Below are 57,671 nucleotides of genomic sequence, written 5' to 3'. Positions count from 1 at the left end.
TTGGCCGAGTGCGCCGGTAACGATAATCCGCCTCAAGTTCATTCCCCCTATCGGATCAAGCCGAGCTCCCGGCCCACCTTCTCATAGGCAGTGAGCGCATGGTCCAACATCTCCGTGGAATGCTCGGCTGTAGGCATGTTTCGAACTCTGCCTGTACCCTTCGGCACGGTCGGGAAGACGATGGCTTTCGCATATACGCCTTCCTCGTACAACCTTGAGCTGAAGCGCTGGGTTTTTTCCTCATCGCCAATGATACAAGGGGTTATCGGCGTTGCCGTCCGGCCGATGGAGAAGCCGAGCGCCTTAAGTCCTTTCTGCAAGTATGCAGTGTTCTCCCAGAGCCGGTCCTGCAGTTCCTTACTGCCTTGCAAAATATCGATCGCCGTTATACAAGCAGCAACCGTCCCCGGAGGCACCGCAGTCGAAAAGAGGAAAGGGCGGCTGCGCGCCTTGAGCCAATCGATCACTTGCTGCGTTCCCGCCACGTACCCCCCCGCCGCACCGACCGCCTTCGACAACGTGCCGATTTGAAAGATGATACGGTCGGAAAGCCCGAAATGCTTGACGGTACCTGCCCCGCCGCCGAGCACTCCTGTGCCGTGCGCATCATCTACATAGGTGATCAGATCATATGCCTCCGAAATATCCACGATTTCAGGAAGCTTCGCCATGTCTCCATCCATCGAGAACACGCCGTCCGTGATCACCATGATCTTCTCGAAGGTGCCGGACTCCCTTGCTTCTTTGGCCTTCGCTCGCAAGTCGTCCATGTCGGAATGGCTATATCGAATCACCTTGGCTTTTGTTAACCGGCAACCGTCAATAATAGAAGCGTGATTCAACTCATCCGAAAGAATGGCATCCCCCGCATCCATAACAGCGGAGATCGCCGCCATGTTGCAGTTGAAGCCCGATTGAAAGGATACTGCGGCTTCGGTCCCTTTGAAAGCAGCCAGTTTTTCCTCCAACTCGACATGAAGGGCGAGCGTCCCATTAATCGTCCGTACGGATCCACTTCCGACCCCGAACCGAATCGTTGCCTGAACCGCAGCGTCCACCAGCCTTCTGTCCGTCGCCAATCCTAAATAATTATTGGAGGACAGGTTCACGAACTCCCGGCCTTTCATGCGGATGACAGGACCATTCGAACTCTCCAGCGGGTCGATCGTATTGTACAGCCCCCGGTCTTTCAGTTCGGTTAGATGCGTTTGAAGAAAAGCAGACAGTGTTTTGCTAACCATTCCGATTCCTCCTTTTCGCCGAGAACATGGTTATAGAGTCATTTCAGCCATGATCTCTCAGCTTATCCCGATCGCCGGCCGGGAAAACCTCTGCTTTCCAGCAGATGAGAGGAAATGAAGGTGTTAGGGTACTTATTCTCGCAGGCGACATTATACACCATTTTCCCCTTTTTACCATTCTAAACATCATAATCTGGTCGTTCTCAAGCGCCACGCAATTCAGGATGGGCACGCTACAGAATACATTCGCCAAACACTGAACCGATTAATTCAACGGCTATTCTAGCTGTTTTGTTATTAATGTCTAACACTGGGTTAACCTCCACGATTTCTGCAGATACCAGAGCATTACTTTCATGAAGCATTTCCATAGCTAGATGGCTTTCGCGGTAAGACAACCCTCCGGACACAGGGGTTCCTACGCCAGGAGCCTCGCTAGGATCCATGCCATCCAGATCCAAGCTTAGATGAACACCATCCGTATTATTCGTCACTATTTTAATGGCTTTCTCCATCACATCATTCATTCCAAATCGATCGATATCGTGCATGGTGAATACACGGATACCCTTTTCTTTCAAAAATATCCTTTCACCTGAATCAATAGATCTGGCACCAATAATAACTACATTCTCAGGGTTGATCTTCGCTTCCTCTCCCCCGATCGAGACTAAATCAGGATGACCGTAGCCTAATGCTACCGCCAATGACATACCATGAATATTTCCGGAAAAAGTGGTAACCTCTGTATTCGCATCCGCATGAGCATCAAACCATATGACTCCAAGTTTTTTAACTTTCTGTAAGACTCCTTTAATCGTACCGATCGCAATACTATGATCTCCGCCAATAACCAAAGGGAATTGCCCTTTGCTTATTTCATCTGCCACAAGATTACATAACTCAGAATTAACTCTCATAATTTCCTTTATGAATTTTAATTTCTCTCCTGGCAAGGATGCTTCTAACAAACGATTAACATACAAATCTCCTAAATCATTAACGTGATATCCTAGTGATTCCAGTTTAGTAAGAATATTCGCACTTCTTAGTGCATTAGGACCCAATTCAACTCCGCTACTATCCGCCCCATGGTTGATTGGGACGCCTATAATAGAAATGTTTTGATTTCTTAGCGATATAGTCATATATATTCTCCTAAGCTGACAGTATTTGCAGGTAACATAACCATCTTATCACAGCTATTTCACTCAAATGATTAATACTTTTGCGCGGAAATATATGGTTGAGCAGGACAATCGGGTTTTTCGGTATCCAATCGTCCAAGCTCTAATCGCAACAATACATAAATTAATAAATAAATAATAACACTTGAGAAAGATGGTGATCAGGTAATATGGAGTACTCGACATATGGAAGGCATATTATCGTTGATTTTTGGGGTGTGGATTTCACCATTTTAAATAACGTTGATTTTTTAAAACAAATAATGATCGATGCAGCCGAAAAAAGCCTTGCAACAGTTTTATCAGTAGATTATAAAGAATTTGATCCATACGGCTGTACAATTCTTGTCCTACTATCCGAAAGTCATCTATCCATTCACACCTATCCGGAAAAAGAGTTTGCCGCAATAGATTGCTATACATGCGGAAATGATAAAGACCCCGAATTAGCAATTAATTATTTAATAAATCTATTAAAACCAAAGCAGATTTATACGAAAACTTTGATTCGTGGAATAAAGGAAATAGCTGTCGTTAATTAATATATACTCCCCGCTGTAACAGCGGGGGCTGAGTATTCTCCTCAATCAGTATCGTTCATGGATGTCAGCCAGAGCTCTGTTACGATCTGTCTGGATTTTTCTCCGAATACATTTTCGCCGATACTTGCTGGAAAATTTGAACATACTCTTCAATCTTGCTGAAGTCAGATAGCGGGTTCGTATCGAAATGTTCATGTCTCCTGGCGAAATCTGTTTGGTTGAAGCTATACAGAAACACCAATCCTCCCCATATTTCTTCATGACATCAAAATGATAGGGCAACACATATAAACCCGCTGCCTTGAGCGTTGCTATTACACTCCAGCAAAATTCAGGCATCTCTGAAATCACGGAGCAAGCAATGACAATGACTCCCCCTGGTGTCAGCCGTTTTTTCAGAAGTGTGTAAAACTCTCGGCTGTAGAGACGGCTGAGCCCGGGAGAATTATAGCTGGGTTCTGGAACATCGATAACGATGACGTCCCACTTCTTCTGGTTCTTCTCCGCGAATGACCTTCCGTCCTGAACTATTGTTTGCACCTTAGGATTGTTCAAAGACCCTTTATTAAACTTAACCAACGGCTTCAATTTCTTACCTATATCCAACATTTTGGAATCTATGTCAACGACCGTGATTTCTTTTACCTCATCATACCGGAGAGCTTCTCGCGTGGTAATTCCTCCACCACCGCCAATCATCAGTATACGCCGCTGCTTTTTGACAACACCCATTGCTGCATGGACCAACGCTTCCGCCCACATGTTGTCATCATCTGTCGTGCCAAACATCACGTAACCATCGCCATAGACCAATACTTTTCCATTTTTTTGCTTGACCACCGCGATTCGCTGAAAGGGCGTCTTCATACGGCGCAAAATTCGGTACTTCCCATCTGGCTCATCTTCCTTAGATATATAATCCCGCAGGGACATCAGTCGCGCCTTTTTATAATTCATGAACATCCTCCTATGACAAATATACAAGCAAATCTACTTCATTTATCATATATTTTTTATAGTAAAGGGGGGAATGAAATGGATGGACAAGCAATCGTTAGATTAGAAGTGAAGGCTTCTAAACGCATGAAACGTCTTCCCGCTCCATTTTACTCAGCATTGATGTCGAAGGCGAATCAGTTTATCGAACAAGGATACGATGTGATAAATCTCGCACAAGAAACTCCCGATCTGCCCACACCCTTGCACATTGTTCGTTCCTTGCAGGACGTGGCAGAAAACACACTGAATCACAGTTATCCTCCATTATCCGAAAGCAGGAAACTAAAAGAAGCGATATGTCATTGGTATAAACGTGAACAGGGGGTTGATCTGGATCCCGACCATGAAGTAGCCATTCTTTCCGGAACGCAAACAGCTCTGGTACAACTTTCGACGACATTATTAAACCCGGGGGATATCGCCCTTGTTCCTGACCCCGGGTACCCGGATTATGGGACGGGTATTGCACTGGCTGGAGCAACGATGACACCGATCCCATTGTTAAGAGAAAACTTATATTTACCGGATTTAGGAAAGATAACTCAGAATCAATGCGAAAGAGCAAAAATAATGTTACTAAATTATCCATCAAATCCTACTGGTGCCTGTGCTCCTGCCTCCTTCTTTGATGATGCGATCCGGTTTGCCGAGAAGAACCAAATAGTGGTTGCAAACGATTTTGCATACGGAGCAATCGGATTCGACGAAAAAAAACCGATAAGCTTCTTATCCCGTCCTGGTGCGAAAGAGGTAGGAATCGAGTTATATTCATTCTCAAAAACCTATAATATGGCCGGTTGGGGAATCGGATTCGCGCTAGGAAATAAAAAAGTTATTCGCTTGATGAATTTGCTTCAGGATCATTTCTATTCCAGCCCATTTGGAGCGGTTCAAGCTGCGGCGGTAACGGCTTTGACGTCCTCTCAGGATTGCGTGCGGGATCTTGTTGACATTTACGAATCAAGGAGGAACTCCTTGTTCCGTGATATGTGTAAGATTGGATGGAATGCCACGCTCTCTGAAGGTACGTTCTTCGAATGGCTTAAGGTTCCGACTCGATATTCCTCCATTCGGTTCGCAGACTTGCTTCTAGACAAGGCTCAGGTGTTCGTGGCTCCAGGCATCGAATTCGGTCAATTCGGAGAGGGATATGTTCGGGTGGGACTTCTGACGAGTGAAGAACGGTTGCGGGAAGCCATGAGAAGAATCCAAAAACTATCCCTCTTCTAACCTGAAGTTCTTTACGTTGACTTACTAATCACGATGAAAATATTTGAATAACCTCAGATTTTTTAAACTGTTGGGTTTAACATTATTTTTTTCTAGAAGAACCTCCCTCGGCAATCTGAACAATGACGAAAGGTTTTTGGGCAGCGTTTTGTTGGGAACGACATCTTTGTATTTACCTGGTAGGAATTTTCTGAATGAAGCGATTTGGAATCCCCAATCTCCAAATGACGGGACATAAACGGCATAGCTCTTGGTAAACATTCCTATGCTTTTCAGAGTATGATATATACTCCAATACACACTTGGCTTATCTTCTGTCGAATTGGATTGAATGACGATCATGCCGCTTGGAGCAAGAGTTTTTACTATGCGTCGGAAAAATTCCTTTGAATACAGCTTGCTTAAACCTTTATCTGACGGATCGGGAAAATCGAGAATGATAACGTTGTAGGATTTAGAGCCTGGTTTTGAGGTTAAAGGAAAGAATGTTCTTGCATCCTTTTCATGAATCTTCACCCGCTTATCAAATAATGAACGATTATTCAGGGTAGATATTGGCTTTCTTTTGGCTATTTGAACGATTTTGGGATCCAGTTCCACAAGATCTACCGATTTGACATCGTGATATTTAAGTACTTCCCGGACTGCGAATCCATCACCCCCTCCTAATATTAAAACATTACGGCGATTTGTGGTCATGATCATGGCCGGATGTACAAGCGCCTCGTGATAGATCCGTTCATCTAATGAACTAAATTGCAATTGCTTGTCAAGATATAACCGTACATCTTTCGCCTCTAGAAGGATAATTTTTTGATACCGGCTTTTACCTTGATATATGATTTTTGGTTTTTCTTTCAATAGGTGTTTTAGGGTTTTTAAATCCCAGATATCACCTCTTATTTTACTTGTTCTTTGAATCGTTCTCTTTTGCGGCAATAAATTCACCTCCTCACCTCTTACATTCATTTCAATCAAGTTATGCCATGATTTCCGGGCATGCGTGGGCACAATATTACATTCTCGCTGTCTTTAATCGATACGCTGCCAATCGTACAAAAGGTCAGTTGCGGCTATCGCAACTGACCTTTGAATTAACAACTTGTCTATTTAACGGGGTCTTAGGCCGGTTCTGCGTTTTCCGTTCACCGGAGCCTTCTTCACAGCTTTGCCCTTCCGGGTCGACATCGTCTCTAGTATCGGTACGATTTGTCCGCGGATTTCGCCATTCGGATTCTGCACCGTATGAACGTTGACATAGGTGTTGCCTCGTTGGATCTCACGCACGAGGTCGGCGATTGAACACCCCTGAAGGGGTCCGATCAAATCCTCGCGGGTCAACACGCCTTCCACAAATATTTCTGATCGGCACGTACTGCCGGATTTCTTCGCAACGAACAGGAACGCAACTATCGGTCCGTTCTGACCGGGGAAACCCAAGTGAATATGGGCTTCGGTTACGTTTCGGATATTATTTGCTTTCAGAATAAAGTGTAATCTCCTGCTGTCCTCGCTTAATTGAAATAACGCTACGCCAGTCGCATTCGTATTAACCGGCGGCACTTCAAATCGTCCTCGCAATATCGCAATAAAATCAGCCACTCCGTATTCCTCCTCTCTGAATCAATTACTATAAAGTACTCAGAGAATCAGGGAATGGCTTGTACACTTCTTCACTTTCATTAGTTCATAACTTCGGAAATCTGCGGGAGACCACAGAATGTATGCGAAAAATCATACAAAATGAGCAGCACACTCATCGAATCAGTCGATTCTATGCGATATTTCATACACAAAACACGATTTGAGCCCGGATTCTATAAATGTATCCGAAAAATCATATACATTCTCTGCATGTGTTCGTACACGTTAAAACTGTCCACAATTAATCGACAACCGCATAATGCGACAATAGTGGAACGTTCTCGGTTTAGCCGCTCTCATTGTTGCATTTTGCGACATTGGTGGGCGCTTCTCGGTTTAGCCGCTCTCATTGTTGCATTTTGCGACAATGGTGGGTCGCTTCTCGTTTCGTCAGCGTTCAATGGTGCTTATGCAGTTCGCCGACCAGGCTTCGAAGAGCCAGTTGGCGCCCATCACCACTCGGCTACTGTTCCGTCCTCTTGGCGCCACACCGGGTTTCTCCATCGATGACCGATCGCAGCCATTTGGCGCACTTTTTCCTCATCGATCTTAATTCCGAGTCCAGAACCTGTTAAGTTGTTCACAAACCCATCCTTATAATCAAAAACGTGCGGGTTCTTCAAATAATCGAGCAGATCGCTGCCTTGATTATAATGAATACCCAAGCTCTGCTCCTGAATAAAGGCATTCGGCGTGCACGTATCCATCTGCAGGCATGCGGCCAGCGCAATAGGTCCAAGCGGGCAATGCGGGGCGACGGCCACATCATAAGCTTCGGCCATCGCCGCTATTTTGCGGGTTTCCAGTATACCTCCCGCATGGGAAAGATCCGGTTGTATGATATCTACGATCCCCTGCGCAAGCAGCTCCTTAAATCCCCAACGGGTGTACATCCTCTCGCCGGTAGCAATCGGACATGAGGTATACCGGGCAATCTCCTTCAACGCTTCATTGTTCTCGGGAAGAACGGGCTCTTCAATGAACATTGGGCGATATTGCTCCAGTTCCTTCACTATAATCTTGGCCATCGACTTGTGCACCCGGCCATGAAAGTCGATGCCGATTCCGACGTCTTTGCCTACGGCTTCGCGCACTGCCGCAATACGGGAGATGGCGGCATCTACTTTGCTAAACGAGTCGATATAATGAAGCTCTTCCGTGGCATTCATTTTTACAGCGGTAAATCCCGCCTCGACCTGCTGCCGGGCTGCCAAACCGACATCGCTCGGACGATCTCCCCCGATCCACGAATACACTCGCGTCTTGTCCCTGCAAGCGCCGCCCAACAAATCATAGATCGGCGCGTTATAGAACTTGCCTTTAATATCCCATAACGCCTGCTCGATGCCGGAGATAGCACTTGATAAAATCGGTCCCCCCCGGTAGAATCCTCCTCGGTACAGCACCTGAAACAGATCCTCGATACGCATAGGATCCTGACCGATGATATAATCGCTCATCTCCATGACGGCGGCATGAACCGTATCCGCTTTTCCTTCGACTACCGGCTCTCCCCACCCGGTTATCCCTTCATCCGTTTCCACTTTAAGAAACAACCAGCGGGGCGGCACCTTAAATAGCTCCAACTTCGTGATTTTCAATATATTGTCTCCTTCACTTAAGAAAATTGATCCCGATAATCCTGGGGTGTCATACCTAAGCTCTTCTTAAATGCATGGTTAAACGAGTGCGGCCGTTGATAGCCCAGTTGAGCCGCGATCTCGTAAATTTTGTCTGAGCTGTTCTTCAGCATGAACTCCGCCTTTTCCATCCGGACACGGTTCATATATTCGCTTAAGTTTTCACCGGTTACTAGTTTGTAAATTTTGGACACATAAACCGGATGTAAATATACGTGCTCGGAAATCGTTTGCAAGGAAACTTCCTTATTCATGTTCTGCTCGATAAAGCTGCGAATTTCGTTAATCAGCGAGGCCCTCGAATATTTTGTCTCCTGGTCCATGTCCTCACGAATTCGCTCGAGACCTCTGAATGCCCACTCCTTAAGATCTTTAATAGATCGAAACGGGGTACCGTCCGTCATCCTGTCATAGTCCTCTCCGATTAACCGGCTTAGCGGCCGGCCATTCTTATGTGCAATATAAGAATAAGAGGATGCGATGGAAAAATAGACCTCAAGCAGATGCTCACTTGAATCGGCGCATTTATGCTCCATCTCCTCCATGGCGGTACGCAGTTTCTCTTCGATGCTGTCCCACCGGGCAGCTTCCAAAAGGTGAATTAACGTGGGCGGTTCGTACAAGCTGTAAAGGGTTTGAACCTCTGTTTCCGGCTGATGCTGCTCGTCTAGACGCATGAACAGCTCTTGCACGCTTCCGATCCGTTTGCGAAACGACGATACTGTTCGATCATAGAATTCGCGGAGATTTTGCGGGAAACATCCTCGGCCGCTTACGAGAACGGATACCTTACCCTTAAGATACGTCTTTACAGCCGATTGAAGAAGGGAGGCCGTCCGCTCGAACCAGGCGGTGTCCAATTGAGCATCATCCGCTTCTTTGGCCATCATGACAAAGACCAAATAATCATGCGTATCCTTAGTGTGCCAGCTGTAATAACGCTCGCCGAACAACTCTTCTACGATATTGCTGACCGCGTATTCCATCAAGGACAGGCTGTTCGCATCATCGTTCGGAAAGTCCTCTAGTCGGATCATCATCAACTCGAATGATTTTCCTTCGCTGCCTGCGAAGCCCAACATCTTCATTTTGTCGCGAAGCGCCGCCTCCGGCAGCTGTCGGCCCTGCAGCAAATCACTCAGCAGATTTCCCCGCAGAAGGGGCAAATTTTCCTTGAGGGTATTGGCTAACCTCTGCCTGGAAACGATCTCCTCCCATTCCGCACGAAGCTTATCCATCACCCGCGTTATGGTTGACAACAATTCCTTCTCTTTGACCGGCTTAAGCAAATAGTCTTCTGTCTGGTGCAAAATAGCCTCTTTAGCATAATTAAATTCTGAATAACCGGATAATAGGATACACTTGGTCTTCTGCCAGCGCCTGCGAATTTCCGCAATGAGCTCTAGCCCGCTCATTCCCGGCATTTGAATATCGGTGAGCACGATATCGATCGAAAACTGCTCCAGAAGCGATAACGCTTCCGGTCCGGAATAGGCTTTATGCACCTGCTCGATCCCGACGGCTCTCCAATCGATAGTGCTGTAAAATCGATCCACGACATGAATCTCATCATCGACTATCAAGAGTTGAACCATTAGATCCCTCCCTCATCCAAGTCAGAATCACCCTCAATCCCCCGCTGGGTGCGTGCTCGAACGTCAACCCGGACTGATCGCCGAATCGATAGCTGAGCCGGTGGTGCACATTCCAAACCCCGCAGCCGATCTCCTCAGACATCGGCTTTTGCAGCTTCGCACGCAGCTGTTGCAGGTCCTCCTCGCCCATTCCTCCACCGTTGTCCTCAACGATTATCCGATTGGAATTATCATTCTGTTGGCCCGTGATCGTAATTCTCCCGCCGCCAACGCGCTGTTCGATTCCATGAATGACGGCATTCTCGACAATCGGTTGCAGAATCAAACGGGGAACCGGCTCCGTAAGCATGGTCCTCGGCACCGATATTTCGTATTCCAGTCTCTGCATACGCATATTCTGGATGCTTAGGTAATTCTCAACGAGATCAATCTCGTCCTTCAGTATGACGTACTGACTCTCGACTCTTGTCGTATAACGATAATACTCCGCCAAGTTTTCCCCCATCGCGATAACCGAATCCTTGTCCTCGATTTTGGCCGAATTAATCATGAAAAAGAGGGAGTTATACAAGAAGTGAGGGTTGATCTGGGATTGCAATTGTTTGAGGGCTGCCTCACGGGAGCTGATTTTCTCAGCATATACCACCTCAACCAGCTTCTGAATCTGTTCAGCCATTTCATTGAAGCGTTGAATTAATATCTGAAATTCGTTCTTCGAACGATAGTCGATCCTTGCCGATAAGTCTCCCCGTTTCATTCGCTGCACGTTACGGATAATATTTTTGATCGGAATTTGCACGTTCCGGTAAAGGAGAAACGAAGCCAGCACGCTCATCACAAGCAGGAGACCCATCGAGCTGTAGAATAAATTTCTCGACTCCGTAATCGGGGACAAAATGCGCTGCTCGGGAACATAATCTACAAGGTACCAGCCGAGCTGGCGTGATTTTACGAAGCTAACCAATATCTGCTGCCCGTCGATCACCATTCTCTGCTGGCCCGAATCTGCCAACGTTTCGCCTCGCAAATTTTCATTTATCATGGACACCGTCATTATCGCGGAAGTGCTGTTCAAGATCGGATCATAATCGCGATGATATAGAAAAGGGTCGCTTTGTTTATCTTTCTTGGAGACATCGAGCAAATCGCTGATGTTCTGCACTGGAAAGCGGATTTGGAACACGGCATTGGCCTGCGAGAAGGAGTGAACCTTCGCGGGCTCGCCAATTTCCCGTATAAATGTACCTATCGGCTCCCCCCTGGATGCGTCTTGCTCATAGACCCATGAAGCATGAATGCTGTCATCCCAAGACCCTTGCCGCCCGCCCCCATGCAAATAAATATTGGTGGATATCACCTTGCGGTCGCGGGGAATAAAGAGCGTCAAGTCATTGGACCAGCCGCTGGACACGCTCTGCAGGCCGAGCTTTTCCGTAATTCGGGACTCCGCCTTTAAGGTGTCCCCGGACTGGGGCTCCTTTCGCTCTACAAACTCCCGGATATGCGGATCAAGGCTTAGAATAACGGGAAACATCGACAGATTTTCAATCGCCGAGTCGATCTGATAGAGAAAAAAGGAAAGCCGGTTCAAGTTCGAGGACTGAATCTCCTCCTGAATGACCTTGTTAGCCGTTCGGTTCGAGAAGCTGTAAAGCAGCAAAATAGGAATTAGAAGAAGCATGACTATGATAAGGATTTTATTGAAAATATTCAGCCGATACCTCATATGATGTCACCTTTCTGTCTGTCCATCAGCCAACAGTTACATTTTACCCTTTGACCGCACCCGCTGCCAATCCGCTGACTACGTATCGTTGCGCGAGCAGAGCAATAATCAACACCGGAAGGGTGATGATGCAAGCGGCAGCCATTAGCGCGCCCCAGTTGATCTCCGAATACGACATAAAATTGAATACCGCGACAGGCAGCGGCTTCGTCTTGTCGCCCGCCAGGATGATTGAGAACATAAAATTATTCCAAGAGAAAATAAAGGAAAGAAGCGATGCAGTAATGACACCGGGACCGGAAATCGGCAATATGACTCGCATGAATACCTGATGATGATTACAGCCATCAATCAAGCCCGCCTCTTCGATTTCTTTGGGGAGAGCTTCGAAAAAGGAAATCATAATCCAAATGATAAACGGCAGTCCCACAAGCATATGGCTGAGAATCAATGCGGTGTAGGTATCTACCAGATTAATTTTCGAGAATAAGATAAACCAGGGAATCAGGAATGTGATCCCGGGGATAATTCGGGCTACGAGTATGATAAGACCCAGCTTATGCAGATGATGTCTAGCTATGGCATATGCTGCCGGCAGCCCGAGCAACAGAGCAAACAACGTCGACCCTAATCCAATAATGAGGCTGTTCAGAATATAAGATAGAAAATCGTGTTCCTTAAATACGCTTGTGTAATTGTCCATCGTTGGCTTAAACAGCAAAAGCTGATCCGTCGACATAATTTGGGACTGCGTCTTGAAGGAAGCCAGCAGCATCCAGAAGAAAGGAAAAGCGAAGGAAAGCAGTACCGCTATCGTTAGTCCGCCCATGATGAGAGCCGTCGTTTTTTTGCGTTTAGTCATATTGCTCCTCCATTCGTTTACGCATCCAGATGAGCAACAAGGTTAACCCCATGACTAATGCGAAGAACATCACCAGGAGTGAGGAAGCCATTCCAAGCTTAAAGTATTGAAAACCGAGAACATAACCATAAATGTTCAAAGTCTCGGTAGCGAGATCCGGTCCGCCTTGCGTGGTTGCGTAAATAATATCGAAGGTTTTGAGCACATCGATCAAGCGCAGCATTGCCGCGACCAGAATCGTCGACTTAAGAAGCGGCAGCGTAATGGATATGAACTTTCTCCATCTCCCCGCTCCGTCAACATCGGCTGCTTCATAGGGTTCGGTAGGAATCGTCGCCAAGCCCGCCATGACAATGAGTGCGATCATCGGCGTCCACTGCCATACGTCCACGATAATGAGCGAAGGAATCGCTTGACTAGGAGAAGCCAGCCATAGCAGAGGTTCGAGTCCGATTGTTTTCAGCATCATGTTAGCAGCGCCGATTGACGGTTCGTAGATCAGAAGCCATACCAATCCCATCGCGACCGGCGTTGCCACCATCGGCAGCAGGAAAATGGTTTTGACGAAGTTTTTCCCGCGGAACTCGCGCGAGAGCAACAAGGCGATCGCCACCCCCAATACCACCTCAACGACAAGCGCCACAAAGGTGAAATACAGGGTCGAGCGCACTGCCTTCCAGAACCTGTCATCTTGTAATAAAGTCATGTAGTTTTCCAACCCGACCCACTTCGGAGGAGTGATTGCAGACATGCTCCATTCAAAGAAACTGATCCGAACGGTATACAAAATCGGGAATAGCATCATAAGCAAGACGAACGCCACAGCGGGCAGTACATATATCCATTTCAAATTACGGTCAAACCAGTTGTATTGCATATGGACTCTCCTTTCTCCTGTATAAATCAAAAGGGTCATAAATGACCCTTTTGATTGGTTAGGCCATTCAGCCTTTATTTATTTAAATCCTTATCAATAACGCCTTGCAAAGCTTCATTTGCCTTGTCGGCTACAGCTTGAATGTCAGTCTCTCCCGTGATGACCTTCTGAACAATTTCTCCTACCGCATCGCGAGCTTCCCCGACATTGATTACGGTCGGACGATCATGGTCGATTCCGCCCTTAACGCTTTCTTTAATAACGGTGACTAATTCCGGCGGGAATCCTGTTGTTCCCTGCGGGTTATCCCATACGGAAGATCGCGCTCCCGGATTGCCTTTCTCTTGGGTTTTCAGCACGATTTCCTTACTTGTCGCCCACTTGATGAATTCCCAAGCAGCGTCCTTGTCAACCGATCTCGTATTGATAGCCAACCCCCAGGAGGTAATATTATAGGGCTTGGATCCGCCAGCTCCGGCAGGGAACGCTGCGAAGCCCACTTTGTCGGCGACTTGCGATTTTTCCTTGTCCGTCAAGTTCTTATAGAGCGAGTTCGCGTCGGTTAAGAAAGCGACCTTGCCTTGCCCGAAAATACCGAACGCTTGCGGCCAAGACATATTCAGCACTCCCGGAGGGCCGTAATCCTTCAACAACGTACCGTAGGTCGTAAAGGCCTTAACTGCCTCGGGTGTGTTGATGGCCGCCTTGTCTCCATTCAAGAAATCTCCGCCTTCGGAATATAAGAACGAAGAGACTTGCGTGACGAGCGGAGAGCGCTGTCCGCGGGCTACGAAACCGTACATTTCTTTGCCGGGATCATGAAGCTGCTTAGCCGCGGCAACTAATTCATCAATCGTTTTCGGTACTGGTATACCGGCTTGTTCCAATAGATCCTTGCGGTAATATAAGATTTCCTGCTCCGTAATGATTGGAATACCAGCAATTTTGCCGTCAACGGTCGCAGTACCGACCGCCGATTTGGAGAAATCCGCGAAATCATATTCAGTGTCTTTGTTCACATATTCGTCTAAGGCTTGCACCCAACCGTTTTTGTAGAACAGCTTGCCCTCCTGCAACGGACGATACATGAACACATCCGGCGTTTCGGATCCGGCTGTGAACTGTACGGTAAGCTTCTGGGTCAATTGATCTTCAAAATATCCCTGTACATTCACCTTCATACCCGTAGCGGCCTCAAACTCGGGAAGCAGCGGTTTGATTGCATCGCCCCAAGGGTGGTTCGCCGTAACTAGATTTATGGTCTTGCCTTCAAAAGGTTTTGCCGCACTTGCTGGCGGTGACGCGCTTTTACTTGGGTCACTTACAGTGTTATTTGTATTGCTCCCGCAACCTGCAAGTAATGCTGCAGCCAGCATGACAGCCGTTCCGGTGCCTAACCAACGTTTTCGATAATTGTTCATCCTTGACCCTCCATTTGGAACGAATGTGGATACGCTTTCTATATTCATCATAGTTAAACGGGAGGAAGGTTTATATAACTAAAACTAAAGATCGATAACTAAGGATTAAGGTGTTTCTCACCCCCATCCAAAAAGGATGACCCGTTTTGCCTAGATCTATTATGTCTATTTTCAGATGGATTTCAATAATAAATAAAGATAGGTCCCGACCACTGTACGCAGCAGAAGGAATCTATCTTATTAAAGGATAATGCCTATTCGGTTTCTAGTAATTTAGCTTCTCTTTCTCTGAAATAGGTCGCGGTTTGGCTGACTAAGAGGTCAAGGGTTTCTTTATTAGGTCTGCCATACATAGCTGGGTAAGGGTCCCCTCCCGGGCCTAGCGGCTCCGGCGTAACAAATCTTCCTTCTTGATTAAATCCTATTAAATAAAGCGCCATGATGATTGTATCCAGATCCATATGCCCATTGCCTAAAGCTCCGCGATTACTATCAGCTAAATGCAGGTTTACTAATTGGCTCCCTGCTTGCATTATAGCTTCACCGATATGGCTTTCCTCAACCTGCATATGATAAATGTCTCCATTGATATGCTGAATACCAGGATGATCTACCTCTTTAATATAGGCTTGAGCATCAGAAATGGAATGAACAAGAGATGTTTCAGCGGCTCTTATAGGCTCGATTGCAGCTTTGATATTCCATTTACAGAATTCCTCTGCGACATTGTGGAGAGTTTCTACGCTTCTAGTCCACTCCATATCATCATATTTCTGAGGCCTTCCTACAGCTGCCGGCACTACCAATAAATATTGACCTCTTACAGCAGCTGTAAATTCGGTTTCCCGGCGGATATAATCAATCGCAGCTTGTCGGTGGATTGCGATGTTGCTCGAAAGGTCATTTTCTTTCGAGAACATTCCGCAAACACCAGACACTTCAATACCCCAGTCCTGCAAGATCAGATTTGCTTCATGGGGACTATATCCCAAATCGGGACCATAATGGTTTCCATGCAGCTCGATGTACTTTATGTTATTTTTATTTAACCGCTTCGCAGTTTCAACCAACGATTCAACGCCGAATCCCCAATTACTCCACGAAAGGTTTAATCTCTTCTTAAGGCGTTCCGGGTGGTTTTGTTTTAATACTTGGAACATTTGTTTAATTTTTGCACTCTTTTGTTCATAGTTTTGCAATAGGGCTCCCTCACATTCTATTTATCAAATAAACAGATTCCTTAGGCCGTCACTAGCAGCTGCGTATACTTCCTCGTCAGTTGCTCCAAATCCTCACCCATGATCGGAAATTCAATCACCCGCGGGATTTCATTAGAAAAATAGGGCAGCACAGCTCTCCATTGTGCATGTTCATCAACAGATAACGGTGCGGCCGCTTTAGAGCCGTTTCGTTCCTCTGCCCACTTAAAGTGTACATATACAACGTAGTCGGCAAGTGTTTCAGCAGCTTTGCAAATATCCTCACCAGCCCAAAGCCAGTTTCCTACATCGAACGTCATACGGATAGGAATTCCAGCCTTGGCGCAATCCTCGAAAAATCCGCGTAATATAGTTGCATTGCCTCCGTGATTACTCTGATCATTCTCTACAGTTAAATGAATGGGAGAATTTAAATAGTTGGCTCTTTCCATACAATTCAAGAGCTCTTCGAGACTCGACTTTCCTGGAACATAAGTTCCAAGAGTCGTTTTCACGTAAGATACCCCTAGCCGCTCGCCTTCCACTAGCGTTTGAAATAGTTCCCGTTCATTTAATTCCCCTTCAGTCGACCATATTTCTACGGGAGCGGATATAGCGGAAGCTAGAAAGTTCATCCTCAACACTTCTTTAAGCTCTTCAAGAGGAGGTTCTTCTTCAACAAAAAGCTCTCGGCGAACTTCAAATCCGGTTGCCCCCGATCGTGCCGCTAATTGAGCAAAATAAGATTGGCCATGCTTCTGTACCAAATCGGCACCATATACCGAAGCGGCTATAAAAATAGGCGGTTTCATGAGTTTTATCCTCCATCCAATAACGTCTGTTAGCCTTTAATACCTGTTGTCGCAATTCCCTCAACAAAATAACGCTGCGCAAAGAAGAAAATCAGCAAGCATGGGAGAACGGATAGGACCGACATGGCCATCACCTGATCCCAGTTGGAAATAGAGGAGTTATCGAGCGACATTCGCAGCCCCAAGGAAATGGGGTATTTTTTTACACTATTAATATAAATGAGAGAATTGAAGAAATCGTTCCATGTCCAGATAAACTGAAATAACGCAGCGGATACGATAGCCGGCTTGCATAGAGGCAGCAAAATATGGGTTAAAATCTTAAATGAATTGCAGCCGTCTACGACCGCTGATTCATCGAGCTCACGCGGTAAGCCACGGAAAAACTGAACCAGCATGAAGATAAAGAAGGGATAAGTCGCAAAGGCTGCCGGAATAATAAACGTCCAATAGGTGTCCAGCCAGCCAAAGTTGCGAAACAGTAAATAACTCGGAATAATGATAACGGCATTAGGAAGCATTAAAGTCGCAATCATCATGGAGAAAAGCACGTTTTTCATCGGAAACCGAAAGCGGGCAAATCCATATGCCACGAGTAGACTGGATACCACGGTCGCGATCACTGTCGGCACTACCAGTAAAAACGTATTGAAAAAGAAGGTGCTAAATCCGAACTGTCCAGTCCCTTTCCAACCATTGATGTAAGAAGTAATTACGAATTTGGAGGGAATCAGATTTACCGTCGAGAAAATCTCGGGCAGCGGCTTGAATGACGCACTTATCATCCAAATGATCGGATAAATTAGAACAATACCAAATACGGTTAGAAAGCTTAGCCTGCTCACACGATCCAGAGTTGTCATCAGAATTTCCCTCCATCATCGTAATGAGTCCAATATTTCTGGGATTTGAAAGCGATAACCGTAAACAACATAATGCATAGGAACAAGATCCAGGAGAGCGCTGACGCATAACCCATTTTGGAATACAAGAAGGCGTCTTGATAGAGCTTCAATCCAAACAAATAGGTGCTGTTCAAAGGCCCGCCATTCGTGATGAGAAATGCTGCAGTGAACTCCTGAAACGCAGTAACCGTCTGCATAATCAGATTGAAAAACAAAATCGGTGTGAGCAAAGGAAAAGTAATGCTGAAAAACATGCGAAACTTAGATGCCCCGTCAATCGTGCCCGCTTCGTATAAATCATTGGGCACTTGCTTAAGTCCGGCTAAGAAGAGCACCATCGAAGATCCAAACTGCCAGATGGAAAGCAGACTGATTGAAATCAAAGCTAGAGAAGGTATTCCAAACCAATCGATAGCCGGTATTCCCACGCTAGTAATAAATTGATTAACAACACCATCTACCGTGAACATGGAACGCCATAAGACAGCGATCGCTACACTTCCGCCTAATATAGACGGAAGGTAGTATAACGTTCGGTATACCGAAATATATTTCACATTCATATTAAGAATAACGGCGATCAGAAGCGCAAATGCGAGTTTTCCAGGTACGGCAAACAATGTATACAGAAAAGTAGCTTTGAGTGCCGGGAAAAACAAGGGATCTTGCGTAAACATATATTTGTAATTGCTCAGTCCAACAAACTTTTCGGGCCTCAATAAGCTAAAATCAGTAAATGAGTAGTAGAATGAGGCCAGGAACGGATACATCTTGAATACCAGCAGCCCAATGATGAATGGAATTACATATACCAATCCTATCCATTGTCGGTTCTCAGAGCTCCTGATAACATTCCCTAATTTATTCATAGCTGCCACCCTAACTAAAACAATTTATTTTGTATTTGCCATGATTTCTTTCAATTTAGCCTCATAACGTCCTATCATTTCTTGTGCAGCTGCTTCCGGCGTCAATTTACCAAAAGCGACTTTCTCAATGACCTCATTGGATATTTTAAGCAATTCCTGATTATTATTAATAAAGCTTGGCGCTGATGCTCCGTTTGCCAGAGCCGTCTCTAAGGAGGTTGCAACGACCTGATCGAGCTGATTGTTCTCAAGCAGCAGCTTTTGCGCCGATGGCTTAACTGGAATTGAACGCTCCACGCCCAAGGTTAAGGTAGCCTCTTTATTCGATAAGAACCAATTTAGAAACTTGGCAGATTCTTCAACATGCTTCGAGTTTTTGTTAATGCCTATCAGCTGCGAAGGTCTTGCATTAATACCCGTGGATTTACTGTTTTCCTTAATCGGGAACAGTGTTGTTGTAATATCAAAGTTTACAGCCGTACCCCGATGCTTCGGAATATCTGCCACATTGGCAATGGTCATTGCAGATTGGCCATTAATCCACTTGGGATTCTGCTCGGTTTTAGCATTGAATAACGCGCTCTCTCCTAACGGCTGAAGCACCCCTTCATCATACAAAGTTCTGATGAAAGCAAAGGTATCGGTCATCGATTGTTGATCGAAACCCAGTGTGTAGTCTCCATTAACAAGGTACTTGCCTGTCAACTGACTGTGGTAGGAAGGAACTATTTTCTCGGTGAGCGTCGCTAAATCCGAATTGATCAAGTAATTTTTCGGATTTTTTTGATGCAGCTTCGCCCCTTCCGCCATGATTTGCTCCCAGCTCCATTTCTCATGCATAGGAATGCCTTCGCTTTCCATAAACGTTTTGTTTACGATAGCTGTAAGTGCATTCATGCCGGTTGGGGCTCCTTGAAGCTGGTCGTTAATTATCGCCCAATCTTTCAAAAACTGTTCATCGAACTCGCTTAGATCTATCGTATCTTTTAACGTATACATATCTACGAACAAGTCAGCTTGACTGACCAAATCATTGATCCATAGATAATCGAGTTGGATAAGATCGGGAGCTGTATTACTGAACAGCTGTGTTTGAAGCTTCTGATAATAGCCGTCGAACGTCCCATATTCCGCTTCTATTGTGACATTCGGATTCTCTTTCATGTACATATCAATCGCTGCCAGTGTTGCCTTATGCCTAGTCTCGCCGCCCCACCAAGAGAAACGAAGCGCTACTTTCTCGTCTTTGTTCTGACTGGACGTTTCATTATTCGTTGTTTCCTTATTCGTATCAGCCGAATTCGATCCGGAACAAGCGGATAACATTGTTGTAAGGGCAAGCAGCAGGATTAAACCTAATTTTGTCAGCTTACTAGAGCTCTTAAGCATTCTTCAATCTCCCCTTAGGATATTATTTATAGTTTACAGATGGATTCACGCAGGTTAGCAGCGGTTTCTTCGCGAGGCCGGCTAGCAGGTTGTCAACAGCTAACATTGCCATTCGATTACGCGTCTCAACCGTCGCGCTTCCGATATGAGGCGTTACTAGAATATTAGGCAACGATAACAGTGGATGATCACCAGGCAGAGGCTCTGGATCTGTTACATCTAATGCCGCATAAGCGATTTTTCTATTTTTCAAGGCATCATACAGATCATCCGTATTTACAACCGGCCCTCTTGAAGCGTTTACAAAATAAGCCGTAGCCTTCATTCGTTTGAACTGTTCCTTTCCAAACATCCCTCTACTCTGATCGGATAAAGGAACTAACACGACAATACAGTCGGCTTCATCCAGTAATCCATCGAAGGAAACATATCTTGCTCCCAACTGATCGTCGTCTTGCTTCCGATTGCGATTATGATAGATGATATTCATTCCGCTGGCCTTCGCTCTCTTCGCTACCGCGGTTCCAATATCCCCCAACCCATAGATGCCAAGCGTCTTCCCATAAAGATCTGTACCCATCACTTCGCGCCATTGGCCTGATTTCACTAGGTTCCAGCCTAAATGAATTTGGCGCATAGCCGACAATAGGATGCCGAACGTGAGATCAGCCGTTGCTTCAACCAGTACTCCCGGGGTGTTGCCGAAGGGAATCCCTTTCTTAGTACAAGCCGCGACATCAATATTGTCATAACCGACACCGGACTGCGATACAACTCGCAGCTTAGGAGCAGCGCTTAACAGCTCCTCGTCCACTTTTATTCCGTGGCTGACACTCAACAAACCATCCGCATCTTGGAGATATTCCAATAAAAGCTCCCGCGGAATGGGACCGGATCCTTCCCATAGCTGCACATCACAATGTTCCTTAAGCTTTGCGAATGGCGCTGGCCAGGTTTCACCTGTTAAGACCACTTTATATTTCATTTTTTATATCCCCTTCAATCATCCATTAAGCCAGCTTGTTAGATGATGGGTATTAATTGCTCCCTTACATAGCTGCTATTTTCCATCATAGCACCATCCGGGTCGGCTACCGCTTTCTCGGATTCTTCCTCAACCATGATCCATCCATTATAATTCGTATCTCGCAGGTTTCGAACGATACGCGGGAAATCGATCACACCATCTCCCATCGCCTTCCATACATAATCCGCAGAAGCATCTTTAAAGTGGACGTGTTTGATAAGCGGTCTGTAGGTTTCGAATATTTCCGCTACATCCATGCCCCCGCATGCAATATGGCCGGCATCTGGGGTATACCCGATCACATTCGTATCTAAGCCTTCGAACATGATTTTATAATCCTCGATATTTCTGAAAACCGAGCCTGGCGGAGAATTGGGATGGAAAGCGGTGACAACACCCTTGTCTGCCGCTCTTCTAGCAAGAGAATTGACACAATTCAGAACATTACGCTGTCTTAGCTGTAATTGCTCGCGATTATTTCCCGGCATCTGGACAACATTGAGCAGCGCATTGGGGAAGTGTCTGAGATATTCTACAAAGTAATCCGCTGCGCTTCGCTCCGCGTCCGTCTCCTCTTCATTAAGCCAGTGCAAGGAAAGAGTTAACGCCGCGAGCTCGAGATTGCGTTTATGCAGCTCTTCCTTGAGAAGTGTCGGGTGATTGTGAAATCTTCCTAACATCACTACCTGCGTATCCAAGCCTTTGAAACCACTGTCTGAAATGACATCCATAATATGAGTCAAATTGTCCGACTGTGTCTCATATGACAATTGCCAAGTGTAGCCATGACATCCAAACTTCATCCCCATGTTTCTTCACCCCATTCTATTATGTGATGGCGATTCCATTGTTGCTGACTAAATAATAGCGCTTACATTAGACAATAAATAGAGCTTTGGTTTGCGATTAAGTATCACTAATTAGGTTTCTTTACTATCATCTTCGACAAAAGGTATCCTTTCTTGCTATTAAATAGCTAAACTTAATATTTCAGCTGCCACCCTTATTCTTTACATTAAAAGCTGTTATACTTTTAATAGACATCAAGATTCGATACAAGGAGGGAGCTCTATTGTATAAGCTTTTGATCGTTGACGATGAAAAGGAAACCCGAATCGGATTGCGTAACTATTTCCCCTGGCAAGAAATCGGGTTTGAAATTGCGGGCGAAGCAGAGAATGGATCAGACGCTCTTTCTATTATGGAAAATGAACACATAGATGTGGTGCTTAGCGATATTAAAATGCCTGTAATGAACGGCGTGGAATTAGCTTCTGAGATTTTTCGAAAGCGCTTACCTGTCAAAGTCGTGTTTCTAAGCGGTCATAAGGAATTCGAATATGCACAAAAAGCCATCATATACGGTGTAAAAAATTACATTATTAAACCCACCAAATACGACGAGCTGGTTGAGATTTTCAAAGCGCTTAGCGATGAATTAAGCAACGGGACTGTTAAGAGATCAGTGGAATCCTCTACCATAGAAAACAAGCTAATATCAGCCGTTCGTCAATATATAGACAAGAATCTTCCCACGGCTAGTTTGGAAGGCGCTGCCGAGCAAGTATTTATGACCCCCCAATATCTCAGTAAGTTTTTTAAAGAAAAAACCGGTCAAAATTACTCTGATTTTTTACTGGCTGAACGAATGAAGAAAGCGAAAGAACTTCTTGATGACTTCCAGTACAAGATCTATCAAGTGAGCGAGCTTGTCGGCTATGCCAACTCCAATAATTTCACTCGAGCATTCCGTAAATACTACGGAAAGTCGCCGCGTGAAGCGAGAAGCGAGTAACTTATGAAAACGATTCATACCTTTTTCGTTAAAAACTTCATAAGCATTATTCTGCCCATGTTCATCCCGATTTTAGTACTTGGGGGATTATTCAGTCATATTATCGAGAATTACATCAAAGATGCTATTAATGCCAATAACTTAAGCCTGCTTCGGCAAACCAAAGATAACGTTGAAATCATTTTTAATGAATTGGATGCCATTTCTTTACATTTTATTATAAACCCCGTTATCATTCAGAATATGAACCGCATCTTAAGAGAACCGGTGCTCGTATCGGGTGATCTGCCGTTGTTCGAAACAGTACGCGGCTTTATCGACGCTCCCGCAAACGCCAGACCCTACATCAACTCTATTTATTTGTATATTCCAAATGACCATGGTCGTTTTTACAACAGCAATAACGGGATTGATCATTTAAGATCATCTCACGATGTTGATTGGCACCAAAGTATTCTACAACATGAGAATGATACGATGTGGACTGAATCCCGTACGATTGAGGAATATTCTTTCCAGCCAACGAAGAAAGTGATATCGCTTTATCGTAAACCGAACCAAGCACAGAATCCCTTGTATGCAGGTGTGCTCGTTCTTAACATTTCCAAAGAATATATCGAGAAGCAACTCGACCATCTAAAGGTGATGCCGGAGCAACACATCCTTATATTGGATGAAAATAATGAATTACTGACCAGTACTCAGGGGGTTGATTTCACGAATAGTCAATTTAAAGAAATAGCCCAGAATAAGGATGACGTTTTTACGATTAAATCCCCAATGGGTCCCTTTCTGGTTTCGAAAATAAGCTCTGATAAATATCACTGGAACTTTGTGACGATCACTCCACAGGTAAGTCTGTACAAAGTCCCTAATTACCTCACTAAATTAACGATACTTTTACTCATTGCTTGTTTTATTGCCGGTTCTGTCTTGGCCTACCTGCTCACTAGAAAAAACTATCGAAATGTTAAATCGATCCTCAATATTATCCACTCCGCCAAATTCGGTACTGAACTGCCGTTGATCGAGAAAAAGCCATATAATGTCTACAATTACATTATTGAAAATGTACTAAGAACTTTCGTGGAACGAGACTATTTAAATGTGCAGCTCTCGGAACGTAAATATCGAAACGAGGTTATTGAACTTAAAACACTGCAAAACCAGATGAACCCCCACTTTCTGTTCAATACTCTGCAGAGCATTTATTGGAAGGTACTCAGTCTCACCGGAAAGCCTAATGAGGCGAATGTGATGATAGAGCATTTATCCGACATTCTTAAATATGCCCTTGATGTACCGACACAGCTTGTCCGTCTTGAAGAAGAGATGCAATATACGCGCAGTTATATCGAAATCCTTAAATACAGATATACGGGTAAATTCAAAGTCATATGGGACATGCAAGAGGATCTTCTGGATTGCCAGGTGAATAAGCTTATTCTACAGCCGTTGGTTGAGAATGCTTTATATCATGGTATTAAAAATAAAAAGGATCCAGGGATTATCAAGATTAGTATCCGCGCAAGAGGATCCCAATTACAAATATCGGTGATTGACAATGGAGTAGGAATCCCCTCTGACAAACTAATGGAAATTAAGAATAGATTGCAATTCTCGTTTGCAGATGTCGATGCAGGTAAAGAACATATAGGTCTTTATAACACTTACAAAAGAATAAAATTACAATTCGGGGATACTGCTCAATTAGTCATAAAATCTAAAGCAGGCTGGGGAACTAAAGTTGATATTTATATTCCTAAAAAATAGAGTTAGTGCAATATCCAAAAAAAGAGCAAAGCCAAGCCTTGTATCAGCTTGAGCCTGCTCTTTTTCTTTGAACACAACTGTTAATCTAGTCCGCTTCCGTTGTTACTGATACTGGCAGACTTGCCGATGACAAATTACCTGCTTTGTCCTTAGCTCTAACCGCAAAGCTGTATGTCGTGCTAGGGGTCAACCCCGTGACGGTAAAGCTCGTAGTCACCGTCGAACCGGCGACAGCAGTTTGTAAAATATCGTAGCCCGTAACCTCGGTATTATCCGTAGATGCATCCCACGTGAGGGAAATGCTGTTATCGTTTTTTGAGGCAACCGAGACGTTTGCAGGAACGGATGGCGCAGTCGTGTCCGCTGGAGGAGGGGTTGTTGTACCTGCTGAATAAATAGCCATTCCAGCAATTGTAGGATCCCCAGTGACTCTAACAAGCTCCATATTCAGGACTCCGTCGTTTACCGTCACGGTGTAAGGACCATGCTTGCACCATTGGTTTAACGGCATCGATCCGATCGGGCTGCTTGTTACTTGAGTACCCTCCAGTTTGACATGGAAGGAGCGAAAGTTCGACTTGTAATTCTCAACGGTCCATAAATAGATCTGATAGGTACCGTTTGTGATCGATTGACTGACGCTAAACGTGTTTCCGGAGTAGATATTGCGGTTCAGCATCGTATTCGTCTGGCTGTCGACCGCAGGACTATAGCTTACATTCCCAATATGCCGGGATATAGGTGACATCGTGATTCCCGCCGAGCTCTCCGCCAGCCATGAATGACCCTCTATCGTAACGGCGTTGCCGTGAAAGTTGATCCCCTTAACGAAAACGGCTGTCCCTTGACTCGGTGCCGCGTCCGTTGTTACCGACACCGGTGAGCTTGCGGATGACAAATTACCGGTTGCGTCCTTAGCTCTAATCGTAAAGCTGTATGTCGTGGTAGGGGTCAATCCGGTGACGGTAAAGCTCGTAGACACCGTTGATCCAACTACGGTACTGCCTTGCAAGATATCGTAACCCGTTACCCCAACGTTATCCGTAGATGCATTCCACGTGAGAGAAACGCTGTTATGAGTTTTTGATGCAACTGATACATTTGCCGGAACGGATGGCGCAGTCGTGTCCGACGGAGGAGGGGTTGTCGTGCCAGCGGAATAAATAGCCATTCCAGCAATTGTAGGATCCCCAGTGACTCTAACCAGCTCCATGTTCAAGACTCCATCGTTTACTGTTACGGTGTACGGACCGTACTTACGCCATTGGTTTAACGGCATCGACCCGATTGGACTGCTTGTGACTTGAGTACCCTCCAGTTTGACATGGAAGGAGCGAAAGTTCGACTTGTAATTCTCAACGGTCCATAAATAGATCTGATAGGTACCGTTTGCAATCGACTGACTAACACTGAACGTGTTTCCCGAGTAAATATTGCTGTTCAGCATCGTATTCGTCTGGCTGTCTGTCGCAGGACTGAAGCTCACATTTCCAATATGCCTGCGAATGGGTGACAGCGTAACACCCGACGAGCTCTCCGCCAGCCATGAATGGCCTTCTACCGTAACAGCACTGCCGTGAAAGTTGATCCCCTTAACGAAAACGGCTGTCCCTTGACTCGGTGACGCGTCCGTTGTTACCGACACCGGTGAGCTTGCGGATGACAAATTACCGGCTGCGTCCTTAGCTCTAACGGTAAAGCTGTATGTCGTGGTGGGAGTCAATCCGGTGACGGTAAAGCTCGTAGACACCGTTGATCCAACGACGGTATTCCCTCGCAAAACATCGTAGCCCGTTACCCCAACGTTGTCCGTAGATGCATTCCACGTGAGAGATACGCTGTTATGACTTTTTGATGCAACTGATATATTTGCCGGAACGGATGGCGCAGTCGTGTCAGTTGGAGGAGGGGAGTTTATGTTCACTTCATCCCTCGTTATAGCATAAGCGTTTGAGTAGAATTGCTGCTTATTTGCAGACGTGTTTTCATTAGAGAAGTTTGGTTCACCCCAGGCCATAGCCCAGGTATATCGCCATTGGCTGGTTTTCATTACATTCATGTCAGGCAAGCGGCCGACTTCTCCAAGAGCAATGGGTTTACCTCCACCGAAAGCATAAAGTTCATCATGGAAGCTTTGTGTAAATTCACCCAAGTAAATATCCCATGCTAAGATATCAACTTTACTATGACCCGGGTAGTAAAGCTTATAATCTCCAATATTGGGATCCGAGGCCTTCATGCAGTTCGGATTCCATACCCATAGAATGTTGTCCAGCCCGTGATGGTTGACGAATCGATCATAAGTCAGATTCCAAAGCGCGGCGAAGTTGGACTTTTTGCCCCACCAGAACCAATACCCATTCATCTCATGCCACGGTCGGAAGAGAATCGGCACATCTGCGTCTTGAAGCGTTTTGAAATGAACTGCAATTTTATCCATTTCCGCAATAAGCCAGTTGTACTTCGGGTCGCCGGGTGTTAGGATTTGGTTGAATTCCGTTTGCGTGGTCGCCCGTTGCACCCCTCCCGACCATTGATAGGGCATCCCAGGGTATGTGCAGTGCCACATAATCGTTGGGATGCCGCCTGCCTGGTTGTAGGTTTTGGCCGCATCTGCGACAGCTGCTCGCTGATTATAAGCCGTCGTTGCATTCTGTCCACTGATCGGCCCTACTTCAAGACCTATCACTGCAGGGTATTTGCCACCTGAGTTCGGGAGAGCCAAATTTACAATGTTACCCATCGGCGCTTCAAGCCAGTTGTGTTGACCTGTTAATAGGCCTGCATTCGGACTCATAAGCGTGTTGAGGTAGGAAAGAAGTTCTCTCGCCTCTTTAGAGGCATTTTCATTAACGGGAGCCTGTCCAGCCATCCTCACTCACTCCTTTCTTATTAATAAATGGGGTCCATTCCAGATATATATGCGTGGCCGCTATTTTGCAATTACGCTCTATATCGTTTGCTGTAAGTATTATAGATTATGTTATGTTGAGATCATTCGTGAGGGCAGATCTGATGAAAGCGATTTTCACAACTTTTCTTTAAACAAAAAAAACCTCCGTCAAGGAGGCGAATGATACTTATATTTAGATCTTATTTACTTCTTAAACCTAACGATTAGAAGATCCCAGAAATGGAGCACAGGCAATTGTACGACTGCTGCTTTGCCTCTAGCGTTTGTCTCCACCCGGTAATTCAGCGTTTTCGGCCGCCCGCCATCCACGTCCGGACTCGCCAATAGAATGGAAGAAATCTCGTGGTCGATCGCAATAGACACAAGTCGGCCCTTTACCCGTTCGGGCAGTTCTTTCTCCTCGTTCCAGTAGTCATCCCTCACCCCTGTCAGATTCACGAAATGAATAAGCTTATGATTGGGCTGCTCCTGTATGATCGTCCACACCTTACCCGCTTCCCCATACGTGCTCGATTCAAAGCCTTGAAATTCGTATTCCAGATTGTCTCCATCGGTATGGGTCATGGATACATCCCTAAGCGTTCGATCGTGTGTCACGTGCCCGTAGCGTACACCGAAATCACAATAATCTCTTACGGTCCTTCTGAAATCGGTGCTGATCTTGGAATGGTCAACGTAATATCCTTGCGTTAATACCCCGCCATTCTCACCATGGAGCAAATGATAAGCACCATGAGCCGTGACAACCGCGTTCAACAAACGGAACGCATGCTGCGCCCCTTCTATGCCAAGAGAACCCTGTTCACGGAAAGGCTTAAGATAGGCAGCTAGAATAACATTTTTTCCCTTACTAAGATGATTGGACCAAGTAATGATCTCTCGCAAATGATGGTAGCGCTCATAGGGTTTCCATACTTCCACGTAAATAGCATCCTGACTCGACCGAGCAACGGTATCCACTGGCCAATTGCCCACATTGTTGAAGATCAGACAGACATCCTCTTTAACCGTTGACAGCTCTTCTCTTGTTTCATTGATAAGAACGGGAAAATGCTCTTCTAGCCGCTCCAGCCGGGAAACGCCGTTCAATCTTGACCAGCCCGTTTTCGGAAACCCATATGTATCCAGGTGAATACCATCGAAATCCAGCTTCTCAACGGCTTGCCTGTATTGATTGATAATATGATGAAACCACGGACTATCAGGCGATGTGTTCATAATGTTAAAAATACCAATGAAATCAAAAGGTTCTCCTGCGCTGGTATACAGTCTCCAATCCGGATGCCGATCCGCAAAAGCTTTACTGGCTGCATAAATCGCTCCATACGCTACCGCTTTCATTCCATAATCATGACAGAGTGCGATCTTCTCCTCCACGACACCTCTGCTCACGATACGACCCATTAAATCGGTATATTGTTGTTCGTCGCTGACCAGCTCATCATGCCGATACATCCAATCATAGAATTGCACCAGATTCAGGTGAAGCTTAGCCATCCACTTCACATCTTCATCGTCGCCGGCTTCACTAGCATCGTAATCGCTTAGAAAGCCGTATCGCGTTGCTTTCCGCCAATCGCTTACAACATCAAAGGAGGAGGAGAGAGAATGGATGTGTTGTTGTCCCAAGTACAAGTCGGCATCAACACCGTAACCGGTAAACGCTGTATTGAACGATCCAACAGTCAAATGAATGGTACGTGAGCTGATCGAAGGCAGATCGATTGTAAGCTCATGTCTCTCTACTTCTGCATCTAGCTCCCGTACGATGCAGTAAATTCTTAAAGTTTGCTCTACATCGGAATCGCTCTCGAGCTCGATCGCGATTTCCACTTTTTCCGCGCTGCGGTATTGGGCTTTTAATGGATAAATATCTTTGATTCGGTAAGCCGTATCGTTCAAGCTGTTCATCCTTTCAGAGCACCTGCTGTAATGCCCTTAATAAAGTATCTTTGGAAGAGCAGAAACGCAATGACCGCCGGAGCAAGTCCGATAAGAGCCGCGGCTGCCATCAAATTCCATTTGGCACCGTAGGTTTGGAAGAACATCGACACGGCAAGAGGAACCGTCTTCATATCCTGAGCCTGCAGAAAAAATACCGCTTGCCCGTAATTGTTCCATATCCCCAGTCCCACTAAGATAACAACAGCAGACGTAACCGGCCGGATAAAATGAAAGGTTACCCGCCAGAACGCCGTGAAATAGGTACAACCGTCTATCACCGCTGATTCTTCCACCTCTTTCGGCAGAGCACGGATAAAGCTTGAATATAAGAACACGGATAACGGAAGCGAATTGGCTGCCGTTAACAGAATCATCGCCCAATGGGTGTTAATCCCGTTAATGTCTTTCATCAACGTATAGAGCGGCACCGTAATGATGATAGCCGGAATCATGAGACAGATAAGCAGAATATTGAAAATAGCAACATTGCCTTTATGCCGGAACCGGGCAATGGAATAACCCGCAGAGCTCGACACAAGAACGACTAATAGGATAGCACCCGCCGTAATAATCGATGAATTGATCATTGCACGGCCTAATTTGGACACCTTCCAAGCCTCGGGAAAATTTCCTAATGAAAAGTCGGGAATCAGAAACAGCCCTCCGAACACGTTGCTGGACGGCGTGTTCATTGACAAATAGATCAGCACGTAAAAAGGTATGATAGAGATCAGGACCATGAAGGTCGCAATGACATATTTCATGATCGTCGGTATTCCTCGCATGGCGTTCTCCTTTTCAAAGCTCGTATTCGGATTTTCTCGTCAATCTTAAGAAGACGAACACTGGAATGATAATAATGACGAATAGAACGAGCGCTACCGCGGTTGAGTAACCGGTAAAGCTGCCGTATAACATTCGTAAAATATAAATACTGAGTGATTCCGTGCTATAACCGGGACCGCCGTCAGTCAAGGCAACAATGATCTCGAACACCGACAGCGAGCCGATAATATTCGTGACCACATTGATTTTGATCGATGGATACAATAGCGGCAGCGTAATGTACCACAGCGAGGAGCGGCTGTCCGCTCCGTCGATTGTGGCGGCCTCGTATAAATCAGGCGGAATGGATTGTAACCCGGCCAAGTATACAATCATTGTCATCCCTACATATTGCCACACATTAACAACAATGAGCACGACCAACGCCGATGAGCTTTCACCTAGCCAGTTCACGTCCAGGAAGCCTAATCCGAGCTCGCTTAACACATGGGGCAGATAGCCCCTTCCAGGCTGCAGAATGAAGTACCAGATATACCCCATAATGAGCGGACTAATAACGGCCGGCAGATAGACAATCGCACGAACGATTCCTCTGCCAGCCATCTTACGGTCCAGGAGAAGCGCATAAAGCAACCCGAATAAATTTAATAACGGTGCGCTTCCCAGAGCGAAATACACGGTAATCATAACGTCGTTACGGGCTCGGTCGTCTTGAAAAAAATCAATGAAATTTTGCAAGCCGATGAAGCTTGGCGTCGTAACGCCATTTGAATCCGTCAAGCTGATCCCGATCCCCTGCATTAGCGGATAGAGGAAGAAAACACCAAACAGCAGGATTGCAGGAACGGCCATGAACAAGTGCAAATTGGCGCCCAACTTATTAAATATGCGCATGGTTTCTCTCTCCTACGGGCTCTGTCTACTTATTTGTTGCATTCCACGCTTTATCCCAAGCGCCTTTGTATTCCGCGGCGAATTCCGCCGATTTATATTTGCCTGCTAGCAGCTCCTGAACCATCCGTCCGGAATCGTCGCCGGAGAAGCCTGACGGCGTATCGGTGAAAGCGATATTTACGCCGGATAGAAGAGCAGCCGCTGCTTGATCTTTCAGTGGACCCCAGTCTGCGGTCACATCGGTGAAGGCGGGCGGGGACTTCAGGAATTCGCTGTACGCTTTCAAGTTTTCCTGTTTGAACAGGAATTCCAGGAACTTCTTCGCCTCTTCCGGATGCTTGGATTCTGATGTAATCGCATAGACGGAATCTTCCGCTGAGAGTGTTACCGGTTTCGTGCCATCTACGATAGCCGGGAAAGGTGCGAAGCCGATTTCGCCTGCAATACCCGGGTTCAGCTTAAGCAGATCGCCCAATACCCACATTCCTTGACTGATCATCGCCGCTTGACCGTTCACGAAAGCTTCCTTCTGGTTGTCGTAAGTGGCCGTCAATACGTCTTTGTTGATCAATCCTGCTGCTTTAAGCTCTAATAACCTTCCAGCAAAAGCTTCAATACCGCCGCCGACGGCATCGAACTGCAGTTTATCCGATTCGTTGTTGATGAATGCTTTGCGCGCATCCGTAACTCCGTATTTCTGCTTGATCACTCCATGAGCCATGAACTCGATCAGATGGCCAAGCGTCCAGGAATCTTTGCCAGCTAGAAACATAGGTGTAACTTCCGGTTTCTTGTCCTTGATCGTTTGCAGATTGCTCTTGAATTCCTCCCATGTGTGCGCTTCTTTTAAGCCCAGCTCGTCAAAAATCTTCTTGTTGTAGAAGATACCGGCCATGGTCACATTTGTCGCTGCCCTGAACTGCTTGCCGGTTTTGATGTCCGTATTCAATTCCTTGATTGCTGGGAGCACTCTAGACCAGAAGGCTTCGCCGGACAAGTCCAGATATTTGCCTTGATCTACATAGTCTTGGGCATATACGGTAGTAATGTCCGGTACATCTCCCGAGGCGAACTTAACTTTGATGACATTGCTGGCATCCTTCTGGTATTCTTGCTCGACCTTGATATTCGGATTTTCCGATTCGAATTTCGCGATCATTTCGTTAATCAGATCTACCGTCTCTACTTTTCCCGTGAAAAATTTCAAGGTCACTTTTTCCTGCGGTGCACTGGCAGACGGTTCTGCCGATGCACTCGAAGCAGCGCTCGATGCCGAAGCATTCGAGGAGGGTTCTGACTCTTTATTACTGCCGCAAGCCGCCAAGACCCCAATTATTAATGACAAACATAGAAATAAGGACCACCTTTTAAGTACCACTTTATTTCCTCCCCAAATGTGTAATGTTGTTTACAACTTCACAATACATGCTGAAGCACCTCATCCGAAACACCCGAAAATGACGATTAGAGTGCGGATTTAACGAATGTAATTTACAGATGCCCTAAACTGTCCTATATATTAAATTAGAAGAATTTCAGAACCGAAGTAAAGGGGGGCCACACGTCCATGTCCCGTATTCAGGTTAAAGGGTACCATGAATGGAGCATTAAACATAAGCTCCTGACGATGACGGGATTGCTGCTGCTCGGCTCCGTATTTCTGGAATCGTACCTCTCCTATACCCAATACACCCGAGATTTCGAGAAACAGTCGTCTGACAAAGTTCAGCAAATCATTGAGCAGGTTTCTCTTAATATCGATACCTATTTAGATGATTTATATCGTTTAACCTTATTTCCCTATCGCAATGTCGCGGTCATGTCCGCTCTGGAGGAACCCGTCCCGGAGACGGAGCTTGCTCAATTGGAAAAACGGAGACTGATAGAGAATTTTCTAGACGAAATCATGATCTATCCGCGGCAAGACATCCTGCGCGTATCCATTATGACGGATCAGATTTATTCCAGCGCGCGTCTTCCTACCAGTCTCGTCCCCGACGAGGATGTAGAGACGTATGACTGGTATAAACAAGCATTGTCCACACAAGAATATATTTTCGTGCCGACTCGCTTGCAATCCTCTGACAAGGGTAACGTCCCTGTATTTTCGATTGTCAAACAGCTTCGAAGCATCAGCAATACGCAGAACATTCTAGGTGTGATAAAGGCGGATGCCAACTACAACGGTATCGTCGATATCATCGGAAAGGCTGAAATGGGTCAGGACGGCGGTCTGTTCATCCTCGACGATAACAATAATTTCATATACTCTTCCAATGATAAATTCAGAAAAACCGTATTATCTGCTGGTGATAACACAAGCTTGATCCAAGAGGGCTATTTAATGAATACGACAGCCATATCCAAAGTGAATTGGCGCATCGTTGCTGTAAACTCGGTGTCGGAAATGAACCGAAAAGCGATCAAAACACGAAATACCGCTTTCTTATTCGCCATCGGCAGTGCATTATTCGGCATTCTAGTGCTCATTCTGCTCATCCGTCATTTTCTCAAGCCCCTGCTTTCTATCGTGAAGCTCATGAAAGAAGTAGAGTTGGGCCGTCTCGATGTCACCTTCCAGAGCGGTCGCAAGGACGAAATCGGTTATCTTGGCGCCGCTTTTAACCGCCTGGTAGAGAAAATCGGTGAGATGCTCAATCAGAACACCGTACTTGTCAAAGAAGTTTATGAATCCAAGCTGCTGCAGCAGGAAGCCCAAATCAATGCTCTATTTAACCAAATTCGCCCTCATTTCATTTTTAACACGCTGAATTTAATCAGCTTGTCCATGCAATCAGGCAAACAAGACAAAGCTACCCGGCATCTCAACCAATTGAGCAGCATTCTGAGAAGCATGACCCAGTGGGACAAGGAAATGCCGCTTCGCAAGGAAATCGAGCTGCTCCATGCCTACCTCGGTATTCAGAGCAGTCGGTACGAGGGACGGCTGTCTTATTCCATTAAGATAGATCCGTCCCTCTACGATCTCTTGGTTCCCGCGTTGCTGCTGCAGCCCATCGTCGAGAATGCAGTCCTTCATGGCTGCGAACATAAAAAAGAAAAAACAATGATTACCATCACTTCCCGTTTGATGCCTGACAAGCTGGAGATTGAGGTTCATGATGACGGGCCGGGAATGGACCCGGAAACACTTCTGAAGCTTCAGAAAAAAGTTAATTCGTTGGAAGAAACGGTTAGCCCTAATTCATTGCATACCGGCATTGGTCTTATTAATGTAAACAAACGAATTAAGGTCAAATATGGCGTAGAATACGGAATCAGAATAGAGAGCGAAAGGCTGCAAGGAACAACGGCCATTCTGTCGCTGCCCTATCCCGGAATAAAGGAGAACAACTATGTATAGGCTCTTGATTGTGGATGACGAACCGTTGACACGGCATTATATGAAAACGAATTTAACGCTGCTGCATGACAAATGGGAGTGCGGCGGGGAAGCTGAGGATGGTCAAGAAGCGCTTAATCTGCTGGATCGCGGGGAATCATTCGATCTGATCATTACGGACATTAAGATGCCTGTGATGAGCGGGCTTGAACTGGCGCGCGAGGTTACACAGCGGCAGTTGAAGACGAGAATGGTCATCATCTCGGGATATGACGAGTTTTCCCTTGCTAAGGAAGCGATGCATTACGGAGTTCATGATTATTTATTGAAGCCTCTCGTGAAGGAAGAACTGATTGCCGTTTTGGACAAAATGAGCGAACAATTGGAAGCCGACCGTTCCGCTCAATTAGCGTATAAAGCTATGGTATCCCTGTCCGTTGAGACCAAGGAGCAAGTGGCAAGAAATTTCCTTCGCGCGCTCGTCTCCGATAACAATATTGAAATCAAAGCGCTGTATCCGATTCTATTCCGCCTGAAGGTTAGCTTGATCGAAGGCGAGGGCGCCATCATGCTCGTGGATCTAGATGAAGCTCAGCTTCTTCAGCGCGATATCTCTCCAAGCGATATCGCGCTATTTCGCTATATTGTACATCAGACGGCAACGGAGCTGGCAGTTTCGAATCCGGGCACAACCGTATTTTTCGATGGCGAGCAGCAGACGGCCGTACTAGTAACAGGTGACGATTCGACCGATGTAATGAGCCGCTGCGGCCAATTATTCAACCACCTCTCGAAGGTCATCTCAAATATGACGGGGATCGCCATTTGGGGTGCGGTCGGCTCCAGTGAAATCGATGTGCTGCAATTAAATTCCTCCTACCACAAAGCCAATCGGGCCCTTAAAGGCCGTCTGTTCGCCTGCGAGCCTACCTTGTTCTATGATCATCCGAACGAAGTCATTAACGACTTTCTTAAAAAAATAGACAATGCCATCGCGACCTTACCGGCAGCATTCACTGACACTCATGATCTTAATCTGAAAGCGGCGCTTAAAACCTTAGTCGAATCGATGGGTACGGACGCACCTGACCGACGGAAAACCATCCAATTTGGCACCTATATGCTGAACCGTTTATCGGGACTCTTGGAAGGAGTCGGGCAACAATCGTTCCACCAAGCTTTGACTACCTTGAAACAGAAAACAGAACCCTATATTCTTTCCTTGGAGGAGGTTGTTAGTCTATACCTTCTTATGCTCCAACCGTTTCTCCAACGACTGGGCTCGCCTTCGGCTGCCAGTAATGAACACGAGATCGTGACTAAGGCAAAGAACTATATATACGCCCATTTCGCCGAGCCTTTAAGTCTTGCCCTCATCGCAGATCAAACCGGGGTAACGCCAGGATATCTAAGCAGCCTGTTTCATCAGAATGTGAATGAGTCTTACATTAAGTTTCTAACCCGGGTTCGTATGGAGTACGCCGCGAAACTCCTGCAGGCCAAACCTCCGGTAAAAGTATACGATGTCTCCGAGAAAGTCGGGTATGTGAGCGTCAAACACTTTTCCTATGTGTTTAAGCAGCATTACGGCATACCTCCGGGAGAGTACCAGGACAAATCCCTATCGCTCGATTAACTGTCTATAATTCCATATTTTTTTAAATAATTCGCTTTCCCAGTAAAGAGGAAATTAATCCTACGGCAAGTCTCGCGGTTCTTCTTTCGATATCAAGCAATGAATTAATTTCGACAATATCCATCGAGGTTATTCGTTCTGATTCAGCCAACAATTCAAGAGCAAAATGCGCTTCTCTATAGGTTAATCCTCCGAGCACCTGCGTACTAACACCAGGCGCTTCAAACGGATCAAGAGAATCAACATCGAAGCTAAGGTGGATTCCGTCAGTCCCATTACCAGCTATTTGCAGAGCCTTTTCAATGACCTGCTGTATACCCATTCGGTCAATATCATGCATGGAGAAGCATGTGATTCCCTCTGATTGAATCAGTTCTTTTTCATTAGCATCCAATTCCCTAGTGCCAATAAGAACGGTATTTTTACTCTTCATAAAAGAATCGGTTTCGGGAATATCCGATAGCTCGAACTTAGATTTCCCAAGTGCTATTGCAAGCGTCATTCTACTTATACTGCTGGTGGGATTAGTTTCCTTTGTGTGAAGATTGACATGGGCATCAAACCAAATAACACCTAGATTGGTATAGTGAGGGGATATTCCGGCTAATGCTCCTAATGTGACACTATGGTCTCCACCGATCACGAGCGGAAAGGTTTGCTCTAGTATGGATTGGGATACCCGCTCAGCTACAAGCCCAATCATTTCCTTAATCTCTGCAAGATGCCTAATGCCGGAAGATACTGCAGGGTACTCCTTGCTTGGACATATGACACTATAATCATTTTTCACTTCTAATCCAAGGCGGTCAAGATGACGCTTTAATCCGACTTGTGACAGGCTTTCCGGTCCTTGTTCTGTTCCTGGGCGATTCGCTCCCAGTCCGAATGGTACATTAATAACACTTACCTTTTTGTCTTTAATCATATCATTACACCATCCTTCGAGAATCGTCCATTACATACGCAATAAAGACCTTATTGAAACGAATAGCTAATCCATTAAGTTTAGCAGAATGGCTGCAATAAATGAATCTCCTGCCCCGCAAAAAGGTAAATCTTGAAATAAATTAAAAAGAGGCTGCCCATAACTTGAACTGCACCCCGTCAAGTAGACAGTACAAAAAATAAAAATCAGTTGAGCTGAATTCCATCGGACTGAGGCCGTTTTTTGACTGCAATCGTTCGTAATTATAAAAGTGAATGTAGTCATCGTTGTCTTCTTTGAGTTCCTCAAAGGAACGGTATGTATGTAAATAATAATTCTCGCATTTCAAGGTTCCCCAGAAGGATTCCATGGGCCCCTTATCGATGCAACGGCCAACTCGGGACAAGCTCATGTTAGTCAACGCAACTTCGAGAGCTATATGCCTGAACGGCGAACTGCATTTCAAGCCCCCGATCGCTGACGAAACAAGAAGTTGCTACCTATATCGTAAAATACATCAATGAGAGCGACTATACCAAGCAGCGCGCCACCATTGTCGCAAAATACATCAATGAGAGCGACTATACTAAGCAGCGCGCCACCATTGTCGCAAAATGAGGCTGTCGATTAACAGTTCATAACTTCGGAAATCTGCGGGAGACCACAAAATGTATGCGAAAAATCATACAAAATGAGCGTCATACACATAGAATCAGTCGATTCTATACGAAATTTCATACAAAAAATTTGATTTGAGCCCGGATTCTGTAAATGTATGCGAAAAATCATATACATTCTCTGTATGTGTACGTTCACGTTCCACAATTAATCGACAGCCTCAAAATGCAGCAATATGGCTCCTGCTAGCCGAAGAGGGGAAAAAACATCGACATTCGCATCGTTTAGCACTTCGATAGCTGTTTGAATGGCTGCTTGCAGTGACAATTTCGCCGCTTCAGGGTACTGGCCGGGCAATGTCCCAACCTCTGCAAAGCTAAAGAGTTATTTTGTATGATATTAATGTTATAGATACAAAACGTATCATTAAGGGCAATAAGAAGGGTTTATTAGATTATATCTGCGCGACATGATATTATTAAGGTTAAATTAGATGCAGGAGTGATAAGACTGAAAAAAAATAAGCCTATCTCATTTGACGAATTGCTAAAAGAACTACAAGGCCAAAAGACCGATGAAGAAAATAAGAACCTTATTTCTTTGGAAATGTTGTTCAATGAAGCCTTTATGAGTAAGTACTCAACCTCTAAGAGCTTTCAAGAGTTTCTAGAGAAGGGTAACTTCACGGCAAAATCACAAGAAGATATTAACAATATTCATGCTGAGCTTTTTGATCGGCATGTCGTACGGGAAACAAACTTCGATAGTTGGCAATCCATGCTAGACACAGCAAATATGGAATATGCCGCTAAGTAATTAGCGTAAAGATATATCTTTGGAGCTGACGCTGGTAATTTTACTGGCGTCAGTTTGTTTTATAAGCATTATTCGACAAAAAAACCTAAATTATTGGTACACCATTTGATATACTTCTCACCTTTTCTCCTTTATATTTTTCTTAAATGTAATTAGAAGAATGAAGGAGATGTAACATGCAAATAAAAAAGAAAATCGACGTCAACTCGGTATTGGACAACTTTACTTCAATCTCATATTGGGATGCTAAAGGCCAAAAACACTATCTTGTATTTGAAGATCGTATACGCGGGGGCCAATGGACCTTGATGAAATACGGTGCCAGCGATCAGTTCAGCGTCCATGGAATCGGGGAAAACTATAGCGACGATGAAGAGTTGTTCTTCGATAACCGTGACAGCGTTGCTTCATTCTTATGGGAAAATCGTTCCGCGTATAATGTTGCTGTCAAGAAGTTAACAGGCGTGTTCTCGATCGAATATAAGAACCAGCTTGCAGGTGAACCTATATAAGATACTAAAAACCCAATCAAGTTGCTGATATGAGCAACTTGATTGGGCTTTTTACTGGCTGAACTACATGGTTCCTCCACCTCGACGGATTCCGGCTGGAATCTGCTCTGGTCCTTTGTTAATAAAGTCATAGATGAACTTACCCACTGCTTGCTCATTAAATGCGGGGAGCTCCATCGTATGGGTCCATGCTGTGACTACGATCTCCTTGCCATCAGGTATATCTTCATTCGGAACGGCCAATACACCTGCTCCGGCTTCTCTAAATTTCGATAAGTATTCGAGTTGGTCAAGCGTTGCGGAATCAGCCTCCGCACGATAATAGATGATAATATCTCCGTGCTCCAAATTATGAACTAATTCCTCGTATGGCGGTTTATTCTTATAAAACCCAAACTTCAAATCATGAGGGCTATGAATTCCCGAAGTCGGGATTTTCATTGCATATTGAACAGGGTCCGTCGTATGGTCTGCTCCATAATAGCCGTCTTCTGTCACAGCAATGGGAACATTATAATTCAAAGACTCAATATCATATTTATTTCCAAAGTTTTGTGCAAGAAACACCACACCCATTAGCAATGAAATGCAAAGCATAAAATGGGAAACCAATCGCACTCTTCTGGCTTTTCTGTTCAGAACTGCCTTTTCATTCTTCTTTAACCGACTGGTATTTTCCTTATTTAACTTTGAAGCGTAACCGTAACCAAACAAAGAAAGCAATAAAATGAATCCACTAATATAAATCGATAACAAAGCCATTTGTAAAATGCTCCCCCTTGGTCTCAGCACTACTTGAGGTAGTGCTCGTTTATAAAAAAAATCAAGTAATCGCTAGAACAATCATGCCCATAAAAAGAAGCAGGACGTGAATAGAGAGCACTATAGATTTCGTTTCCATTCTAATGGGTATCTTTCTCTCCGGGTTTATCAATTGCTCTAGCCTGTAGTTCACAGCCGCTTCAGAGAAATAAACCAACATAGGATTCGGCTTTTCGCTAAAGCAGCTATTAATCAGCTTCAACAATGCGCTGCCTAAACCGATCTCTGAACCCGTTCTTTGAACCGCGAACTCATCAGCGAGTAATTCACTGATTATTATATAATTTTTGTAAGTCCATTTAGTTAGCGGTATAAACCATAGAGCGTGTGATATCAAATGCAAAATAAAGATTTTTATAGAGTCATGATTGTTTTGATGAAAGGTTTCATGCTCAATAACCGCTTCCAGCTCTTGATGATCCAGCATTTCAAGCAATCTGCTGGAGAGAACGATACAAGGTTTTCTCAGTCCCATCGTAAAAGCCATCGGTTGACGGTGATCGATAACGATCAAAGCTTGATTAAAAATCATGAAATCATTCTTTAGGCTGTTAGTCAATTGTATATTTTCAAGCCTAAAGATTTTGTCTTTGAACCTGCCGGAGAGAAAATATTGCTGTACGATTTTGAAGATCGTAATGACTACGGAATAAGCAATAAGCGAATTTAAGAGAAAAATCATTAAAAAGTAATAAAGAGAATTTTCCTTAAACAAACTCAGGCAAAGCTTAAAAAAGTTCATCTTCAGGTTTAATCCGAACAGAAGGTGAGCCATATATATGCCTATCTGGCTCCACACTAGCATTGCAATCAGCAGACTCAACGTTATTATATAATAAGATTCTTTTCTCCACTTCATCATAGACTGTCCTTTTTCAATTGCTTGATTTTCTCTTCCAATTTGGATAACAAAGTTTGGTCAACCTCTGATAAAGAATCGATCATATGATTGATAATAACCCCGCCGAAGTCATCAAGAAGGTTTTCTGTTATTTTCTTTGATTGCTCTTTGATAAACTCTTCCTTAGATTGGACAGTCCGGAATAAGGACAGTCTTCCTTGCAGTCTTTTTTCCAGAATCCCTTTGTCAACTAACCGATTCATTACAGTCATTACTGTATTGAAGTTAACAGGCTTGTCCTTCTCCAAGCACTGTTGGACATCCTTAATGGATGACTCATCCATTTCCCAGAGGAAATCCATAATTTTGGACTCTAATGATCCGAAGAACCGATTTAACCCTACTTCATCATATTTAAAGCTCTTGATATTCATAGAGTCCTCCCCTCACTACACATTATAGTGTTCCTTTTCACTCTATTCAAGCAAGCTTTAATCACTTCTTGCCCGCATGCAACAATCTTCCATATTAATAGACAAAAGAACTCATGAAAATCACCGATGGTATAACAAACTTCTCCACAGCATAGATATAAAATGATACTGCAGGAAAATATTTGAAGCAGAAGGAGTTTGTTGTTCACACTATGATTAAAAGAGGTAACTTCGAGCATGTAACGTTTAAGGTGACTTTTTCTTATCTGGTTAACGCCAAAAGTAAATCGCATGCTTTGATGATGGCGGATTTCAATTTCAATGAAGACAATATCATCTTGGATCGAGTCCAACTGGTTAATGAAAATGGAATAACAAGATTACTTAAAGTGGATCGTGTAGAATCTGTTCAGTGGACTACTGTTGATTCATCCGACTATAGTAATCAATTCAAAGTAGTCGGGCAAATTCACCTAGCGCTTAGTATCGATAGCATTACAGAGCACCAAACGGAAAACTTCTGGAAAAGCACTTATCGGCTGCCACATTCTGTTCTCCTGGACAAAACGGTTTGGGTTATTCCAACAAAGGATGAACCGGCCTTCACACAGGTAATAAGCCAGTCAATGGAGCTCAGCATCGATTCCAGAGATTCGAAAGACCTAACACGAGCAGGGTGAAAATAGCATATTAGTTTCAAAGAAAGTGGTGGTGCAGAGATTTTCTGTACCATCACTTTTGTGTTTGTCATCATCCCGGTCGAGATGATCAGCTTCTCTTCACCCATAAGTTCATATCCTCGAGCTTATCCGATATATAGCAATTTTTCGTCAGCCGCCCCGTGTACTCATAACCCAACTGATGAAGAACGGCATTCATTCCGAAGGACAAAGCGCGGGATAGCGAAAAGAAACAATGGATGTTCCGAAGCAGCAAATCCTCCTCCAACGTCTTGATCAACACCTTCATAAAGCCATGCTGGCGATGGTCCTGAAGTGTGGCGCAATCCGTCATCTCCGCATGATAATACTGGGAATTGATTTCCGCGGAAGCCGTACTTACGATCTGACCCTCGTAGACGATAATATAGAATACGGTCGCGTCTTTCATCACCTTGGCAATGTAAGCCGGGTCGTTCATCTGGGTGGGATAGATCTGAAAGACATCGGTGTAAAGCCGCGCAAGTGTCTTTACATCTGACTCCCTGGCGATCCGAAGCGTATAACCCGCGGGAAGCGTTGAGTCAGGCAGCTTGCGCGGCATCTCCAATACATTCTGCAAGATACCGTCTTCTTTTGTTCCGTAATCGCTGGTCCGCCGTTCGTCGGAAAGGTAGCAGGCTACGCTGTAAGCGTCATTGCCGTTATAATAACCTTTGAAGATACCCTCGAGTATGAACCCCCGGGACAAGAACGATTTCCAATCCGCTTCCCGGGCCTTAACAAACGCTTTTGTGAATCCATGCTGCCGAGAGAGCTCCATGACTCGTGTCATGATGGCGTCCGTATGACCCTGATAACCATCTACCCTTAACCGGAGGTTAAAAGGATCGAAAAAAACCTGCATCGTAAAGTCAGGGCCGCTGATCTCCTTGCATTCGCCGATTACCGCATATTTTGGGTTCATCCTTAACCTCTTTGGTTTTTTATTTTTTCCTCTTGGGCCCTTATGAGTTTTTCCTTCATTTCGTCTCTCTTGTCGCGGCGGTCCTTGAGAGATGAATGATCCTCTGATGCCGCATAATTGCTGCGTTTGTCCAATCGGCGCAAACCTTGCGGAACAAGGTTGAATTGCTGATCTTTCATGAGCGCGGCAATTCCGACCGTCTGCGGTTCGCCTTGTAAGCCGTAAACCTCGTTAAAATACTCATCCGCGCGCCCAGGTACGTAGTCTTTAGGTTCCGGGTAGGAAGTGATCACGCCTTCAAAGTTGCGCAGCACGACTTTATCCGGGCTTTGGGAAATCAGGTAATTGGGAGAAAGCGAGATTTTGCCGCCACCGCCCGGGGCATCCACGACAAATGTCGGCACGGCGTAGCCCGAAGTGTGGCCGCGCAAATTCTCGATGATCTCCAGCCCCTTCGAAACGGGTGCGCGAAAGTGGCCGATTCCTTCGGACAAATCGCATTGGTAGATGTAATAAGGCCGAATCCGGGCTTTGACCAGATCGTGCATCAGCTTCTTCATGATGTGGGTGCTGTCGTTAATACCAGCCAGAATAACGGTTTGGTTCCCAATCGGCACTCCTGCCATGGACAGCATGTCGCATGCGGTTTTGGCTTCCTCTGTCAGCTCCAGCGAATGGTTAAAGTGTGTGTTGATCCACACCGGATGATACTTCTTCAGGATGTTGCACAGGTTTTCCGTGATTCTTTGGGGGAAAACGACCGGCGCCCTCGTACCGATCCGAATGATCTCCACGTGCGGAATGTCGCGAAGATTCTTCAGCACGTATTCCAGCACCGTATCATTGATGAGCAAGCCGTCGCCTCCGGATAAGAGAACGTCCCGGACTTCCGGCGTTTGGCGGATATAGGCGATGGCCGCGTCCAGCTGTTTCTTTGGAACTCCCATCCCAACTTGGCCGGAGAAACGACGCCGCGTGCAGTACCTGCAGTACATGGAGCACTGGTTCGTAACCAGGAATAGGACGCGGTCCGGATAACGGTGCGTTAATCCTGGGGTAGGAGAATCCTCGTCTTCATACAAGGGGTCCTCCAGGTCATATTGGGTTTTTAATATTTCCGCCGAAAGAGGAACGGATTGCAGCCGGATCGGACAACGCGGGTCGTCCGGATTCATCAAGGATGCATAATATGGCGTGATGTTCAAAGGAATGGTCTGGATGGATATCCTCACCCCTTCTTCCTCATCCGGCGTCAGGTTGACCACCTTTTTTAGATCGTCCAGCGTGCGAATGGTGTTGGTCAACTGCCAAATCCAATCGTTCCATTGCTCTTCGGTAACGTCTTTCCAAATATCGATCTGCTTGTAATGCCGGCGTCCGCCAAGATTGTTGATCTTGCCTATCGAACCTGTCATGATTGTCATGGTGTTACCTCCCAATCGCTTATTAATGTTTCACACCTTTCTTTATGCAATTTTCGTGCCAATGTCATTTAGGGGATACGGCGCGCATTTCTTTCACCGCCCCCTTGTTCCGATTGAAAAAAAACAGCGAAGTGACGAAAATTTTGCACCTCTGCATTTAAGCGGCAAAGATGCTGCTAAATTAATAATCGGAACCTGGAAGAAAGCAAATTCATTTCGTCGCGGTATTTCATCACGGTTCTCCTTGAGATCCGGATGCCTTCCTCGGTAAGCCGATACGTGATTTCCTGGTCGGAAAGCGGCTTTTTTTTGTCCTCTTGTCGAATGAGCTGTCTTATGCGTGCTTTGATCTGGTGCGTTGACGCGTCTTCATCCTCCGTGGGCAATCCGCCGGAGAAGAAATACTTCAGCTCATATGTCCCGCGGGGCGTCGACACATATTTGTTTTTCGTAGCCCTGCTCACGGTCGACTCGCTCATGCCCACCTGATCTGAGATATCCATAAGCTTCAGCGTCTTCAGATACGCATCGCCCTTCTCTAAAAAATCATACTGTTTATAGACGATACACTCGATCACCTTGGTTAAGGTTTGATTTCGATATCCCAAATTGCGGATCAGCCATTTCGCCGATTGCAACTTCTCCCGTACGTAAAGCAGCGTTTCATCATTACCCTGCTGCAAGAGCAGCTTGGCATAATCGTCATTAATCGAAGGTCTCGGTACGTGGGAGCCTTCCATAGTAATCAAGTAGCCCTGTCCGTTCGGTTCTTTGGTGATGTGCGCATCCGGACGGATTACCGCAGACTGCGTTTTGGCATACGCCAATCCGGGTCGGGGGTTCAGCCTTCGGATGTAATCGATCGCCAATGATATATCGTCTGCGTTCCGATTCATTTTCTTTTCTATCCGCTTGATATTTCTCTTGGCCAACTCCTCTAGGCAATCGCATACGATCCAATAAGGCAGCGAATCCGATAAGCCCTCTTGTTCGATTTGAATGAGCAGGCACTCCCTTAGATCGCGAGCGCCGACTCCGGGCGGGTCCAAGGACTGGACAGCTAGCAGGGCTGCTGCCGCGTCCTCCGGTGAGACAAGGAGTTGTGCGCAAACTTCTTCCAATCGGATGGTCAGATAACCTTTATCATTCAAATTACCTATTAGATATGTCATGATTTTCAAAAGGTTTGCCTGCATGCCATTCATCCGTATCTGGGAAAGCAGGTATTGCTCGAGATTCTCTTGCGATCCGTGCACGTTCTCAAATCGATCATTATAACCTCCTATCGGCGATCGGGAAGGTAAATAGTCGTTCCATGTCACGTCCAACAGCGGATTGCGGTCATGCTCTTCCAGAATAAGCTCGCACACTTCGGCAGAAGAAAGTTGTAAGAGGCGAATGGCTTGCTGCAATTGAGCGCCCATAGCTTGATTTTGTCTTTGCAGCAAGGATTGATCCATTCTCACAGAGAGACAACTCCTTCCCTAGCATCTGTTTATTCTTCTACGCCGCACCACGCCATGACACTCAATGTGATAATCCGCGCAGCTGCAAAAACTTGATCCAGCTCGATATATTCATTAGGGAAATGGGCAGCCTCCGTAACGCCTGGTCCGAATACGATGGCGGGAATGCCGCCTGCATGGGTTAACGTCCCTCCATCTGTCCCCCAAGGAGATGCTTTGATTATAGGAGATTGATTCGTTACACTACCGAACTGCTCTATCAGGACGAGCATGAATTCATGCTCGGGATCGACGGAACCGGGAAGCCAGCGAGCCCCGAACCACTCCAGAACCGGGGGGTGCAACGCAAACCATGGGTCCTCTTGGCCGAGTCGGTCCAGCCATTCCGCCATTTCTGCTTGAGCCGCTTCCATCGTTTCGTCCGGTGCAACACCCATCCGACCTTCGAGCTTGACCAGATCAGCGACGGATGACGGCCAATTGCCGCCCTGTATGACCCCGATGTTGATTGGAATGGGGATGGGCGTGTTCCGGTATAACGGATCTGTAATCCGGTTATTCCGTCTCTTCTCTAATGCTAGAATATGGTTCACAATCAGCAAGCTTTTCTCAATGGCGCTGACCCCTTCGTAACGCGTTCCGCCGTGGGCGGAGCGTCCCGCCACCGATATGCGGAACCACATTGAACCTTGCTGTTTGGGAAATATATGCAGCTTTGTCGGTTCCGGAATCAAGGCAACATCAGCCTTGTAACCCCTGAGCACCGCGGCCAGCGTCCCCGCCCCGCCGCTTTCCTCTTCTACCACGCTTTGAAAGATAACATCCCCGCGCAATCGAATTCCCAGCGAGTCGATCGCCTGTAAGGCGAGTATCAATGATACGTTTCCGCCTTTCATATCCGTGACGCCCCGTCCGAACATGCGGCCATTCTCGACTTTTCCGCTGTAAGGGTCGTCGTCCCATTGCCTGCGGTCCCCTTCCGGTACTACGTCAACGTGGCCGTTTAACAGGATAGATCGCCCGCCGCCGGTTCCTTTTCGGACTCCGACAACATTTGGACTACCCGTAAAGTCGGTTCTCGTGGCGTAGAAATAGGGATGCTGCTGCAGTTGCCGGCCATCCGGCTCCCAAACATCCACTTTCAGCCCGATCTCCGCAAGCTTTCTTGCTGTCAACTGCTGAATCGGGGCTTCGTCGCCTTGTTTGCTGGGCATTTGAACCATGTCCCTCAACAAACGTACGCCCTCTTCCCTGTGCTCCTCCATCCATTGGCCGATCCGCTCTTTCCACCCGTTCACCCCTGCACCTCCGTGACTGTTGGAACAACGGCAGGAATGAGCAGCCGGGCTTCCGTGGCGGCAATGACTTCCTCCACCGTATAAGGTTTTATAACTTCTTTGAGCAGAAGGCCCTCATCCGTTACTTCCATAACCGCCATTTCGGTAATGATCAAATCGACGCTGTTTTTAGCCGTTAAAGGAAACCTGCATTCCTTTAATATTTTCGACTCGCCCTCTTTGTTCACATGATTCATGAGGACGATCACTTTCTTTGCTTTCTGGGCCAGCTCCATGGCGCCTCCCATACCAGGAACGCGCTTGCCCGGCACGATCCAGTTGGCCAAGTCGCCCTTCTCGCTAACTTCCAGTGCGCCCAAAATGGTAATGTCCAGGCATCCTCTGCGGATGATCGCGAATGCGATTGAACTGTCGAAATAAGCGGCGCCCGGATCAACCGTGATCGGGAACCCTCCCGCGTTGCACAATGACGGATCCTCTTGACCCGGTTCGGGACTCGGTCCAGCGCCGAGAATGCCGTTCTCTGTATGAAAGAGAACATGGATATCCTCGGCAATAAAGTTAGCCACGAGCGTGGGAATGCCGATGCCCAAATTTACTGTCATGCCGTCCTTGATTTCCTGCGCCGCCCGCCTAGCGATACGGTTTCTTATTTCCGCTCCCATGCCCATGTCCAGTTTACCCCCTTGCTCGGAATGATCATATCGACGAATATTCCGGGTGTAACGATATTTTCCGGATCCAAGCTGCCGACCGGAACGATTTCATCCACTTCCGCAATCGTAAATTGCCCTGCCATCGCGACCAGAGGATTAAAGTTTCTCGCACTCTTGTCATAGATGAGGTTGCCTAGGGTGTCAGCTTTTCGAGCGTTCACGATGCTCACTTCGGCAGTTAAAGCAGTTTCAACAAAGAATTCGCGGCCGTTCACCGTTATTTTCTGCTTGTTCTCCTCCACAACAGTCCCCATTCCCACATCGATCAGCACCCCTCCGAGTCCGACTCCTCCCGCCCGTATCCGTTCGGCAAGCGTACCTTGAGGAGAAAATTCAACTTGCATGGTGCCTTCGGACATCAACTGGCCGGCATTCGGATTGGAACCGATGTGCGAGGCGATCAATTTGCGGACGCGTCCCGCCGTTACCAGCCGGCCGATGCCAGCATCGGGAAACCCGCTATCGTTACCGATCAAGGTCAGATCCTTAACGCCCTTTTCCAGAATACCTTGGATGAGGGTGGGTGGGGTGCCTACTCCTCCAAATCCGCCAAACATAAGTGAGCATCCGTCATATATATAGGCCAGCGCATCTTCCAACGACGCGACTTTGCTTTTTTTTGTTCCTTGGACTTGCTGCCGCATGTGGACCATTCTCCTTTCTATGACCAATCAACCAAACCTTCGGATTGCAAATGCTGCTGAATGTGATGTATCGATTCTTGTAAAATCTCGCACAGCCTGTCGATTTCTTCCGTTGTGATCGTAAGGGGCGGCGCAACGATGACGGCATCGCCAGCCTGGCCATTCAATCCTCCGGCAGCTGAATAAATAAGCAAACCTCTGCCGAAGGCTTGATTGATTAACATCGATGTGACGTTTGAGGAAAGGGGAAACGGCTGTTTGGACCCAAAATCGCGAACCAGCTCCATGCCAAGCAGCAGCCCCTTGCCTCTGACATCGCCGACGATCGGATACCGCTGCGCCATCTGCTGTAATTTCCTGTAGAGATAGTCCCCCTTCTCCGCCGCCGCTTCAACCAGCCGGTGCCGCTCCACATATTCCAGCACCGCCAGGGAAACCGCGGCGGATTGCGGATTAGCGCTGTAAGTATGTCCTGACATGACGACTCCAGAGCCGTTCAGAATCGGCTCCATCACCCGGTCCGTTGCCAACGTTGCCGCAATCGGCGTATACCCTGCACTCATTCCTTTGCCAAGCGCTACGATGTCCGGAATGACGTTCCAATGCTCCATCGCAAACATCTTGCCCGTTCTCCCCATCCCGGTCATGACCTCGTCGGCAATAAAGAGAATGTCGTATTTCTTGCAAACCTCATGAATCAAGGTGAAATAGCCGTCCGAAGGCGTCACTGCCCCTCCCGAAGCTCCAATGATGGGTTCGGCTATGAAAGCTGCAATCTGATCCGCTCCGATTAGCAGAATCGCGGATTCCATCTCGTCGGCATAGCGCTGGTCATCGTGATTGAATGGGCATCGATAAGGATAAGGTGCGGATAGGACTGGGAAATCCTCCAGCAAAGGCTCGAAACGTTTTCTCCTGATTTTATGTCCGGACATGGACAACGCCCCCAGCGTAATGCCGTGATAGCTCATCCATCTGGACAAAATCCGGTTTTTCCCGCTTTTCCCCCGCTCCTGCCAGTGCTGGATGGCCAGCTTCATGGCGGTTTCCGTCGCCTCCGAACCGCTGTTTACAAAGAAGGACCAATTCAAATCGCCGGGAGCCAGTTTGCTCAATTTTCGTGCCAGCGCCTCGGCCGCCTCGTTCGTAAACTGCGTACGGTAAGCGAAAGACACTTTATTCGCCTGCGTCTGCATGGCTTCGATAATCTCTTCCACCCCGTGTCCGATTCCGGCCGTAACGGCGCCGGAGCAACCGTCGATATACTGATTCCCCTCCGCGTCGTATAAATAGATCCCTTTGCCGTAATCCACGACCGGGTAGTCGTAACCGAGCTGCGGCTTGATCAGATAGTCGCGTTCCCTGGTTGGCGCCTTATGTTCAAGTTTCATCACCGGACAGCTCCTTAGCGCTCTTCTGGACATAAACCCTTTGAATCATGTACTTGTCTAGCTTATATTGCAGCGCCTGCCGCCTGATGCCTAACGCTTCTGCCGTCTTGCTTACATTGCCTTGGCACTTATCCAGCATGGTGATGATCGCCTCCCGTTCCAGTTCTTCAAGCATCTTAGGGAGATCGATATCTTGCGACGCGGAACGATCCGCCTTGGAGGTGAAGGATGCGGCTTCTTTGTCCATCTGCATCACATAAGCCGGCAAATGCTGTTCCATAATCATGTCCTCCCCGCCGTCGATGATATTAAAGGCATATTCCAAAGCGTGCTCAAGCTCGCGTACGTTCCCGGGCCATGGGTACTGCATTAAATTCTGCACGGCCGGAGCGCTGATCCCTTTCACATCCATCCCGAACATCTCATTAAAATACCGAATAAAATGTTCGGCCAATTCGGGGATATCCGATTTGCGTTCAATTAAAGACGGCATCATAACCGTTACGACGTTCAAGCGGTAAAACAAATCGGAGCGAATGATCCCGCTGCTCAACGCTTCCTTCGTTGAAATATTCATGGCCGCAATCACCCTGACGTTGATTTCCTGTTCAAAGCCGCCCCCGACCCTGCGAATTTTCTTTTCTTGCAGAACACGGAGCAACTTAGCCTGCAAGGCAATGTCCAGACTATTCAGCTCATCCAGAAACAGCGTACCTTCGTCCGCTTGCTCAAACAACCCCGGACGATCAACTGCGCCGGTAAAAGCGCCTCTGTTGGTTCCGAAAAGCAGCCCCTCCATCAAATCTTTCGGCACAGCCGCGCAATTCAGGGCAATAAAAGGGTAATCGCGGCGAGTGCTCGCATTATGAATACTTTGGGCGATAAGTTCCTTGCCCGTCCCGGTAGGGCCGCAAACCATGACCGGCGATTGGGTCCGGGTAGCTTTTTTGGCTAATGAAACTGCTTGCCTGAACGTTGGGTCGGATCCGATCAAATCGTGAAAACAATAAGTGGCTGTACCCGCGGAGGACTTTTTCCTCCGGTTGGTCTCGATCAGGTGACGGCGCAAATCGACGATCTCATCATACATGTCCATGATCTTGGTGACATCTTTGGCGATCTCAACGGCACCGATGATTTCAGACCCTTCATAGAGCGGCAAGGTGCTGTTGATCGCCGTAATTCTCTTACCTTTCATGTTGACATAAGTCTGGATGGATTCGCTGGATCTCTTCCCATGCGTTAATGCCAAATGCAGAGTACTCGACTCATCGGTTAAAGAAGGAAACAGATGAAAAATATTTTTTCCGAGAACCAGGTCTCTCTCCAAACCGTCGATTTGGGCCATCATTTCATTGTAAAAAACCGTTTGGCCGCTTCTGTTGACGATATGGACACCGACATTAATCATTTGGAGAATCCATTCGAATTGGGGTGACCAATGACTTAAGGAATGATTCATCCGCTCTGCTCCCCTCCTGTAGTACTTCTAACGCAGTAGCCCCGCCGTTCATGTTAGTTTATGCATGGAAATATCAGTCCGAACAGACTCATCTCGACTGAGCAGGGTCAAATTCGCAAAATAGTTATAGATATTTAATGATACATATTGTATCATTAAATTATTCTACTTCAGCGAATCCATTATTAACCCTTCGAGGTATATAGATGACACTAATGAATGAATTGCCTTTTAAGGTCGCCTATACAGATCCTGCAGCTTCGATGCGACTCGCCAACCGACTAAGCAGTTATATTAAACAGATCCCTCCCAACAAGAGAATTGTCGTTGTTTGTATTGGAACAGACCGATGTACGGGTGATTCGCTAGGTCCGCTTATAGGTACTATACTGAGCAAATACCGCTCCTCCTCGTTCGACTTCTATGGTACGTTGGAAAACCCCATTCATGCTATGAACTTGGATGATACGCTTGAGCAGATCAATCGAACATTCGCGGCTCCTTACCTCATAGGGATAGATGCTTGCCTAGGCAGCGCTGCCAGCGTCGGGATGATTCATATCGGCAATGGACCTATAAGACCTGGTGCTGGAGTGAAGAAGACGTTAACGCCCGTCGGAGATATGCATATTTCTGGAGTGGTTAATCTAGGCGGCTTCTTGGAATATCAAGTCCTTCAGAACACCCGTCTTCACCTCGTCATGAGCATGGCTAATTTGATTTCCCGCAGCCTGTTCGTCGCCATATCCATTTCAGCTAGGGGAGACCATGTACAACTGCAAATAGAATAATAACCCGAACAAAAAAAAGGGCAGTCCCAAGAGGTCATTGACCTCCAGAACTACCCTTTACCATTTACTTGTATACTCTTGCCTCTACGATCTCCGCACGCGTGCAACCGTTGGTCGCTTCGACCACAATTCGGAGCTTGTTTGTGAGCACCGGCTCGCCAAGCAGATGGATCCGTTTACGCTTCCTATTGTTTGTTTCTCGAAGCAGTACCTTCCACTCTCCGTTTACCCTGCCCTCTACCCGATAGTCCTTAACGAGCTCCGGTATGATCTCGAACGGCGTCCGATGATGATGCAGGTTAATTAAATCCTCGTTCACGTCATCGTTAAAGGTGATGTGTACCTCAGAGAAGCTAACAGGCGAATCCCATTCAAGAGACACCCATTCCTCCTGACCCGCAGCCATCCGTTCGGATACCCACGCGCGAGGTCCGGCATAAGGTCTAGTGTACCCATCAATGACCGCTTCAGGTTCGAAAGCAGCTGTCTCCGGTGACAGCTTGATGCAAAACGGTGTCCGATGTACGCCTTTCATTTGCCAGGTCATGATTTGCTGCGTATCCGAGAAGCTGGAAAAATCCGCGGAGGAGGATACCTTATCCTCGAAGCACAGCATTCCGAATTGCTGTTCATCGGCCGTGTATAATCTAATCTCTGAATTTGCAGGTATGACTATGAACAAATTGAGAGGCTCTTCAGTATCGTACTCGAACGGAAAATCAACCCACTGTTTCATTCCTTGGAATACTCGTATAGTCTTCTCAGCGATGATCTCCATAGGGATGTAGTTTTCTTTTTTCCCCGTATGGTGCACTTTAATCGCCATTTCTGTATCCGATAGAACGTCTACCAACAAAGTAATCGTATCCAGCTTCCTTGAAACAGGAAAGACGATCCCTACCGGGTTCAGAAGAAGATAAGCCGCCGCAGCCTCATTTATTTCCAAGCGCTTCTGAGTACTGGAAGCCTCAGCTCTCGCACTACGGGCAAGGTCACTGCCGTCCTTATTACGGAGCCCTATGATCGATGCATCTTGTCTCAACAATGTTTGCTGAAGCTCAGACAAATGTGACTGATAAAGCTCTCTAGGGGTAATTCCCTTCATCGCAGACAGGGCAGCGCCTGTTCCTGCAGCTTCGCCGATTACCGCACAGGTGGCCATTACTCTCGTCGTACCGAAGGCTACATGCGTTGCGCTGATGTTTCTTCCCGCGAACAACAGATTATCTACATTACTCGAGTACAGCGAACGGAACGGAATATGGTAAATTCCGTCCGGATGGAAATGCTTTGAACCGCTTTCCTCCGCGTACATTCCTTTCGGCGGATGTAAATCGATGGACCAGCCTCCGAATGCCACACGATCCTCGAACTGCTTTTGCGACACAATATCATTCTGATTCAATACATAATCACCGACAAACCGCCGATACTCCCTTTTGCCGGGAAGTGAGCCGATCCATTCCAATGTCATGTTGTCAGCTTCGAATTTACCTGAATTTTTAATATAGTCCCAGATTCCATAAATAACGGACCACAGCTCATCTCGTATTCTCTCGTTCTCATGTACGGTATCCAGCTCTCCGCCCCACTCGATCCACCAGTAGTGACAGCCTGAATCCCCGCTCCGAATGACGCGACGTACGGGTATGGAGGTTTCCGCGATATTCTTTGCGAAGCTCGGAGGAATATACCTTACGGGTTGGCCGACATCCTTTGTATAGAACAAAATCGTGCTTCCCAACGTAATGTCATCCGCCGCCTCGGGAGCCCAGTCCTCATTGTATTCATGCCGGGCTTCCCGTCCGATCCGAAATTTCGCTCCAGCAAGAAATCCAACCAAGCCATCCCCCGTGCAATCCAGGAACATAGAGCTCTCGAAGCGGATTCTTCGCTCGGAGCCCATCATCCAGCCCGTTACGGATTTGATCTGCCGATGCTCCTCCGGTCCAGTCGCTTCCACCTCATGAACATCTGTATTCAGGAACAGTTGAATGTTCTTCTCCGCTTTAACCGCTTCTAATATAATCAGGTCCCACAGGTAAGGGTTGCCCTCTGGATTGCGATACTGATTCTCCACGAACAATTCGCCCATAATACCTGTTTCCCTGGCATAACGATTTACTCCGTGACCGGTTGCTCCGCAAACCCATACTCTCACCTCACTGCTTGAGTTCCCGCCCAATACAGGACGATTCTGGATCAGGGAAACCGTCTGACCAAGTCTTGCCGCCGCAATTGCTGCACAGACGCCTGCCAACCCACCCCCTACAACTGCGACTTGTGTTTGAACCAACTCAGATCTCATATGATCACACTCCCAATGCTTTGATGGATGTTCAGCCCTTTACGGCCGAACCGGAAATGCCCTGAATAATATATTTTTGTCCGATCATGAATATCAGGATCATCGGAACGATCGCAGCAGTAGCAGCTGCCATCATACCGTTATAATCAACGTTGTTTTCTAGAATGAAGTTCTGCAGGCCGAGCGGAATTGTATACAAATCCGGGCTTGACAGAAATACGAGCGCATTCTCAAAGTCGTTCCAATGCCAGGAGAAATCAATGATGGTGAAGGTTGCCAAGGCCGGCTTGGCCAGCGGCAAGACAAGCTTGAAGAAAATACGAAAGTGACCGGCGCCGTCGATAAATGCAGATTCCGTGATTTCCTTAGGAATGCTCATAAAGAATTGTCGCAGCATGAATACTCCGAAGATCGAGAATAGACCAGGTAAAATTAATGCCCAATGAGTATTATAGATGTTCATCCAGTTAAACATGATGAATTTGGGAACGAATAAAACCTGAGGAGGAATCATCATCATGGACAAGTAGATAAGAAACATCGTATCTCGGCCTTTGAATTCGATTCTTGCAAAACCGTACGCAGCGAACGCAGAAAGAAAGACTGCTCCGAAGGTACTAAAAACAGACACCTTGATCGAATTCCAATAATAAGTAACGAAGTTATAGTTACCCGTCCAGATCCGATCATGGCTTCTCCAGTCAAGCTTAGACGGCAGCCATCTCGTGAACACTTCGCTCGGGCCCTGCAAAGATGTGCTGATCATCCATAGAAAGGGGAGAATCATGAACACGCCGCAGATGAGCATAAGCACCGTCAATGGAATCTTGAATTTAATAGAGCCTTCTAAATTATTCATGGGAGCTCCCCTTTCTAATAATGGACCCAGCGTTTCTGACCGACCCACTGAATGATGGTGATAAGCATGATGACAGCGAACAGGAACCAGGAGATGGCGGAAGCATAACCCATTTCATAATAGCTAAAGGCGGTTTTGTAAACATACAAGGACAGAATAGTTGTACTTCCGCTCGGTCCGCCTTGCGTAATCGCTTGAATTAAGGAGAAGGACTTCATTGTCATGATGAGGCCCGTAATCAGCAGCAGGAACGTGGTTGGACTAACTAATGGCCAAACAATTCGCCAGGTAATCGTTCTACTCTTAGCTCCATCGATTTTCGCTGCTTCAAGCAGCTCAGGAGATATTTCCTGGAGCGCAGCGAGGTAAATAATCATGTTGTAGCCTAGCAAGAACCAGATCTGAATGATATCAATTGCAAACATCGAAGTCTCGGTATCGGCGAACCAGCCTGGCGGCGAGGCGAATCCGACCCAGCGAAGAATTTCGTTGATCGGCCCTTGAGAGGGCTGGAACAGCAGCATCCAGACGAATGCAACGGCTACCCCGCTTGAGATATAAGGGAGAAAGAACATCCCGCGCAGCAGCCCTTTCAGATAAACGCTCTTGTTCAGAATAAGCGCCACCACGAAGGCAAGAACAAGCGAGAGAGGGACTGACAGCAGGAAAATTGCCGTATTCCGGATAGCGTTATAGAACTGATCGTCCTGAAACATCCGCTTCAGGTTGTCCAAACCCGTAAATGAAACATTCGGATTCGAGAATTGATAATCGGTAAAGATAAGTCCGAACGAGAACAGTGCCGGCAGTATGAAAAATAGCAGAACGCCAACCATGTTCGGCAGAATAAACACGTAACCCATCCAGCTTTGCTTGCGCAGCCAGCCAGTCTTATTCATATCAGCCCGCCTTTCTTAATCGACCGGTAAAGATGAAGAAAGAAGAAGGACAAGGCTGCTCCTTCTTCTTTCCTTTACGCAGCTTATTTCTTGATGTGTTGGTTGTGACGTTCAGCCATGTTCTTAAGCGTCGTATCGATGTCCTGCTTGTTCAGGAAATACTTCTCGTATTCCTCTTTACGCGCATCTACGACTTGCTGCGGCACGTTAAGCTGGAACGATTCGAATTGTCCGAATACAACCTTATTTAGAGAGTCACGATCATATTTGTCTTCTACACCCTTCAGGAGCAGATCAATAGCTTTCGCGCTGTCCACGCTCTTGGAGGATGGAATTCTTCCGCCTGGTGCCATGGGAAGCATTCCGCCGTCAGCATACCACTTCGCGAATTCCCATGCCGCCTCTTGGTTCTCGGATTTCGCGTTTACTGACAATACGTCGCCTAGGCCGCCTGGATATTTAAAGTTGGTCTGATCTGCGGAAATCTTCGGAATAGGTGCGAATGCGATTTGGAAATCATGCGGGAAGTCGACTAAGTTGTTCGCATTGCGGAAAATAAATTCGCCCGCCGTCAGCATCGCTGCTTCGCCTTTAAGGAACATCGTATCCAGAGGCATTTTGCTAGTTAGCTGCTCTCCGTACTCCGGAGTTGATTTATCCTTGAACATCATGTCATGCAGGATTTGAAACCCTTGCTTCCAATAAGCATTATCGAAATTCGAGGTTCCGTCCGCTTTTGTGTATCCCTCTGCGGCGATTGTTCCGTCGAATTGGGAAGTGAATGCGGCTTCATGCTGCAGGAGGCCCCATACCTTTTCCCGCTTCAGCTTAGCAGCATATTCCTGCACATCGGACCATGTCCAATCCAATGGAGGAATCGGCAGGTTAGCATCATCGAGCATCTTCTTGTTCAGCCAGATGAAAGCCATGTTCTTCTTCGTCGGAATTCCGTAATATTTGTCATTAATCAGCCACTGCTTGGCATCAGGGCCCATCTGCTCGTCTATGTTGTAGTCCGACGTCTTAGCGCTCAGATCGACCGCTACTCCGGCATCAATTCGTTTTTGCAATCTAGACGGGGTGTAGCTAATGTAGAGGTCTGCGTCTTGTCCGGCAAGCAGGGCAGTATCCAGCTTCAGATTACCCGCATCGTCATTAACGTAGCGTATATATTCTACTTGCACGTTTGGATTTTCCGCATTCCACGAGTCGGCAACCGCTTGCGGTCCCGCTTCGGCAGGAACGCCGCCCCAGAACGTAAGCTTGATCTTCTTGGCTGGTTCGCTAGGTGCAACGCTCTCCGATGCTTGAGCCGATCCCGTTGCAGATGGCTTTGCTGCATTGTTGTTTCCTCCGCAGCCGGCGACCAGGACCATCACCATTATAAGAGAAAGTACAGTTAACAAGAGCTTGTTTCTTTTCATCCCATTTTCCCCCTATAAGAAAGTTGTTTATTTGCCTAATTAAATCTTAGCACTGGGGCATAGCAGGGGTAAGGAACGTTATTTGGCGTTTGATGGAACGATTTTTGGATCATTTATTCTCTTCTTTTCGGAATTCACTCGGAGT

52 protein-coding genes and 1 pseudogene (2 of these 53 running past the window's edge) are annotated in these 57,671 nt (G+C 46.4%); 10 read left to right on the top strand and 43 right to left on the bottom strand.

Annotation, left to right across the window (positions count from 1 at the left end; all coding sequences use genetic code 11):
- The 3 genes from ACESLK_RS02670 to rocF (ACESLK_RS02660) form a co-directional block, all read right to left on the bottom strand.
- Positions 1-36, bottom strand: partial view of an NAD-dependent epimerase/dehydratase family protein gene (locus ACESLK_RS02670; RefSeq protein WP_372661812.1) — the 5' portion only. Its footprint begins 933 nt before the window's first position; 36 of the gene's 969 nt are visible here — the first part of the coding sequence; its start codon is at positions 34-36; its stop codon lies off the left edge, out of view.
- Between the two features lie 11 nt (positions 37-47).
- Complete coding sequence (locus ACESLK_RS02665) at positions 48-1,241, bottom strand: glycine C-acetyltransferase (protein WP_372661809.1); 1,194 nt, start codon at positions 1,239-1,241, stop codon at positions 48-50.
- 233 nt (positions 1,242-1,474) lie between these two features.
- On the bottom strand, positions 1,475-2,389 hold the full coding sequence (rocF, locus tag ACESLK_RS02660; RefSeq protein WP_372661806.1) for an arginase: 915 nt from the start codon (positions 2,387-2,389) through the stop codon (positions 1,475-1,477).
- Between the two features lie 209 nt (positions 2,390-2,598).
- On the opposite strand from rocF (ACESLK_RS02660), the gene speD reads away from it, so the two are divergent.
- Complete coding sequence (speD, locus tag ACESLK_RS02655; protein WP_372661803.1) at positions 2,599-2,970, top strand: adenosylmethionine decarboxylase; 372 nt, start codon at positions 2,599-2,601, stop codon at positions 2,968-2,970.
- Between the two features lie 45 nt (positions 2,971-3,015).
- Here the strand turns inward: speD and ACESLK_RS02650 are convergent, their stop codons facing one another.
- Positions 3,016-3,927, bottom strand: coding sequence for a spermine/spermidine synthase domain-containing protein (locus ACESLK_RS02650; RefSeq protein WP_372661800.1), 912 nt, complete (start codon positions 3,925-3,927; stop codon positions 3,016-3,018).
- Between the two features lie 78 nt (positions 3,928-4,005).
- Here ACESLK_RS02650 and ACESLK_RS02645 point away from each other — a divergent pair, with 78 nt between their 5' ends.
- The gene (locus ACESLK_RS02645) at positions 4,006-5,199 is read left to right on the top strand and encodes an aminotransferase class I/II-fold pyridoxal phosphate-dependent enzyme (RefSeq protein ID WP_372661797.1); all 1,194 of its coding nucleotides are present in this window, start codon (positions 4,006-4,008) and stop codon (positions 5,197-5,199) included.
- A gap of 24 nt (positions 5,200-5,223) precedes the next feature.
- Here ACESLK_RS02645 and ACESLK_RS02640 read toward each other — a convergent pair whose 3' ends face one another.
- The 15 genes and pseudogenes from ACESLK_RS02640 to ACESLK_RS02570 form a co-directional block, all read right to left on the bottom strand.
- Positions 5,224-6,138 (bottom strand): spermine/spermidine synthase domain-containing protein, encoded by a 915-nt coding sequence (locus tag ACESLK_RS02640; protein ID WP_372661794.1) that lies wholly within the window; start codon positions 6,136-6,138, stop codon positions 5,224-5,226.
- Positions 6,139-6,405: 267 nt separating this feature from the next.
- Positions 6,406-6,801: pseudogene (locus ACESLK_RS02635) on the bottom strand (CHRD domain-containing protein); the annotation flags it as partial.
- A 494-nt stretch (positions 6,802-7,295) separates the two neighbouring features.
- On the bottom strand, positions 7,296-8,444 hold the full coding sequence (dgoD, locus tag ACESLK_RS02630) for a galactonate dehydratase (protein ID WP_372661791.1): 1,149 nt from the start codon (positions 8,442-8,444) through the stop codon (positions 7,296-7,298).
- A 17-nt stretch (positions 8,445-8,461) separates the two neighbouring features.
- Positions 8,462-10,078, bottom strand: a complete 1,617-nt coding sequence (locus ACESLK_RS02625; protein ID WP_372661789.1) for a response regulator transcription factor — start codon at positions 10,076-10,078, stop codon at positions 8,462-8,464.
- Complete coding sequence (locus ACESLK_RS02620; RefSeq protein ID WP_372661786.1) at positions 10,053-11,804, bottom strand: sensor histidine kinase; 1,752 nt, start codon at positions 11,802-11,804, stop codon at positions 10,053-10,055. The genes ACESLK_RS02625 and ACESLK_RS02620 overlap by 26 nt, the downstream gene beginning before the upstream one ends.
- A 43-nt stretch (positions 11,805-11,847) precedes the next feature.
- Positions 11,848-12,666, bottom strand: coding sequence for a carbohydrate ABC transporter permease (locus ACESLK_RS02615; protein WP_372661783.1), 819 nt, complete (start codon positions 12,664-12,666; stop codon positions 11,848-11,850).
- Positions 12,659-13,543 (bottom strand): carbohydrate ABC transporter permease, encoded by an 885-nt coding sequence (locus ACESLK_RS02610; RefSeq protein WP_372661781.1) that lies wholly within the window; start codon positions 13,541-13,543, stop codon positions 12,659-12,661. The genes ACESLK_RS02615 and ACESLK_RS02610 overlap by 8 nt, the downstream gene beginning before the upstream one ends.
- 74 nt (positions 13,544-13,617) lie before the next feature.
- A complete protein-coding gene (locus ACESLK_RS02605; protein WP_372661778.1) occupies positions 13,618-14,964 on the bottom strand; it encodes an ABC transporter substrate-binding protein in 1,347 nt (448 codons plus the stop codon).
- Between the two features lie 254 nt (positions 14,965-15,218).
- Positions 15,219-16,163 (bottom strand): sugar phosphate isomerase/epimerase family protein, encoded by a 945-nt coding sequence (locus ACESLK_RS02600; protein WP_372661775.1) that lies wholly within the window; start codon positions 16,161-16,163, stop codon positions 15,219-15,221.
- Between the two features lie 41 nt (positions 16,164-16,204).
- On the bottom strand, positions 16,205-16,975 hold the full coding sequence (locus ACESLK_RS02595) for a hypothetical protein (protein ID WP_372661772.1): 771 nt from the start codon (positions 16,973-16,975) through the stop codon (positions 16,205-16,207).
- Positions 16,976-17,004: 29 nt separating this feature from the next.
- Positions 17,005-17,838 (bottom strand): carbohydrate ABC transporter permease, encoded by an 834-nt coding sequence (locus tag ACESLK_RS02590; RefSeq protein WP_372661769.1) that lies wholly within the window; start codon positions 17,836-17,838, stop codon positions 17,005-17,007.
- The gene (locus ACESLK_RS02585; protein WP_372661766.1) at positions 17,838-18,749 is read right to left on the bottom strand and encodes a carbohydrate ABC transporter permease; all 912 of its coding nucleotides are present in this window, start codon (positions 18,747-18,749) and stop codon (positions 17,838-17,840) included. The genes ACESLK_RS02590 and ACESLK_RS02585 overlap by 1 nt, the downstream gene beginning before the upstream one ends.
- A gap of 24 nt (positions 18,750-18,773) precedes the next feature.
- Positions 18,774-20,138: an ABC transporter substrate-binding protein gene (locus ACESLK_RS02580; RefSeq protein ID WP_372661763.1), complete on the bottom strand. Its 1,365-nt coding sequence runs from the start codon at positions 20,136-20,138 to the stop codon at positions 18,774-18,776.
- A 22-nt stretch (positions 20,139-20,160) separates the two neighbouring features.
- Positions 20,161-21,123 (bottom strand): 2-hydroxyacid dehydrogenase, encoded by a 963-nt coding sequence (locus tag ACESLK_RS02575; protein WP_372661759.1) that lies wholly within the window; start codon positions 21,121-21,123, stop codon positions 20,161-20,163.
- 38 nt (positions 21,124-21,161) lie between these two features.
- Positions 21,162-21,974, bottom strand: a complete 813-nt coding sequence (locus tag ACESLK_RS02570; RefSeq protein WP_372661756.1) for a sugar phosphate isomerase/epimerase family protein — start codon at positions 21,972-21,974, stop codon at positions 21,162-21,164.
- Between the two features lie 263 nt (positions 21,975-22,237).
- Between ACESLK_RS02570 and ACESLK_RS02565 the strand changes: the two genes are divergently transcribed.
- A complete protein-coding gene (locus tag ACESLK_RS02565) occupies positions 22,238-22,960 on the top strand; it encodes a response regulator transcription factor (RefSeq protein ID WP_372661753.1) in 723 nt (240 codons plus the stop codon).
- Positions 22,961-22,963: 3 nt separating this feature from the next.
- Positions 22,964-24,733 (top strand): cache domain-containing sensor histidine kinase, encoded by a 1,770-nt coding sequence (locus ACESLK_RS02560; RefSeq protein WP_372661750.1) that lies wholly within the window; start codon positions 22,964-22,966, stop codon positions 24,731-24,733.
- Positions 24,734-24,818: 85 nt separating this feature from the next.
- On the opposite strand, the gene ACESLK_RS02555 is transcribed toward ACESLK_RS02560, so the two are convergent.
- From ACESLK_RS02555 to ACESLK_RS02535, 5 genes are all read right to left on the bottom strand, one after another.
- Positions 24,819-27,605 carry a glycosyl hydrolase gene (locus tag ACESLK_RS02555; protein ID WP_372661747.1) on the bottom strand — a complete coding sequence of 929 codons (2,787 nt, stop codon included), beginning with the start codon at positions 27,603-27,605 and terminating at the stop codon, positions 24,819-24,821.
- A gap of 225 nt (positions 27,606-27,830) precedes the next feature.
- Positions 27,831-29,558, bottom strand: coding sequence for a glycoside hydrolase family 66 protein (locus ACESLK_RS02550; protein ID WP_372661744.1), 1,728 nt, complete (start codon positions 29,556-29,558; stop codon positions 27,831-27,833).
- Positions 29,555-30,376: a carbohydrate ABC transporter permease gene (locus ACESLK_RS02545; RefSeq protein WP_372661742.1), complete on the bottom strand. Its 822-nt coding sequence runs from the start codon at positions 30,374-30,376 to the stop codon at positions 29,555-29,557. Before ACESLK_RS02545 ends, ACESLK_RS02550 begins: the two co-directional genes overlap by 4 nt.
- A 13-nt stretch (positions 30,377-30,389) precedes the next feature.
- Complete coding sequence (locus ACESLK_RS02540) at positions 30,390-31,271, bottom strand: carbohydrate ABC transporter permease (RefSeq protein ID WP_372661739.1); 882 nt, start codon at positions 31,269-31,271, stop codon at positions 30,390-30,392.
- 25 nt (positions 31,272-31,296) lie between these two features.
- Positions 31,297-32,649, bottom strand: a complete 1,353-nt coding sequence (locus tag ACESLK_RS02535) for an ABC transporter substrate-binding protein (protein WP_372661736.1) — start codon at positions 32,647-32,649, stop codon at positions 31,297-31,299.
- 189 nt (positions 32,650-32,838) lie between these two features.
- On the opposite strand from ACESLK_RS02535, the gene ACESLK_RS02530 reads away from it, so the two are divergent.
- On the top strand, positions 32,839-34,635 hold the full coding sequence (locus ACESLK_RS02530) for a cache domain-containing sensor histidine kinase (protein ID WP_372661734.1): 1,797 nt from the start codon (positions 32,839-32,841) through the stop codon (positions 34,633-34,635).
- Positions 34,628-36,250: a response regulator gene (locus ACESLK_RS02525; protein ID WP_372661731.1), complete on the top strand. Its 1,623-nt coding sequence runs from the start codon at positions 34,628-34,630 to the stop codon at positions 36,248-36,250. Before ACESLK_RS02530 ends, ACESLK_RS02525 begins: the two co-directional genes overlap by 8 nt.
- A gap of 22 nt (positions 36,251-36,272) precedes the next feature.
- Here ACESLK_RS02525 and rocF (ACESLK_RS02520) read toward each other — a convergent pair whose 3' ends face one another.
- The 3 genes from rocF (ACESLK_RS02520) to ACESLK_RS02510 all read right to left on the bottom strand — a co-directional run bounded on the left by rocF (ACESLK_RS02520) (position 36,273) and on the right by ACESLK_RS02510 (position 38,150).
- The gene (rocF, locus tag ACESLK_RS02520; RefSeq protein ID WP_372661728.1) at positions 36,273-37,175 is read right to left on the bottom strand and encodes an arginase; all 903 of its coding nucleotides are present in this window, start codon (positions 37,173-37,175) and stop codon (positions 36,273-36,275) included.
- 142 nt (positions 37,176-37,317) lie between these two features.
- Complete coding sequence (locus ACESLK_RS02515) at positions 37,318-37,587, bottom strand: IS3 family transposase (RefSeq protein ID WP_372661724.1); 270 nt, start codon at positions 37,585-37,587, stop codon at positions 37,318-37,320.
- Positions 37,588-38,000: 413 nt separating this feature from the next.
- Positions 38,001-38,150 carry a hypothetical protein gene (locus tag ACESLK_RS02510; RefSeq protein ID WP_372661721.1) on the bottom strand — a complete coding sequence of 50 codons (150 nt, stop codon included), beginning with the start codon at positions 38,148-38,150 and terminating at the stop codon, positions 38,001-38,003.
- Between the two features lie 171 nt (positions 38,151-38,321).
- On the opposite strand from ACESLK_RS02510, the gene ACESLK_RS02505 reads away from it, so the two are divergent.
- Both ACESLK_RS02505 and ACESLK_RS02500 read left to right on the top strand, forming a co-directional pair.
- Positions 38,322-38,609: a hypothetical protein gene (locus tag ACESLK_RS02505; RefSeq protein ID WP_372662141.1), complete on the top strand. Its 288-nt coding sequence runs from the start codon at positions 38,322-38,324 to the stop codon at positions 38,607-38,609.
- Positions 38,610-38,785: 176 nt separating this feature from the next.
- Positions 38,786-39,121, top strand: coding sequence for a hypothetical protein (locus ACESLK_RS02500; protein WP_372661718.1), 336 nt, complete (start codon positions 38,786-38,788; stop codon positions 39,119-39,121).
- Positions 39,122-39,184: 63 nt separating this feature from the next.
- On the opposite strand, the gene ACESLK_RS02495 is transcribed toward ACESLK_RS02500, so the two are convergent.
- From ACESLK_RS02495 to ACESLK_RS02485, 3 genes are all read right to left on the bottom strand, one after another.
- Positions 39,185-39,883: a DUF3105 domain-containing protein gene (locus ACESLK_RS02495; RefSeq protein WP_372661716.1), complete on the bottom strand. Its 699-nt coding sequence runs from the start codon at positions 39,881-39,883 to the stop codon at positions 39,185-39,187.
- A gap of 61 nt (positions 39,884-39,944) precedes the next feature.
- Complete coding sequence (locus tag ACESLK_RS02490) at positions 39,945-40,685, bottom strand: M56 family metallopeptidase (protein WP_372662138.1); 741 nt, start codon at positions 40,683-40,685, stop codon at positions 39,945-39,947.
- Between the two features lie 116 nt (positions 40,686-40,801).
- Complete coding sequence (locus ACESLK_RS02485) at positions 40,802-41,218, bottom strand: BlaI/MecI/CopY family transcriptional regulator (RefSeq protein WP_372661713.1); 417 nt, start codon at positions 41,216-41,218, stop codon at positions 40,802-40,804.
- Positions 41,219-41,430: 212 nt separating this feature from the next.
- Between ACESLK_RS02485 and ACESLK_RS02480 the strand changes: the two genes are divergently transcribed.
- On the top strand, positions 41,431-41,898 hold the full coding sequence (locus ACESLK_RS02480; RefSeq protein ID WP_372661710.1) for a hypothetical protein: 468 nt from the start codon (positions 41,431-41,433) through the stop codon (positions 41,896-41,898).
- An 88-nt stretch (positions 41,899-41,986) separates the two neighbouring features.
- On the opposite strand, the gene ablB is transcribed toward ACESLK_RS02480, so the two are convergent.
- The 8 genes from ablB to ACESLK_RS02440 all read right to left on the bottom strand — a co-directional run bounded on the left by ablB (position 41,987) and on the right by ACESLK_RS02440 (position 51,245).
- Positions 41,987-42,844 carry a putative beta-lysine N-acetyltransferase gene (gene ablB, locus ACESLK_RS02475; RefSeq protein WP_372661707.1) on the bottom strand — a complete coding sequence of 286 codons (858 nt, stop codon included), beginning with the start codon at positions 42,842-42,844 and terminating at the stop codon, positions 41,987-41,989.
- A 2-nt stretch (positions 42,845-42,846) separates the two neighbouring features.
- Positions 42,847-44,259: a lysine 2,3-aminomutase gene (gene kamA, locus ACESLK_RS02470; protein WP_372662135.1), complete on the bottom strand. Its 1,413-nt coding sequence runs from the start codon at positions 44,257-44,259 to the stop codon at positions 42,847-42,849.
- 185 nt (positions 44,260-44,444) lie between these two features.
- Positions 44,445-45,728, bottom strand: a complete 1,284-nt coding sequence (gene rpoN, locus ACESLK_RS02465; RefSeq protein ID WP_372662132.1) for an RNA polymerase factor sigma-54 — start codon at positions 45,726-45,728, stop codon at positions 44,445-44,447.
- A gap of 35 nt (positions 45,729-45,763) precedes the next feature.
- Positions 45,764-47,032, bottom strand: a complete 1,269-nt coding sequence (locus ACESLK_RS02460) for a peptidase (protein WP_372661704.1) — start codon at positions 47,030-47,032, stop codon at positions 45,764-45,766.
- On the bottom strand, positions 47,029-47,703 hold the full coding sequence (locus tag ACESLK_RS02455) for a 3-oxoacid CoA-transferase subunit B (RefSeq protein ID WP_372661701.1): 675 nt from the start codon (positions 47,701-47,703) through the stop codon (positions 47,029-47,031). Before ACESLK_RS02455 ends, ACESLK_RS02460 begins: the two co-directional genes overlap by 4 nt.
- Positions 47,682-48,392: a CoA transferase subunit A gene (locus ACESLK_RS02450; RefSeq protein WP_372661698.1), complete on the bottom strand. Its 711-nt coding sequence runs from the start codon at positions 48,390-48,392 to the stop codon at positions 47,682-47,684. The genes ACESLK_RS02455 and ACESLK_RS02450 overlap by 22 nt, the downstream gene beginning before the upstream one ends.
- Positions 48,393-48,409: 17 nt before the next feature.
- Positions 48,410-49,783 (bottom strand): aspartate aminotransferase family protein, encoded by a 1,374-nt coding sequence (locus ACESLK_RS02445; RefSeq protein ID WP_372661695.1) that lies wholly within the window; start codon positions 49,781-49,783, stop codon positions 48,410-48,412.
- Positions 49,773-51,245 (bottom strand): sigma-54 interaction domain-containing protein, encoded by a 1,473-nt coding sequence (locus tag ACESLK_RS02440; RefSeq protein ID WP_372661692.1) that lies wholly within the window; start codon positions 51,243-51,245, stop codon positions 49,773-49,775. Before ACESLK_RS02440 ends, ACESLK_RS02445 begins: the two co-directional genes overlap by 11 nt.
- Before the next feature lie 206 nt (positions 51,246-51,451).
- On the opposite strand from ACESLK_RS02440, the gene yyaC reads away from it, so the two are divergent.
- Positions 51,452-52,036 (top strand): spore protease YyaC, encoded by a 585-nt coding sequence (gene yyaC, locus ACESLK_RS02435; protein ID WP_372661689.1) that lies wholly within the window; start codon positions 51,452-51,454, stop codon positions 52,034-52,036.
- A gap of 64 nt (positions 52,037-52,100) precedes the next feature.
- Here the strand turns inward: yyaC and ACESLK_RS02430 are convergent, their stop codons facing one another.
- From ACESLK_RS02430 to ACESLK_RS02410, 5 genes are all read right to left on the bottom strand, one after another.
- The gene (locus tag ACESLK_RS02430) at positions 52,101-54,344 is read right to left on the bottom strand and encodes an FAD-dependent oxidoreductase (RefSeq protein ID WP_372661686.1); all 2,244 of its coding nucleotides are present in this window, start codon (positions 54,342-54,344) and stop codon (positions 52,101-52,103) included.
- Positions 54,345-54,375: 31 nt separating this feature from the next.
- Positions 54,376-55,203 (bottom strand): carbohydrate ABC transporter permease, encoded by an 828-nt coding sequence (locus tag ACESLK_RS02425; protein WP_372661683.1) that lies wholly within the window; start codon positions 55,201-55,203, stop codon positions 54,376-54,378.
- 14 nt (positions 55,204-55,217) lie between these two features.
- Positions 55,218-56,102: a carbohydrate ABC transporter permease gene (locus ACESLK_RS02420; protein ID WP_372661680.1), complete on the bottom strand. Its 885-nt coding sequence runs from the start codon at positions 56,100-56,102 to the stop codon at positions 55,218-55,220.
- A gap of 83 nt (positions 56,103-56,185) precedes the next feature.
- A complete protein-coding gene (locus ACESLK_RS02415) occupies positions 56,186-57,526 on the bottom strand; it encodes an ABC transporter substrate-binding protein (RefSeq protein WP_372661677.1) in 1,341 nt (446 codons plus the stop codon).
- A gap of 109 nt (positions 57,527-57,635) precedes the next feature.
- On the bottom strand, positions 57,636-57,671 hold the 3' portion of the coding sequence (locus tag ACESLK_RS02410) for a response regulator transcription factor (RefSeq protein ID WP_372661674.1). Its footprint extends 726 nt past the window's final position; 36 of the gene's 762 nt are visible here — the last part of the coding sequence; the start codon falls outside the window, past its right edge; the stop codon is at positions 57,636-57,638.

It is taken from the genome of Cohnella sp. (assembly GCF_041640265.1).
Classification (GTDB): domain Bacteria; phylum Bacillota; class Bacilli; order Paenibacillales; family Paenibacillaceae; genus Cohnella.
This window is presented reverse-complemented; position numbering and strand designations above follow the sequence as displayed.

Coding starts and splice junctions, on each gene's coding strand:
- ACESLK_RS02555 (WP_372661747.1), bottom strand. CDS start 27,605: ATGGCTGGACAGGCTCCCGTTAATGAAAATGCCTCTAAAGAGGCGAGA.
- speD (WP_372661803.1), top strand. CDS start 2,599: ATGGAGTACTCGACATATGGAAGGCATATTATCGTTGATTTTTGGGGT.
- ACESLK_RS02645 (WP_372661797.1), top strand. CDS start 4,006: ATGGATGGACAAGCAATCGTTAGATTAGAAGTGAAGGCTTCTAAACGC.
- kamA (WP_372662135.1), bottom strand. CDS start 44,259: ATGACAGGTTCGATAGGCAAGATCAACAATCTTGGCGGACGCCGGCAT.
- ACESLK_RS02560 (WP_372661750.1), top strand. CDS start 22,964: ATGAAAACGATTCATACCTTTTTCGTTAAAAACTTCATAAGCATTATT.
- ACESLK_RS02615 (WP_372661783.1), bottom strand. CDS start 12,666: ATGACTAAACGCAAAAAAACGACGGCTCTCATCATGGGCGGACTAACG.
- ACESLK_RS02580 (WP_372661763.1), bottom strand. CDS start 20,138: ATGCTTAAGAGCTCTAGTAAGCTGACAAAATTAGGTTTAATCCTGCTG.
- ACESLK_RS02625 (WP_372661789.1), bottom strand. CDS start 10,078: ATGGTTCAACTCTTGATAGTCGATGATGAGATTCATGTCGTGGATCGA.
- ACESLK_RS02650 (WP_372661800.1), bottom strand. CDS start 3,927: ATGAATTATAAAAAGGCGCGACTGATGTCCCTGCGGGATTATATATCT.
- ACESLK_RS02445 (WP_372661695.1), bottom strand. CDS start 49,783: ATGAAACTTGAACATAAGGCGCCAACCAGGGAACGCGACTATCTGATC.
- ACESLK_RS02415 (WP_372661677.1), bottom strand. CDS start 57,526: ATGAAAAGAAACAAGCTCTTGTTAACTGTACTTTCTCTTATAATGGTG.
- ACESLK_RS02620 (WP_372661786.1), bottom strand. CDS start 11,804: ATGAGGTATCGGCTGAATATTTTCAATAAAATCCTTATCATAGTCATG.
- ACESLK_RS02490 (WP_372662138.1), bottom strand. CDS start 40,685: ATGAACTTTTTTAAGCTTTGCCTGAGTTTGTTTAAGGAAAATTCTCTT.
- ACESLK_RS02545 (WP_372661742.1), bottom strand. CDS start 30,376: ATGCGAGGAATACCGACGATCATGAAATATGTCATTGCGACCTTCATG.
- ACESLK_RS02590 (WP_372661769.1), bottom strand. CDS start 17,838: ATGACAACTCTGGATCGTGTGAGCAGGCTAAGCTTTCTAACCGTATTT.
- rpoN (WP_372662132.1), bottom strand. CDS start 45,728: ATGGATCAATCCTTGCTGCAAAGACAAAATCAAGCTATGGGCGCTCAA.
- ACESLK_RS02480 (WP_372661710.1), top strand. CDS start 41,431: ATGATTAAAAGAGGTAACTTCGAGCATGTAACGTTTAAGGTGACTTTT.
- ACESLK_RS02605 (WP_372661778.1), bottom strand. CDS start 14,964: ATGAACAATTATCGAAAACGTTGGTTAGGCACCGGAACGGCTGTCATG.
- rocF (WP_372661728.1), bottom strand. CDS start 37,175: ATGATTAAAGACAAAAAGGTAAGTGTTATTAATGTACCATTCGGACTG.
- ACESLK_RS02575 (WP_372661759.1), bottom strand. CDS start 21,123: ATGAAATATAAAGTGGTCTTAACAGGTGAAACCTGGCCAGCGCCATTC.
- ACESLK_RS02420 (WP_372661680.1), bottom strand. CDS start 56,102: ATGAATAAGACTGGCTGGCTGCGCAAGCAAAGCTGGATGGGTTACGTG.
- ACESLK_RS02425 (WP_372661683.1), bottom strand. CDS start 55,203: ATGAATAATTTAGAAGGCTCTATTAAATTCAAGATTCCATTGACGGTG.
- ACESLK_RS02540 (WP_372661739.1), bottom strand. CDS start 31,271: ATGCGCATATTTAATAAGTTGGGCGCCAATTTGCACTTGTTCATGGCC.
- ACESLK_RS02550 (WP_372661744.1), bottom strand. CDS start 29,558: ATGAACAGCTTGAACGATACGGCTTACCGAATCAAAGATATTTATCCA.
- ACESLK_RS02515 (WP_372661724.1), bottom strand. CDS start 37,587: ATGAGCTTGTCCCGAGTTGGCCGTTGCATCGATAAGGGGCCCATGGAA.
- ACESLK_RS02665 (WP_372661809.1), bottom strand. CDS start 1,241: ATGGTTAGCAAAACACTGTCTGCTTTTCTTCAAACGCATCTAACCGAA.
- rocF (WP_372661806.1), bottom strand. CDS start 2,389: ATGACTATATCGCTAAGAAATCAAAACATTTCTATTATAGGCGTCCCA.
- yyaC (WP_372661689.1), top strand. CDS start 51,452: ATGACACTAATGAATGAATTGCCTTTTAAGGTCGCCTATACAGATCCT.
- ACESLK_RS02585 (WP_372661766.1), bottom strand. CDS start 18,749: ATGAATAAATTAGGGAATGTTATCAGGAGCTCTGAGAACCGACAATGG.
- ACESLK_RS02455 (WP_372661701.1), bottom strand. CDS start 47,703: ATGGGCATGGGAGCGGAAATAAGAAACCGTATCGCTAGGCGGGCGGCG.
- ACESLK_RS02430 (WP_372661686.1), bottom strand. CDS start 54,344: ATGAGATCTGAGTTGGTTCAAACACAAGTCGCAGTTGTAGGGGGTGGG.
- ACESLK_RS02530 (WP_372661734.1), top strand. CDS start 32,839: ATGTCCCGTATTCAGGTTAAAGGGTACCATGAATGGAGCATTAAACAT.
- ACESLK_RS02450 (WP_372661698.1), bottom strand. CDS start 48,392: ATGCGGCAGCAAGTCCAAGGAACAAAAAAAAGCAAAGTCGCGTCGTTG.
- ACESLK_RS02570 (WP_372661756.1), bottom strand. CDS start 21,974: ATGGGGATGAAGTTTGGATGTCATGGCTACACTTGGCAATTGTCATAT.
- ACESLK_RS02610 (WP_372661781.1), bottom strand. CDS start 13,543: ATGCAATACAACTGGTTTGACCGTAATTTGAAATGGATATATGTACTG.
- ACESLK_RS02595 (WP_372661772.1), bottom strand. CDS start 16,975: ATGAAACCGCCTATTTTTATAGCCGCTTCGGTATATGGTGCCGATTTG.
- ablB (WP_372661707.1), bottom strand. CDS start 42,844: ATGAACCCAAAATATGCGGTAATCGGCGAATGCAAGGAGATCAGCGGC.
- ACESLK_RS02485 (WP_372661713.1), bottom strand. CDS start 41,218: ATGAATATCAAGAGCTTTAAATATGATGAAGTAGGGTTAAATCGGTTC.
- ACESLK_RS02495 (WP_372661716.1), bottom strand. CDS start 39,883: ATGGCTTTGTTATCGATTTATATTAGTGGATTCATTTTATTGCTTTCT.
- ACESLK_RS02440 (WP_372661692.1), bottom strand. CDS start 51,245: ATGAATCATTCCTTAAGTCATTGGTCACCCCAATTCGAATGGATTCTC.
- ACESLK_RS02500 (WP_372661718.1), top strand. CDS start 38,786: ATGCAAATAAAAAAGAAAATCGACGTCAACTCGGTATTGGACAACTTT.
- ACESLK_RS02525 (WP_372661731.1), top strand. CDS start 34,628: ATGTATAGGCTCTTGATTGTGGATGACGAACCGTTGACACGGCATTAT.